Consider the following 57,671-nt stretch of genomic DNA (forward strand, 5'->3'; position numbering starts at 1 on the left):
AGCACCGGATGGTATCACCGGACCGTTTGGAAAATACGGCCAGGCTGGTCGCGTCTTCTCTTCGCCGCTGGCGCGGCGTCTCGCCAAGGAGGCTGGTATCGATGTCGGCAACGTCACCGGCACCGGCCCGCACGGCCGCGTGGTCGCGCGCGACGTCGAGCAGGCCAAATCCGGCAAGGGTCTCAAGGCGCCTGCGGCAGCACCGTCGGGTGGCGCATCCTCGATCGCGCCGACCATGTCGGACAAGCAGATCCTGTCGCTGTTCGAGCCCGGCTCCTACGACATCGTCCCGCATGACGGCATGCGCCGCACCATCGCGCAGCGCCTGACCGCGTCGATCCAGAATGTCCCGCACTTCTACCTGACCATCGACTGCGACATCGGCAAGCTGCTCACCGCGCGCGAGGAGATCAACGCCGCCGCGCCGAAGGACAAGGAGAAGAAGCCGCTCTACAAGATTTCGGTCAACGACTTCGTCATCAAGGCGATGGCCGTCGCGCTGCAGAAGATTCCGAACTGCAATGTGAGCTGGACCGAAAGCGGCATGGTCAAGCACCACCATTCCGACGTCGGCGTCGCCGTCGCGATGCCCGGCGGCCTGATCACGCCGATTATCCGCAAGGCCGAAACCAAGACGCTCTCGACCATCTCCAACGAGATGAAGGATTTCGCCGCGCGCGCCCGCTCGCGCAAGCTGAAGCCCGAGGAATACCAGGGCGGCACCACCGCCGTCTCCAACCTCGGCATGTACGGCATCAGCCACTTCACCGCCGTGATCAATCCGCCGCACGCGACGATCCTGGCGGTCGGCACCAGCGAGGAACGTCCGGTCGTGCGCGGCGGCAAGATCGAGATCGCGCACATGATGAGCGTGACCTTGTCCTGCGATCACCGCGCCATCGACGGCGCGCTCGGCGCGGAGCTGATTGGTGCGTTCAAGCAGCTGATCGAAAATCCCGTCATGATGATGGTGTGACGAGGAGAGAATTCGCGTCGTCATTGCGAGCGAAGCGAGGCGATCCAGGACGTGACCGGCAGACTGGATTGCTTCGTCGCAAGAGCTCCTCGCAATGACGGTCTCGAACGTTGAGGCCGGTTGGAACGAGAACGAGCGTACAGCATGGCCGACACATCCTTCGACGTCATCATCATCGGCTCCGGTCCCGGCGGCTATGTCACCGCGATCCGGGCCGCGCAGCTCGGCTTCAAGACCGCGATCGTCGAGAAGTCCTATCTCGGCGGCATCTGCCTGAACTGGGGCTGCATCCCGACCAAGGCGCTGCTCCGCTCGGCCGAGATCTATCACTACATGCAGCACGCCAAGGATTATGGCTTGTCGGCCGACAACGTCTCCTTCGATCCTAAGGCGGTGGTGCAGCGCTCGCGCGGCGTCTCGAAGCGGCTGAACGACGGCGTCGGCTTCCTGATGAAGAAGAACAAGGTGAGCGTGATCTGGGGCGCCGCCTCGATCGACGCGCCCGGCAAGGTCACCGTCAAGAAGTCCGACGTCGAGGGCCCGAAGGGGGCGCTGGGCGAGGGAGCTTACCAGGCAAAGCACATCATCGTCGCGACCGGCGCGCGGCCGCGCGTGTTGCCGGGGCTCGAGCCCGACAAGAAGCTGATCTGGACCTATTTTGAAGCGATGGTGCCGGAGAAGATGCCGAAGTCGCTGCTGGTGGTCGGCTCAGGCGCGATCGGCATCGAGTTCGCCTCGTTCTTCCACACCATGGGCTCCGACGTCACCGTGGTCGAGGTGCTGCCGCAGATCCTCCCGGTCGAGGACGCCGAGATCGCCGGCCTTGCCCGCAAGCGCCTGGAGAAGCAGGGCATCAAGATCATGTCGTCGACCAAGGTCACGAAGCTGGAGAAGAAGGCCGACAGCGTCGTGGCCACCATCGACGACGGCAAGGGCAAGCCCGTCACCACCGAATTCGAACGCGTGATCTCGGCGGTCGGCGTCGTCGGCAACATCGAGAATCTCGGCCTCGAGAAGCTCGGCGTGAAGACCGACCGCGGCTGCATCGTGATCGACGGGTACGGCAAGACCAACATTCCCGGCATCTATGCCATCGGCGACGTTGCTGGTCCGCCGATGCTCGCCCACAAGGCCGAGCATGAGGGCGTGATCTGCGTCGAGGCGATCAAGGGCCTGCATCCGCACCCCATGGACAAGCTGATGATCCCGGGCTGCACCTATTGCAATCCGCAAGTCGCATCCGTCGGCCTGACCGAAGCGAAGGCCAAGGAGAGCGGTCGCGAGATCCGCGTCGGCCGCTTCCCCTTCGTCGGCAACGGCAAGGCGATCGCGCTCGGCGAGGACCAGGGCCTCGTCAAGGTCATCTTCGACAAGAAGACCGGCCAGCTCCTCGGCGCCCACATGGTCGGCGCGGAGGTCACCGAGCTGATCCAGGGTTATGTCGTCGCCATGAACCTGGAGACGACCGAAGAAGAGCTCATGCACACGGTGTTCCCGCATCCGACGCTGTCGGAGATGATGAAGGAAGCCGTGCTGGATGCGTATGGGCGGGTGCTGAATATCTGACCGCCGCTGCCGTCGTCGCGAGCCCGAGCAATCCGGAACGCATTGCGGGAGTGGTCCGGATTGCTTCGCGACGCTCGCAATGACGAGAGGAAACAGCAATTTTCAATAAGCAAGAAGAAAGAAGCCAGACATGCACGACAACGACAACCTCACCATCGAACGGCCGACCTTCGTCACCCATCTCGAATGCGCGATGGAGGGCGACCATTACGCGGCGGATCAGATCCACAATCTCTCGAAAGCCGGCAAGCCGCTGCTGGTGCGCTACGACCTCGCGGGGGTGAAGAAGGCGCTGACCAAGGACGCGCTGGCGCAGCGGCCGGCCGACATGTGGCGCTACCGCGAACTGCTGCCGGTGCGCAAATGCAAGGACATCGTTTCGCTCGGCGAAGTGACGACGCCGCTGATCCGGCTGCCGAAGCTCGGCAAGAAGCTCGGCGGCGGCGAGATCATCGTGAAGGACGAGGGGCGGCTGCCGACCGGCTCCTTCAAGGCCCGCGGCCTCGTGATGGCGGTCTCGATGGGCAAGGCGCTCGGCATCAAGCACATGGCGATGCCGACCAACGGCAATGCCGGCGCGGCGCTCGCGGCCTACGCGACATCCTGCGGCATAAAGACCACGATCTTCTGCCCGGCCGATACGCCGGAGGTGAATGTCAGCGAGATCGAGCTGCAGGGCGCGACCGTCTACCGCGTCAACGGCTACATCGACGATTGCGGCAAGATCGTCGGCGAGGGCAAGGCCAAGGTCGGCTGGTTCGACACCTCGACGCTGAAGGAGCCGTACCGCATCGAAGGCAAGAAGACGATGGGCCTCGAACTTGCCGAGCAGCTCGGCTGGGACGTGCCGGACGTGATCTTCTATCCGACCGGCGGCGGCACCGGGCTGATCGGCATGTGGAAGGCCTTCGACGAGCTCGAGAAGATCGGTTTCATCGGTTCGAAGCGTCCGCGCATGGTCGCGGTGCAGGCCTCCGGCTGCGCGCCGATGGTGCGCGCCTATGACGCCGGCACCGAACACGCGACACGCTGGGAGGATGCGCACACCATCGCGTCCGGCATCCGCGTGCCGCAGGCGATCGGGGACTTCCTGATCCTGCGCGCGGTGCGCGAAAGCAAGGGGTTTGCCATCGCGGTCGACGACGACAAGATCTCCGCCGCGCTCAACGAGGTCGCGCGCGAGGAGGGGTTGTTGCTTTGCCCCGAGGGCGCTGCCACCTATGCCGCCTACAAGGACAGCCTCGCCGACGGCCGCGTCAGCAAGACCGACCGTGTCATGCTGTTCAACTGCGCGACCGGCCTGAAATATCCTTTGCCGCCGGTGACGCGTACGCTCGATCGCCACAAGCCGATCGATTACTCGCAGTTCTAAGCGCGACCAGCCGGCCGGAGCGCGGTGACCGCGCCCGGGCGCGGCAATGGGTCACGAGCGATCCCTCCTCCCGTACGCGGGTGGAGGGCAAAAAAAGTGACAATGACATTGCTGGGGAGACGACAATGAAAAGAGCCATCTGGGCTGGGCTGATCGCGATTCTCGCTGCTGCAGGCGCCGCGCGCGCCGACGACTATCCTTCGCATCCCATCACCATCATCGTGCCGTTCGCGGCCGGCGGTCCGTCCGACGCGATGGCGCGCGTGCTGGCCGAGCGCATGCGGATATCGCTCGGTCAGCCCCTGGTGATCGAGAACGTCACCGGCGCCGGCGGCTCGATCGGCGTCGGCCGGGCCGTGCAATCGGCGTCGGACGGCTACACCATCTCGTTCGGCCATCTAGGCACCCACGTCGCCAATGGCGCCGTCTACAAGCTCAAATACGACCTCGTCGCGGACCTCGAGCCCGTGGTGCTGTTGCCGAGCAACCCGATGATCGTCGTCAGCAAGAATGCCGTTCCGGCGACGTCGCTGAAGGAATTGATCGAATGGCTGAAGTCGCGGCCGTCGCCGCCGACCGCGGGCACGGCGGGCGCCGGCTCCGGCAGTCACATCGCGGGCGTCTATTTCGAAAGCGTCAGCGGCATCAAGCTGCAATATGTGCCGTATCGCGGCACGGCTCCCGCGCTCAACGATCTCATCGCGGGCCAGATCGACGTCATCATCGACCAGACCTCCAACTCCATCAATCAAGTCCGTGCCGGCACCATCCGTGCCTATGCCATCACCGACGACAAGCGTCTGTCCTCGGCGCCGGAGATTCCGACCGCGGAGGAGGCGGGGCTCAAGGGCTTCAACATGACGCTGTGGTCGGGCCTGTGGGTCCCCAAGGGCACGCCGAAGGAGATCGTGACCAAGCTCAACGCCGCGGCGGTGGAAGCGCTGAATGATCCTGCCGTGAAGAAGCAGCTGGAAAGCCAGGGGCTGGAGATGACGCCGAAGGATCAGCTCACGCCGGAAGCGCTCGGGGCGCGGCAGAAGGCCGAGATCGCGAAGTGGTGGCCGATGATCAAGGCCGCCAATATCAAGGTGGATTGAGGCCAGGTGCCCCCGGGGCACGCTCGCCGCCCGGCTTCATCCTCAGGCGGCAACGCGGCCGCCTCGAAGGATGGCCACAAGAGAGAGCGGTGCCTTCATGTTTCAAGACGCCTGCTGCGCTGGCTCCTCAGGATGAGGGGGATGGGGCAGCCGGTTGATCGAAACTACTCCGGCCCCATGAATTCAACTGGCGTTGCCGCGGCATTCGCATCCTTGCTCATGACGCGCTGGTCGCTTTTCCCGGCCACGGCACCGCTTCCCTCGAAGCGCGCGCGGTAGACCAGAACGTTCTCCATCACGCGCTGGACATAGTTGCGCGTCTCCGACAGCGGGATACGCTCGACCCAGTCGACGGGATCGACCTTGGGGTCGCGGGGATCGCCGTGCGCCTGCACCCACTCCCGTACCCGGCCACGGCCGGCGTTGTAGCCGGCGAAGGTCATGATCTGGCTGCCGCGATATTCCGACAGAAGTGCGCTCAGTTCGGCCGCGCCCATCTGGGTGTTGTAGACGGGATCCGAGACCATCCTGTCCCAGTCGTAGGTCAGGCCGAAGCGCTTGGCGGTGTCGCGGCCTGCTTCAGGCGTCACCTGCATCAGCCCGACCGCATTGGCGGCGGACTTGTCGCGCTGGTCGAAGGCGCTTTCGGTGCGCGCCACGGAATAGATCACGCTGGTTTCGATGGCGGGTGCGACCTGCTTGTGCTCGGGAATGCCGATGGTCGGGAAAGCATAATGGTCGAGCGCCAGGCCACGCGCCAATGCGGACTTGCCGATCTCAAGCATCGCCCGCGCATCGTTGCGCCGGCCTGCGAGTTCGCCGAGCGCTTCGAGCGCGGCGATGTCGGTGCTCTGCTCGGCGAAATCATCGACGAAGTAGAGCGCGACGTCCCGCTCGCCGATCCCGTAGAGCATGTCGGCGGCGCGCACGCGCTCGTCCGCGGGCGGCGTGTCGGCCGCAGCCAGCACGGGCGAGGGCGGGCGCAGTTCGATCCGGTCGAGGCCGAGCCTCGCCCGGGCAAGCTGCCCGTAATAGGCGGTCGGGTAGCGCGCTGCCGCCTGATAGCTCAGGCGAGCGTCCGCTGTCGCGCCCATCGCTTCGGCCGCGCGGCCGCGCCAATAATGCGCACGGGACAGCGCGATCGGATTGGCCGAGCCTTCGTCGATCGCCGCGAAATGCGTCAGGGCAGCCTGGGGATCATCGAGATAGCGCAGCGCGATCCAGCCGCACATGAAGTGATAGTCGACGCGATAGACCTCCATGGCCGGCACCGCGGCGGCCCTCACGACCTCGTAGGCCGTCTTGAACTTGCCCTGGTCGAGCAGCTTGCGCGCCAGAAGGCGGCGCTCGCGCCACCACGCATCCGTATCCTGCGCAGCCATCATGTCCGGCGCGGCAGCCAGGATCACCTCGGCCGCGTCGTCGATCCGGTCCTTCTGGAGGTGCCACTGCGCGCGACACAGGACATAGCCCAGGTCACGACGCGCATCGGCCGGCACATCCTCGAGATAGTCCTTGGCCTTGTCCGCCTTGCCGTTGACGGCGGCGCAGGCCTTGACGATCGCGAGCGCATCCTCGCCGAGCCGCTTGGCGGCACGCCGCGCGCCCGCATAGTCCTTGGCGCCCAGGCGCTTGTCCATGCGCGCGCGATGGTCGTCGGCGCTCAGGAGATCGCGAAACGCATCGTAGGAATCCTCCTCGCTGCGCTCCGACAATTCATCGGTGCGCCAGGCCTCGCGGACGAGGCGGATGGCGCCGTCGCGATCGCCTTCCGCGAGCAGCGCGCGGGCCAGCGCGAACCTGCCCTTCGCGGTGGTCGGCCGGTCCATCGTGAATGCGTGCACCGTGGGCGCATCGCTCTTCTCCTGCCACAGCCGCGCCTCGGCGCGCCGGCGCAGCATCGCGCCGCTCGGCCACTCCGGATTGGCGGCGAGGAAGGCGGCGTAGCGCTTGAAATCCGCCGTGCTCTCGGAGTGGCGCAGCATGAACCATTCGGCGAGCTTCCGGCCGGCGGGATCGGCGATGCGGTCGCGCGCGGCGGCCGCGTCGTCGTTCTTGCCCTTGCGTGCGAGATCGATCGCGTCCTTCAGGGCGGCGAGGTCGCCGGTCAGGGCGGGAGGCGCCGGTTTGTCCGAGGGCTCGTCGTCCGGTTTCTTCGACTTGCGCCGCGCGTCGGCCCGTTTGCCGTGGCGCGACTTCGCGGCGACGTGGCGATGCTTGCCGGCCTTCGCCTCATGCGTCTTCTTGGCAGCGGATGATCGGTGACTGTTCTTCGCCGCCACGCCGGTGGGAAGAAAGATGATCGCGGCCATGGCAACGACACACGCGAGCGAGCGTAGGCACTGGTTCATTCCATGGTCCCCCTGCGAAACCACTACAAACCAAAGTCCGCGACGACATGCGGCTTGCGAATCAGAAACGACGCCAGATCATGATGCCACGGCCTCGTTTCGCTTTGCGTCACGCTCCCGCAACAATGCGGCGAAATACCGATTGGCAGGGGAACTCGCCATGCGCGAGGATGATCCGGGGTGTTAACCTTCGTTAACGGCGGGGCTCGCGTGACGGTTGTAGACGGTCCGGGACGTCGTCCCCGGTCAAATTACGCGTGTTCCCGTGACCAAACCCGTGTATTGGGTTCCCATAACGTCCATTCAGCTTTTGCCCCGCGCTATGCCGATTTTCAATCAGTCGATCCGGCGCAAGATCGTCGGCATCGCCCTCGGGTTGATCGTCCTGATGCTGGTCACCTCGATCCTGTCGATGGTGATGTCGAGCCAGGTCGGCGTCCTGCTTGACGAACTGACCGACCGCTACATCCCGGCCTATGGGCATCTGGCCCGTGCCAACATCCGCTCGCTCGAGCGTTCGGTGGCGCTGCGGCGGATGATCATGATGAAGATGCAGGCGTCCTCGGACGAGCAGGCCTATGCGGCCCGTCTTCAGGAGTTCGAACAGGCCGATCGCAAGATCGACGAGGAGGCCGAGGGCGCGCGCAAGCTCATCAACGCGATCATCGACGACACCCGTACACCTTCGGACAACGCCGCGCTGGCGCGGATCGAAACCCGTATCGAAACCGCGCTCACCGAGCTGCGGCACGACATGAACGAGGACCACGCCAAGCTCCTCGAGCAGGTCGATGCCAAGCAGATGGCCGAGGCGCGGGGTACGCTGGAACATATCGACGCCGTACGCGACCTGTTCAACCAGAAGATCGACGCGATCCGCGCCGACATGCTGAAGCAGGTCTTCGCCAGCACATCGCTGGTGATCGGCCGGCAGCATCAGGCGATCATCATCTCGGCGATCGTGACCGTGCTGGCGGCGATCGTCGGATTCGCTTTCGCGCTGCTGGTTTCGAGCGGCATCACGCGCCCGGTCCGGCTGCTGCTGGCCGGCACCCGGGAGGTCGAGGCGGGCCGCTTCGACAAGACCATCGCCGTGTCGACCCAGGACGAGATCGGCGAGCTCGCCGCCGCCTTCAACCGCATGACCGAGCAGCTCCGCCAGAACGAGCGCGTCCGGGAGACCTTCGGCCGTTACGTCGATCCCAAGGTGGTGCAGGGTTTGATCGATCGGCCGGAGGTCGCGATCGATGGCCAGCGCCGGGTGATGACCATCATGTTCTGCGACATGAGCGGCTTCACCTCGATGAGCGAGGGCATGACCCCGCGCGGCCTCGTCAAGGTGATGAACCACTACTTCACGGTGATGTCCGGCCCGATCCGCAACAATCGCGGCGTCATCGACAAATATATCGGCGACGCCATCATGGCCTATTGGGGACCGCCCTTTATCGAGGAGGACGAACCGGCGCTGTTTGCCTGCTTCGCCGCCATCGACATGATCGACCAGGTGCCCGCGCTGCAGAAGCAGTTGCCTGACCTGCTCGGCATTCGTGCCATGCCGGTGCCTTGCGACTTGCGGATCGGCATCGCGACCGGCGAAGTCCTGACCGGCAGCATCGGCTCCGAGCTGATGATGAGCTTCACCGTGATGGGCGACGCCGTGAACCTCGCCTCGCGGCTCGAGCCCGTCAACAAGGTCTACGGAACCCGCATCCTGATCTCGCAGGCGACCGCGGACGCTGTCGGCGCGACCTGCGAGCTGCGCGAAATCGACCGCCTGACGGTCGCGGGCCAGAGCGTGCCGCAGGCGATCTTCGAGGTGATGAGCAAGGCGCACGGGCTCAGTGTCCCGCAGGAGAGCCTGCGCTCACACTACGCAGAGGGGCTCGCAGCCTATCGAGCCCAGCGGTTCGCGGACGCCCGCGCCGCGTTCAGCGCGGCGCTGGAAGCCGTCCCGGGCGATGGTCCCTCGCGCGTGCTGCTGGGGCGGATCGCGCAGTTCGAGGCCAACCCGCCGCCGGCCGGCTGGGACGGCGCCTGGCACCTGGATCAGAAATAGGTCGCCTCGCGCGTCACCATTTGAACGACGCGGCGACCTCATAGCTGCGCGGCGCACCGAGGATCACCTGGTCGGTGTAACCGGGATCGCCCCAGGCAGCATAGAGCTTGTTCGTCAGGTTCCTGACGCGGAAGCTGATCCGGGTCTGATCCACGCCCGAGAAGTAGGTCTTGGGAATATCGACGAACGCGAACGCATCGAAGGTCGTGTAGGCGTTCATGATCACCATGTTGTCCTGGTAGTTGAAGCGGTCGCCGACATGGCGCATCGAGGCGCCGATCTCGACCGGTAATGCCGTCTCGAACCGGTAGGAAGCCCCGGCATTGGCGATGAAGTTCGGCACGTTGGGCGGCGTCTTGCCCGAGTAGGACTGGAACACGCCGTCGCCGTCGACATAGTTGAAGTCGATGAAGCGCGACTGGACGAAGGCGACGTTGCCCCACAGCTTGAGGCCGTTGACCGGGTTGATGGCGCCGGCGATCTCGATGCCCTTCGACTCCATCTTGCCGGCGACGTTGAACACGATGCCGCTCTCGGGCACGTAGACGTTCTTGCGCTCGATGTCGAAGGCGGAGAACGTGAATTCTGCGCGCTTGTCGGCCGACTGCACCTTGACGCCGGTCTCGTAGGTCCGCGACGTCGTCAACAGCAGCGGTACGGACGGCGCCAGGATGAAGATGTTGGCAACCGTCGGATCCGCCGCCGTCGCGTACTGACTGTAGAGCATCACGCCGGGGGCGATGTCCCAGGTGTAGCCGATGCGACCGGTGATCGGGTTGAACGTCTTCGAGAAGGGATAGCCCTTCGCCGATTCCAGGGTGCCGTCCGGGTTGAAGCGGGTCCGTGACAGGTCGATGTTCTCGAACCGGATGCCTCCGATCAGGGCGAAGGTCGAGGTCAGCTTGAGCCGGTCCTCGAACGAGAGTGCGACGGTGTCGAGATGCGTATAGATCTTCTCGTCGCTGCGCGGGCCGTAGAACCCGCGGTCGGGGTTGAGCAGGTCGACGTAGTCGTTGAAGAACAGCGTGTCCTGCGAGACGTTGAACTGGTTGCTGCTCGCTGCCACGGTCGCGACGAAGCGATTGTCCATGCCGCCGACGTTGGAGTTGACCGTCAGGTCGGTGATGTTGCCGTAGAGCCGCTGCGCGTGATCCAGTGCCAGGCGCTCGCGATAGATGCTCTGCGCACCGGCAAAATTGCCGACTGTCTGGTCGAACGACGAAATCTCGTTGTTGAACCAGTGCCGGTGGGCGTCATAGCCGTAGACCTGGCTCTTCAGCGAGATGTTGTTGGTGATGTCCCATTGAAAGCCGCTGCGCAGCCAGAGCTCGTTGGCGCCGCTGTGATTGTCGAGCACGTTGTAGTTCGTGGTCAGCGTGCGCGCATCGATGGTGACGGGAACAGGCGTGCCGCCGCCGAGGTAATAGTTGCTCCAGGTCCCCGAGACGATGCCGGTGGTCGGCACGATGCCGGGCGCGTTCGCCGGCACCAGCGGCGTTCCCCAGTAGAACCGATCCTTGTCCTGCTTGTACTCGGCCGCGCCCCAGATCTTCAGGCTGTCGTTGACGCGATAGTTCAGCTGGCCGGAGACGTTGCTGAGCTTCGAATAGGAATCGTCGATGAAGCTCTTGTCGTTGAAATGGCTGATGTCGAAGCGGTAGTCGAGGCCGTCGATCAGCGTGCTGCCGCCCGATCCGTAGCCGGCGCGATAGCCGTTGAAGGAATCGTAGGAGGTGAAGGCCTCGTTGACGATGGGGCCGGTGTGAGGCGCCTTGGTGACGTAATTGACGGCGCCGCCGGTCGCGCCGAGGCCCGCCACCAGCGAGTCCGGTCCCTTGATGATCTCGACCTGCTGCAGGCCCGCCACGTCCATCGGGCGGCCAGTCATGGTCGACGGGCCGATCGGGATGCCGTTGTAGAGGGTGGTGAGCTGATCGCCGCTGAACCCGCGCATCGAGAAGATCGCCGGCGCGCCGGGGGCATCGCCGCCGGTCACGCCGACCGCGGCCTTGGCGACATCGGTCGTGGTCCTGATGCCTTGCTCCTGCATCTTCTGCTGGTCGATCACCTCGACGGTCGCGGGCGTCTCCCGCGCCGTGATCCCGAGACGGGAGCCGACGTCGGTGACCGCGGCGGTGTTCAGGGGCGTCTGCACCGTGCCGCTCAGGGGGGCAGGGGCGGGCGTTGCGACCGGCGGGGGCTTCCGCGCCGCGGACCGGCGTGCGGTGCGGGATCGCTGATTGTCGGGACTGACGGCAGGCGCCGGCTTTGGCGTGGCCGGGGAGACGACGACCGGGCCGACCTCCCGGGAGGAGTTCGCGGGGGCTGCGCTCTGGGCGAGCGCGAGGGAGGACAGGGACGCCGACGAGAGCAGGGCGATCAGGAAGGGAGCCACCGATCGCGCAGCATGGGATCGGGACCGGCCAACCCAAGATACGTCGATATGACCACGCGAATGCTCCGGAGTGACCCCGGCACGGAAAAGATTTTGCACGGCAATGCTCTGCGGCGACGCAACAGACTGTCACCGCGGTTGCCTTAGTCACCTGCCTTCGCCCCAGACGGCAGGTACACCGGCTCCTCTTCCGACATCGGGGCACCCCGCCCGACGCGTTCGCGCGTGACCATGGCTGGCAGCAGGTTTCCTGGCTCGCGGGTCGTCGCCTTCGACCACCTTCCCAGAGACCCCGACAGGGGCTCCAGTGGTTTTCCTGGTCGTTGGCTATCCGCCTACAGTTGCGGGGGCAGCCGCGGAATTGTCCGCCGAGACGGACGCACCGCATTCCCTTGAAGAATCCTTACGGATACTACCGATCACGAAACTGGCACCTGCCACCAACTACGTCAATATGTGTCTGACCGCCTGTGAAGTGTGCAGGGCGATCAGCCGGCGGGTGATCCCCCAAAAAAAATTCTAGTCCATAACGATGTTGGCCGTGACCTATTTCCTGGGCTTAGGTTGATCGTCCTTGAGGCGTTGTGTTGATGGGGTGCGCCGATGACGGAACTTCAGGACAGGCTGGAGCGGTTCGAGACACTCACCGCTGAATGCGAGCTGATCGCCAAGCTTGCTACCGACAGCAGAAAGCGGGAATTCTACCTGAGGCTCGGTGAGCAGTACCGCCAGTTGGCTGTCGACATGCGGCAGCTGATCGCGAGCAGGGCCGCCGCCTGACGCTGGCTCGAGAGGCCGGTGCGACGATGCCGGGCACTTCCGTGTCTTTGCGGGATCGCGCGCGACTGCAAGCCGTTCTTAACATTTGCCACGCATCCTCTGACAGATGAGGAATCGCGCCGTGATTCCTCGCAGTGGGAATGCCGGGGCGCGCTGCGGTGCAACGATCCCCATGGACGTTGCTTGTCAGTGGTTCAGAGAGCGGTCCCATGCGTCTCCTGTCGGTCGTCTTGTTTGCCCTCACTTTGGCAGCCTGCAATCAGGAGCAGGACATCACGGGCTCGACCGCGACCTGCCCGATGCGGACCTACAGCACTTTCAATGCGCGGGACATGAATCAGTGCGTCAGCGCCTGCAAGGCCTGTGACCACGGCAATACGGTGACCTGCACCACGTCCTGCACGCTCAAAGGCGCGCACTGAGCGGCGCACTGCAAGGATCGCAACCGCGCCATCTCCTGCCGCCATCGTCCCGGCCGGACCAAGCTGCTAGGCTGGTTCCAGCGTCAGGGGATACTGAATGACATTCGCAAGCTTTGAGACCGACGATCGCGCGTCAGGGGACGCCGTGCCGGGGCATCGTCGCCCCGGCCGAAGATCGACGATGGCTGCCGGCGCGTTTGCGGCGGCCCATGGAAATGCCGACGAAGCCTGATGCCTGTGGACGTGACGACGAGCTATGCGCCGCTGTTGCGGCGGATCCACTGGGCGACGGCGGTGCTGTTCATCGCGGCCATGCTGATCGGCCTTTACTGCGGTCTTCAGCCGCCAGGCACCTCACCGCGCCGCGAATTGCTGGAGGTGCACAAATCCCTCGGCATGACGGTGTTCTTCCTGTCGATCCTGCGGCTGATGGTACGTGTCTCCACGCGTGTGCCGCCCGAGCCGTCCTCGTTCGCTTGGCTGGTGCGGGCGGCGGCGCGGCTCAATCATGTCGCGCTCTACCTCATCCTGTTCGCCATGCCGTTGACCGGCTACGCGTTCTCCTCGGCCGGAGGCTATTCGCTGAGATATTTCTGGACCTTCAGTTGGCCGCGGGTGGTTGCGGATAATCCGGCCGTCGCACATGCCGGCGAGGTGACGCATGACGCGCTTGCCTGGTTCGTCTACGCGGTGGTCGCGCTGCATATCGCTGCAACAATCTGGCACGCCGTGGTGATGCGCGATGGCGTGCTGGCGCGGATGTGGCCCCGATCAGAGAGTGGCGAGCGCTGAGATGGGCGCCCCGCGGGACTGTCACGCCCCGGCAGATGGCGTAGAATGCGAGGCGAGGGAGACGTCATGGCTTTCGACGAGGTCCACTGGCGTGCCGATATCGCGTCCGTGGTCTTTCCGGTCCGCGGACACGGCGCGATCTGCGCCGTACATCGAGGAGCGTTCCGGACGCTGCTCGGCGCGGAGCCATCGCCGGACGACTGCCTTGGCCATTTCCGGCGCCACGAGGATGTTTTTCGGGCGGCGGCTGATGCCAAGATCGCGCGCAAAGGCATCGCTGCGGGCACGAGCCTTCATCTTACCAGTCGCGATATCTCCCGGAAGCTGCTAGAAGGCGACCAAATTGCACGTGGAGAACGACCATGAGCCAGTCCCAGCTCACCAATGCCCAGGCTACGCACTTTCCGGTCGCCGCCGGGCAGGTGGGACGGCTTTCGCAGGCCCTGATGGCCATGGTGCTCGGCGTCTTCATCGTGGGTTTCGTCGGCTTCTCCCACATCGACGTCGTTCACAATGCGGCGCACGACGTGCGCCACTCGAACGCCTTCCCGTGCCACTGACCGGGGCGGCATGAGCACGTTTCGCTCGATCGTCTTCTCGTCCGTCATCGCCGGTTTCATCGTCGGTCTCATCGTCACCGCCGCCCAGCAGTTCGGTACCGTTCCCCTGATCCTGAAGGCGGAGGTCTTCGAGAAGGCTGCGGAGGGCCATCAGCATGAGGCCGCCGTGGCGCCGCAGGCGGCCGCCGCCGGGAACGAGCACGCGGGTCATGATCATGCCGGCCACGACCATGGCGACGAGGCCTGGGAGCCGCGGGACGGGCTCGAGCGCAACGTCTACACGGCTGCCGCGAATGTGCTGACCGCGATCGGCTTCGCGCTCCTTCTCGCCGGTTTCTTCGCTGTCCGCAGCGGTGCGACCGGTGCAAGCGTTTCCTGGCACGAAGGCCTGATATGGGGATTGGCGGGCTTTGCCGTGTTCACCGTTGCGCCCGGCCTTGGCTTGCCGCCGGAGCTGCCGGGCGTACCGGCTGCGCCGCTGCTGTCGCGGCAGATCTGGTGGCTGGCCGCGGTGCTCGCGACGGCCGCAGGTCTTGCCCTGATCGTCTTCCGGCGTTCGGTACCGGCTGCCGTCGCGGGGGTCGTCCTCCTGATCCTGCCGCACCTGATCGGTGCTCCGGAGCTGGAGCATGTCGAGACCAGCGTGCCGTCCTCGCTCTCGCACCAGTTCGTCGCCGCCGTCACCATGACGAGCCTGGTTTTCTGGAGCCTGCTCGGCACCGTGACAAGCGCGCTGTTCACGCGTCTCGATCACGGCGCGGATCTGCGGGCCTAGGTTCGGGCCGGCGTTGCGCCGGCCCATCGCCGCAGCGCCACGGCGGTCCAGACCGTCTCGACCAGCCCGAACGGCCAAGCCCCCTGGAGAAAACCATAGAGGGCGCTGAACGCGCAGGCCGCCGCGAAAGCCAGCACATAATGCGGGCCGCGCAGCTCCAGCGTGTAGAACAGGAGCATGGCGCTGACCGAGATCAGCCCATAGGCGGTCAGGGCATCCATCATTCCGCCGATGGCTTGTGCGATTTCTTGACGATCCCCAGCGCATGGAAAACGGCCGGTTCGAGCACAGGCCAAAGGGCCGCGGTCGTCGTCAGCACGCTTGCCGCGCACATCGCGACCAGCACCGACCGTCGCATCCGCAGGCCCGTTTTCCGCGACTGGTGAACGATCCAGGCCCAAGCGCAGATGACGACGGCGATCGAGATCTTCGTGATCAGGCCGTGCGCGTGGTCCAGCGTGGCGATCAGGCTTCCGGCCGTGGCGAGAACGACGGCCGGCAAGGTGAAGGGCAGCACGCAGCAAGCCGTGCAGGCCGCAGCCGCCACGGCGGTTGCCACCGCAGTTCCTGCGGCCTTGCCGCCGGGCGCTGCGGACTTCGACGCGCGGCCGCAGCCTGGCGAGGTCTCGGACGGAAGGTGGCAGGACGGTCCAATAACGCTCATGTGATTCTCCTCTTGCTTGTGCGTCATGGACCGGATCGGTACGCCCTCAAGCCACTTGAGGTTCAAGCGAAAAAGCGAGCTGCGATGAGAATCGGCACCCTTGCCAGAGAGGCCGGAGTTTCGGTCCCCACGATCCGCTATTACGAGAGCATCGGACTGCTGACATCGCCGCCGCGGCAGGGTGGTCAGCGGATCTACGGCGGCGAGGATCTCAGGGCGCTCGCCCTCGTCAGGCATTGCCGCGAGCTCGACTTCTCGATCGACGAGACACGCGAGATCGTCGGGTCGGTTCAGCGCCGCGCGCCCTGCAGCCAGACGAAGATTTTCGCCGAGAAGCATCTCGCGTCGATCCGAAAGAAGATCGACGAGCTGCGGTCTCTGGAGGCGACGGTGGCCTCGCTCGTCAGCGATTGCGGAACGATTTGCAGCGACAGCGCGGCGCCCGACTGCGTCATCCTGCAGCCCGGCTGTCGATCTGCGTAAGGCGCGCTTTCAGGCGGCGCGCTCAGGGGCCTGGATGGCGGCCTGCGGCGCCGTCTCGCATCGCGATGCCCTTTCTCGCCAGCAATGATCGGAGCTCGTGGATGGCCGGAAACACTTCCTGATTCCAGTCGCCGCCCTGCGCATCGTAGGCGGCCTGCTCCATCTCCACGATTTCGCGGTCCTCGGCGAACACACGGTCGGTGAATTTCGACAGGAACGGCCAGACGATTTCCAGGGCGCCGGGTATCCTCGGTCGCCGCACGGAGAGGACGATGAACGTCCGGTTCTTGCGCTGCTCGGCGTCGACCGGCGTATAGCCCAGCCACACATGCAGGACCGGCAACTCGCTCGACGTCCAGAGCCGCAATGTCTGGTGAGGATAATCCGTTCGGATCGTCATGAGGTCGCGCGGGGCGGAGGACGCAGAACGAAATCGTCCGACGATCATCGTCTCGCCGAACGGCGCCTTTTCCTCGGGCCGCCGGAAGCTGTAATCCAGCTCCATCCAGCCGTCGCCCGCACGCTTGCCGAGATAACGGGGACCCACCTTTCCGGTGGTCCGCCGGTGCAGGAACTGATGGTTCATGTCCATCAGGTTTTCATGCATGAACGTGTAGTGGCAGTTGACGGTCTGGCCGAAATGGCGGGTCTTGTAGCGAGGATCGGCTGCCGCACCCAACGACGCCGGCGGCGGCGGCGCAGGCGATTGTCCCGGCCACACCAGGACGACACCGTCGCGCTCGCAGCATGGATAGGATCGGACGCCATTCGGCAGCTTCTCCTTGCCGAGATAGGGGACGTCGACGCAGCGCCCCGACGCGTCATAGCTCCAGCCGTGGTAGCAGCAGTGCAGGCGGCAATCCCTGACGACGCCCTTGGAGAGCGGGACCTGTCGATGTGCGCAGCGGTCTTCCAGCGCGAACAGGTCGCCGGTCTGCGGACGGACGACGACGATGGGCTCGCCCGCGAAGGAGGACGCAAATGCTTTTCCCCGCCTGACCTCGCGCGACCACGCCACGGGGTACCAATGATCCGGGTGCGCGCCGATCTTCCTCAGATCAGCCGGCACCTGACTTGTGTCGGTGCCGGCGGCATTTCCGATCGGACTCACGGATGGGACATCCCCGACGTGCCGAGATGAACGGCGAGGATCTCCTCGGGAGTTTCCCGAACCTCGATCGTCTGAGCCCCGCTGCCGACGAACTCCAGGATCGTCTTCTCGCCGTCACGCCACATCCCGCCGACCAGCGAGAAGTTCACGTGGTAGGGACTACCACCGTGGAAGCGAGTGCATTTGATCCAGAAGCGCATCGGCAATCTCCTTGAGAGAACGAGCCTTCGACAATCGAGATCACACCATGATCAGGACGCCTTGCGCAATTCGCGCGCGGCCGCGACCATGTTGACGAGCGCCGGGCGGACTTCCTCCCATTTGCGCGTCTTCAGGCCGCAATCCGGATTGATCCAGAGCTGCGAGTCCGACAGCCGCTTCCGGGCCAGCGCGATGAGATCCCTCATTTCGCTGGTTTCCGGAACGCGCGGCGAGTGGATGTCGTAGACGCCGGGGCCGATGTCGTTGGGGTATTTGAAGCCCGTGAACGCATCGAGCAGCTCCATCTTCGAGCGGGACGTCTCGATCGAGATGACGTCGGCGTCCATCGCGGCGATCGCATCGATGATCGCATTGAACTCCGAATAGCACATGTGGGTGTGGATCTGCGTGGCGTCGGCAACGCCGGTCGAGCAGATGCGGAAGCTTTCCACGGCCCAGTCGAGATAGGTCTTCCACTCGGAATGACGCAGCGGCAGACCCTCGCGGAGCGCCGCCTCGTCGATCTGGATCATGGTCGCACCGGCCTTTTCGAGGTCGGCCACCTCGTCGCGGATCGCGAGCGCGATCTGCCGGCAGGCTTCGCTGCGCGGCAGGTCGTCGCGCACGAACGACCAGTTCAGGATCGTCACCGGACCGGTGAGCATCGCCTTCATCGGCTTCTTGGTCAGCGATTGCGAGTAGCGCCACCATTCGACCGTCATCGGCTTCGGCCGCGAGACGTCGCCGAACAGGATCGGCGGACGGACGTAGCGGGAGCCGTACGACTGCACCCAGCCGTATTGGGTGAACACGAAGCCGGAGAGCTGCTCACCGAAATACTGCACCATGTCGTTGCGCTCGAACTCGCCGTGGACGAGCACGTCGAGGCCGATCTCCTCCTGCCAGCGCACGGTGCGGGCGGTTTCCTCCTTGAGGAACTGCTCGTACTGGGCATCCGTCAGCTTGCCCTTGGCATGGGCGGCGCGGGCGTTGCGGACGTCGGCGGTCTGCGGGAACGAGCCGATCGTCGTCGTCGGGAAGGCCGGCAGGTCGAAACGCTTGCGCTGGACCTCGGCGCGGCTCGCGAACACGCTGGTACGGCGGCGCATGGCATCGTCGATCGCCGCCATCCGCTTGGCGACGGTCGCATCGTGGATTTTCGGGGACGTCTGCCGGGCCTTCGCCGCCTTGTCCGAGGCCGCGAGGGCGCCCGCCACGCTGGTGTCGCCGGCAAGCGCCTTCGCCAGCGTGGAAAGCTCGGCGACCTTCTGCACGGAGAAGGCAAGCCAGCTCTTCACATCCGGATCGAGACCGGTCTCGAGTTCCAGGTCGATCGGCGTATGCAGCAGCGAGCAGGACGGTGCGATCTGCACGCGGTTGTTGCCGAGCTTGGCGATGATCGGCTTGAGCCGTTCGACCAGGGCCGACAGGTTGGAGCGCCAGACGTTGCGGCCGTCGATCACGCCGAGCGAGATCACGAGGTCCGCGCGGGCGCCGGCTTCGATCTGGCTCAGCTGTTGCGGCGCGCGCACGAGATCGACGTGCAGTCCGGCGACGGGCAATGCCAGGGCGGTTGCCAGGTTGTCGCCGATCGCGCCGAAATAGGTCGCGAGCATGATCTTGACGCCGGGCACGTCCTTGGCGAACCGCGCATAGGCGCGCTGAAGCGCGTTGCGCTCGGTCTCGTTGAGGTCGAGTACCAGCGCCGGTTCGTCGATCTGGACCCATTCGGCGCCACGCTTGGCCAGTTCCTGGAGAACCTCGACATAGACGGGCAGGAGCCCATCGATCAGCGAGATCGGATCAAAGGCCGCATCTGCGCTCTTGCCGAGCTTGAGGAACGTGACCGGCCCCACCAGGACCGGACGGGTCTGATAGCCGAGCGCCTTTGCCTCGTCATACTCCTCGATCGGCTTGCCCGCGGACAGCTTGAAGGTCTGGCCCTTGTGGAATTCCGGCACCATGTAGTGGTAGTTCGTGTCGAACCACTTGGTCATCTCCTGCGCAGCCGCGCCGTGACCATGGTGGGCGTGACCGCAACTCGCGTCATGCTCCTCGCCCTGCGAGCCGCGGGCCATCGCGAAATACGTATTGAGCGAGACGGGGCCACCCTTCCAGCCATAGGCATCGGGAATTGCGCCGACCATCACACTGGTGTCGAGCACCTGGTCATAGAGCGAAAAGTCGTTGGACGGGATGATGGTCGCGCCAAGCGACTTCTGGCGTGCCCAGTTGGCGGCCCGCAATCCGGCCGCGGTTTCGAGAAGTTGTTGCTCGCTGATCTTGCCGGCCCAATAGCCCTCGAGCGCGAGCTTCAGCTCGCGGCGCGGACCGATACGCGGTGTGCCGAGTGTTGCGACAGGAAATGAGAGAGAAGACATAGCTTTAACCCCAGTGTTGGGGGCAAAAGGCCATGGCGGACGCAGGCAGGCCTGCCGCGCGTGCGGCAGCTGCTTGGCGTACCACCGGGACACCCCGCCCGTGGACGATTATGTTGTCGGGGCAGGTCTCCTGGCTCGCGGGTCATCGCCTGCATCCGGCCTTCCCGAAGCAAGAGCTTCAGTGACACGATTGGATGCGGGCTCACCGCTTACAGTTGCGGGGGCAGCGCCGGCATTGCGTCGATCCGAAAGGATCAAGGCGCACCGGCTTCCCTCTTAGCTCCGGGTCAAGCGGGACCCGGAGAACCTCGACGGCCCGGAATATCTGCAACAATGGGGCGGCGTCAACCTCCCGGTGTCAGCTCCGCTGCGGCATGCCCGCGGGAATGATGGTCTGCACGATGGACGAATCCAGTGCTTCATAGTCGTGCAGGCCGATCGTCGCGTAGAGTTCCGCACGCGTCTGCATCCGCTCGACGACCTTGTGTGTGCCGCCATCACGCGAAATTGCAGCATAAAGTTCTGCCTGCGCCTTGTTGGCCATTCGCAACGCGGAGACCGGCCAGATCACCATCGCGTATCCCATCGCCTCGAATTCGGCGGCCGTGAAGAACGGGGTCTTTCCGAATTCCGTCATGTTGGCGAGCAGGGGGACGCCGGGCATGCGCTGCGCAAAGGCGCGGAACATCTCCGCGGTGTTGAGCGCTTCGGGGAAGATCGCGTCGGCACCGGCCTCCATGTAGAGCTTCGCGCGGGCCACAGCGCCATCGAGGCCTTCGCTCGCGGCCGCGTCGGTCCGGGCAATGATGACGAGATTGCGACGAGCTTTTGACGCGGCCGCGACCTTGGCCGCCATGTCGTGCGCATCGGCCAGCCTCTTGTCGTTCAGATGACCGCACTTCTTCGGCAGGATCTGGTCTTCGAGGTGCAGTGCCGCCGCGCCCGCGTCCTCGAAGACGCGCGTCGCGTGCATCACATTCAGCGCTTCGCCATAGCCGGTGTCGGCATCGACGAGGAGCGGCAATCCGGACGCGCGGGCGATCTGGCGGATGAAGAAGGAAACCTCATCGACCGTGATGATGCCGAGATCTGGCAGACCCATCGATGCCGTCATGGCGGCGCCGGAGAGATACAGCGCCTCGAAGCCGGCGGCCTTGGCCTGGAGCGCCGCCATTCCGTTGTGTGCGCCCGGAAGCTTCAGGATGCCCGGACGCTTCAGGAGTTCACGGAAACGGAGACCGGCAGGTTCCTGGGGCAGGTCGGCGGCAACGAGATAGGGCATTCGTCATTCCTCAGGCGGCGCGGACCGACGCGCGCGATCCGCTGCGTTGCGCGAGCGGCACGAAGGTCAGGTTCTCCGGGCCGACATAGTTCGCCGACGGCCGGATGATCTTGTTGTCGATGCGCTGCTCGATGATGTGGGCAGCCCATCCCGATGTGCGTGAGATCACGAACAGCGGCGTGAACATCGCGGTCGGCACGCCCATCATATGATAGGAGACGGCGCTGAACCAATCGAGATTGGCGAACATCTTCTTGGTTTCGGCCATCACGGCCTCGATCCTGTCGGCGATCTCGAACATCTTCATCGACGCGGCCTCGCGTGAGAGACGGCGGGCGACTTCCTTGATCACCTTGTTGCGGGGATCAGCGATCGTATAGACGGGGTGCCCGAAGCCGATCACGACCTCCTTGGCCGCGACCCGGCGGCGGATGTCCGCATCGGCCTCGTCGACGTCGCCGTAGCGCTTCTGCACCTCGAAGGCGACCTCGTTGGCGCCACCGTGCTTCGGGCCGCGCAGCGCGCCGATCGCACCGGTGATGGCCGAATACATGTCCGCTCCCGTGCCGGCGATCGAGCGGGCGGTGAAGGTCGAGGCGTTGAATTCGTGCTCGGCATAGAGGTTGAGCGAGGTGTGCATGGCGCGGACATGGGAGTCCGAAGGCCTGCGGCCGTGCAGGATGTGCAGGAAGTGTCCGCCGATCGTGTCGTCGTCGGTCTCGACGTCGACGCGGCGGCCGTTCTGGGCGAAATGATGCCAGTAGAGCAGCATGGAGCCGAGCGAGGCCATCAGGCGATCGGCGATGTCGCGTGCGCCCGGGTGATTGTGATCGGAGGCTTCCGGCAGCACGCAGCCGAGCGTCGAGACGCCGCTGCGCATGACGTCCATCGGATGCGCGGCGGCGGGGAGGGCTTCGAGGGCCGTGCGGACCGCGTTGGGCAGGCCGCGAAGGCCCTTCAGCTTGGTCTTGTAGGCGGCGAGTTCGGCGGGTGTCGGCAGACTGCCGTGCACGAGGAGGTGAGCGATCTCCTCGAACTCGCAGGTTTCAGCGACATCGAGGATGTCATAGCCGCGATAGTGCAGATCATTGCCGGTGCGGCCGACGGTGCAGAGCGCGGTATTGCCCGCGACGATGCCGGACAAGGCGACCGACTTCTTGGGCGCCGGCTTCGAGGGAACGTCGTTCGTCATGATGCCTATCCCTTAATTCCTGAGTGTCGCGTTGCCGGCCTTATCTGGCCGACCAATCGAAGATGCCGGTCGATCCCTTCGCGCCGAGTTGCGACGGATCGACAGTGAAGGTGAGCCCGATGAGATCGCTGGCCTTCAGTTCCGGCAGGCGCTCGACCAGGCCGAGGAAACGGTCCTGCTCGGCCGGCGCGATGACACCGTCGGAGAGGCTCCGGAACTTGGCGACATATTGCGGGCGAGCGAACGGGCGCGCGCCGAGCGGATGGGCATCGGCCAGCGCGAGTTCGTCGCTGATGGTCGAGCCGCCCTTGAGCGTGACCACGACGCGGCCGCCGAACGCCTTCTGCTTGGGATCGTGGCTGTGATAGCGCTGCGTCCAGGCGGGATCTTCGACCGTGGAGATCTTGTGCCACAGCGCGACCGTCTCCGGCCGAGCCGCACGCTCGGGCGCGTAGGACTTCTGATGGTGCCAGCCGCCGTCTTCCAGCGCGACGGCGAAGATGTACATGATCGAGTGGTCGAGCGTCTCGCGGCTTGCCTTCGGGTCCATCTTCTGCGGGTCGTTGGCGCCGGTGCCGATCACGTAGTGGGTGTGATGGCTGGTGTGGATCACGATGCTCTCGACCTTGGAGAGATCGCCGATCTTCGGTCCCATGCGCCGCGCCAGGTCGATCAGGGCCTGGCTCTGGTATTCGGCGGAATGCTCCTTGGTGTACGTGTCCAAGATGGCTCGCTTCGGCTCGCCCTTCTCGGGCAGCGGCACGACGTACTGCGCTTTCGGGCCTGACAAGAGCCACGCGATAAAGCCGTCTTCGCCTTCCCACGCGGGCGAGGGAGCACCTTCGCCGCGCATGACGCGGTCGACCGCCTCGATCGCCATCTTGCCGGCGAAGGCGGGCGCATAGGCCTTCCAGCTCGAGATTTCGCCCTTGCGCGACTGGCGCGTCGTGGTGGTCACGTGCAGCGCCTGCTGCACCGCCTGATAGGTCGTCTCCGCCGGCAGGCCCAACGCAGTGCCGATGCCGGCTGCCGCGGAAGGTCCGAGATGGGCGATATGGTCGATCTTGTGCTCGTGCAGGCAGATGCCCTTCACCAGATTGACCTGGATCTCGTAGCCGGTCGCAAGGCCGCGGATCAGGGCCGCGCCGTCGAGACCGCAGTGCTGGGCCACCGCCAGGATCGGCGGAATGTTGTCGCCGGGATGTGAATAATCAGCGGCCAGGAAGGTGTCGTGGAAGTCGAGCTCGCGCACCGCAACGCCATTGGCCCAGGCGGCCCATTCCGGCGAAATGCGCTGCGATTGCGGCAGCCCGAACACTGTCGCACCTGGCTTGAAGGGATGCGCGCTCGCCTGCGCGCGCGCGCTCGCCACGGGCCGGCGCGCAACCGATGCCGCCGCAACGGCGGCATTGTCGATGATCCGGTTTCCGATCATCTCGATGACAGCCGGCTCGACGGCCACCGGATCGGAGGCGACCTCGGCGATCTTCCAGGCAAGCTGGTCGGCCCGCGCCAGATGCTCGGAGGATTTGTAGGTGCGGAGGTTGTGCGATTTCACGGCTGAATATCCCTTAGGCGTGGTTTGAAGAAGTCGGATTGACGGGCGTCGGCCTGCCGGCGGCGTCGACGGCGACCATCTCGAAGGAGCCTTGCATGGCGATCCGTCGAAAACCTGTGGCAAGCGTCTCGGCGACCACCTCGACGACGACCGTCATGGATGAGCGGCCGACCCGTTCGACGCGCGCGGTCAGTTCGACGAGTTCGCCGACGCGGACGGGCTCGTGGAATTGCACCTTGTCGGACGTGGCCATCACGACCGCGCAGCGGGCATGGCGTGTCGCGGCGACGAAGGCGGCCTTGCCCATCAGGCTCAAGGCATTGCCGCCGAAGAGCGTGCCATAGTGATGGGCCTGTTCAGGGAAAACAATCTCGACGAAACGCGTCGGTTCGTTTGGCCTGGCGGCTGTTTCGAGGGCGGCCTGCATGGCGCGATATCCGATGACCCTTGCAACTTGGTCTTGCTGTTCGCAATATCTGCAAGGCGAACAATCGCGTATAGTGCTGAAAAGGTGAAGCTTTGCGAAGCAAGGCCGGTGAATCTGCAAAGTTTGCAAAGTCTGAGTGGAGCGCTCGATGAAGAAGGCATTCATGGGTGTTCGCCTGAAGCGTCTGCGCGAGGAGCGCAGGCTGACGCAGCAGTCGCTCGCCTCGGCCATCGGAATCTCGCTGAGCTATCTCAACCAGCTCGAGAACAACCAGCGGCCGCTCACCATCGCCGTGCTGCTCAAGCTCAACGCCGCATTCGGCGTCGACGTCCAGCTGTTCTCGGAGGATGACGAGGCCCGGCTCGTCGCCGATCTGCGCGAGGCCCTCTCCGATCCGGAAGTCGGCGAGACCATTTCCGCCGCCGAACTCCGCGAACTCGCGATCAACATGCCCGGGCTGGGGAGGGCGCTGGTCAGCATCAATCGCCGTTACAGGCGAGCAATCGAGCAAAGCGCCGTGCTCGCGGCGCGCCTCGGGGAGGATCGGCAGGCGGAAACCGCGATCCTGCCGTCGACGGCCTACGAGGAGGTGCGCGATTTCTTCTATGCGCGCCATAACTACATCGCCGAACTCGATGAGGCCGCCGAGCGCCTTGCGGAGGAACTGGCGCCGTCGGCGGTGGTCACGCCGGCCGTTCTCGCGGAGTATCTCAGGGCCAGGTTCGGCGTCACGGTCGTGATTGGCGACGGCGCCGACGACGTTCATCGCCGCTACGACCTGCAGAACAGGACGCTGCATCTTTCGCGCAGGCTGGAACCCGGTCAGCGTGCCTTCCAGCTGGCGACGCAGATTGCGATGCTCGCTCTCGACCGGGAACTGGGTGCGCTCGTCGACGGTGCGGGATTTGCCAACCAGGAAACGCGCGGGCTCGCCCGCATCGGGCTCGCCAATTATTTCGCCGGCGCGCTGGTGATGCCCTATGGGAGGTTCCTCGCCGAAGCCAAGAAGCAGCGCTACGACATCGACATACTCGGCGAGGCGTTCGGCGTCGGTTTCGAAACGATCTGCCATCGCCTGAGCACGCTGCAGCGGCCATCCGCGCGCGGGGTGCCGTTCTTCTTCATCCGCGTCGATCGCGCCGGAAACATCTCGAAGCGGCAGTCGGCGACGGATTTTCATTTCTCCCGGATCGGCGGCACCTGTCCGCTGTGGAATGTCTACGAGGCGTTCGCTTCGCCAGGCCGGATCGTGACCCAGTTCGCGCGGATGCCCGATGATCGCGCCTATCTTTGGATCGCGCGGACGGTGTCCCACCGAAGCGGCGGATATGAATCGCTGAGCAAGACCTTTGCGGTCGCGCTGGGCTGCGACATCAGGCACGCTGGCGAACTGGTCTATTCGCGCGGCCTCGACATTCACGACCCGGCCTCGGCGGTTCCGATCGGCATGGGGTGCAAGGTCTGCGAACGCGCGGACTGTCCGCAGCGCGCTTTCCCTCCGGTCGGGCGTCCTCTGATGGTCGACGAGCGGCAGTCGCTTTTCGCGCCTTATGCGGCGTCGGTGCGCTGAGATCGTCAGGCGCGCCCCCGCGTCGCGTCGACGGGACCGCGACTGCGATGTCGCTCCGGCGGCTTAACCTGCTCGATCCTGCAATGGGCGCGAGAGCGTCGTGTCTTTGATTCGCGCGGGAAGTCCGTCGGCATCGACGGCGACGACCATGAAGCGGCCGGAGATGTAGGCGGCCTGTTCGTTCTCGCCGGCGCCGTCGGGTGCGAGCTCGACGATCACGGTCATCGACGACAATCCCTGAAACACGATCTGCGCGCGGACGTCCATGGTGCAACCGGCGGGGATCGTGCGGACGAATTCGATGGAATCGGCCTTCGCCATCGTGACTTCGCAACCTGAATGCCGGGCCGCGCAGGCGAGTGCCGCCTTGGCCATGGTGCGAAGCGCGGCAGCACCGTCGAGAATGCCGCGGTGATTGCCATGTTCCGCCGATGCGACCTCGCGGAAGCGCGTCTGGCCGTCTCCGGATGTGATCGTCGCCGTCATCTGCCCAGACCCCGATGATGTCAGGCCGGCGACACTACGCGCCTAAAAGCGAGGCAGTGAACCACTGAAGATGCGAAGTTTTTCGAAAGAAGTCTGCAAGGGCTGTAAAGTTTGCAAAGGTCTGCCGCAACAATAACTGCAGGAACTGTTCGAGCGGATTCATTATTGCCAAGATTGACGTGCAGATTGCAGATCGTGCAGTTCGCCATTCGCAAGCGATGGTCTCAGGAGGCAACATGGCAAGGCAATTCGGCCTGAAGAGCGTATCGTCCTCAACGGGAGCGTCGGAGGCGACCGCGACCAATAGACCGTCCGCTGCGGCTCAATGCCCGATGAAGGACGACGTGTCGCCGCATGCGCGGCATGCGTCGCAACCCAAGCCGCTCTACGCACCCGCGAGCTGGCGTGGGAACGTCGACCGGCGATCGATCTCGCTGAGCTGACTGTCGAAGGTCGGGACGACCTGATGCCGCACCCGTTCTTCGCGGCATCGGAGCGTTCCTGAGATTTCAATCGGCACCAGCGTCGGCGGAGTTCGTGTCGCTCCACGCGGGCTCACGCCCCGGAGCGGCGCTCGCATTGGCAATTGAAGCCGGATGTGCAAACGTGAGTCGTTCGCGCCGGCCATTTTTCGGCCGGTCCTTCCTGAACGGTTCAACCGCAGCGAGTTTTCTCGCGCCATGTGCGGCACACAAGTCTCGATCATATGAGCAAGGATCGGATTCGGTTTCTTCATCTGGAGACGGCCGGCGTCGCGGCACGCCTCGTCGGTTTCGCCCCATCGGATCATCTCACGGCGGGCAGCAGCCGGAAGGCAAGTCAGGCCATTCGGTTGGTCAAGTCGACCTTTCGCGATGAACTCAAATGCATCGTGAAGCAGGAAAGGTCGGGCATCGTGATCGAATGCCCGGAGGCCAGCGAATGCGCCATACTGGATCTGTGCATCGTCGTGGAGCGCAAGCTGGAGCGTTTGAAGAGCGAGCCGCTCACCGCCAGGATGGTCGAGGAAATCCTTGCAGTCTCCGGCGCCGAGCTTCGGCGCTGGTCGAAAGACGGTCGCATACCGACGAGCGGTCGAGCCTATTTCAGCCAGGGCAGGAAGCAGGTCGGGTTGTTTCTCTATTCACCCGACGTCATTCGCGGATTGTCGTCGCACGCCGATCAGATTGCCCGATGGCGAAGTCAGGATCGGCAGCCCGCGCATTGAAACCTGGACGACGCCGTGATGTCGCGATGAAGAGAGGGGCAGGGAGTGATGCGTTTCAATCACACTGCGCAATGAACCACCCGACGTCTTCACGAACTCGTTTGACGGGAGCGAACGCCAGCTCCTAAGGTTGTCGCGACGGTTCCCTTCGGGGACTAACAGGGAATGCGGTGCGGGAAACATCCTCACGCCGCAGCTGCCCCCGCAACTGTAAGCGGTGAATCTCGCGTCATATGCCACTGGTAACTCGGACCGGGAAGGCGATGCGGGGCGTAGATCCGCGAGCCAGGAGACCTGCCGTCAGCCGTGGTCACACGCGAAAGTGTCGGTCGGGGAGTACAGACATTGCTTCATCGGGGTCCTCCGGGGCGCCGCATGAGATCTCGTTCGCTGTGACGTGCCACTGACGTCATACCGAGGCCTTTCGCATGTCTCCCGTTTCTGCCGCTGTCCGGCGCCGCCGCGCGGTTCTGCTTGCGTCAACGTTCATCATTCCGGCGGCCTTTCTCGTCTCGAAGGCCGCTCGTGCCCAGCAAGCCGCACCCGCGCAGTTGCCGCCGATCGAGGTGACGGAACCGGACGACCAGAACCGCACGCGCGCGAAGGCGACCGGCGACAGCGATACGACGCGGCGGCGCGCGGCGCCGAACGTCGCGCCGAGCAACGCGCCGGGAGGGACCGGGCCTGGTTCGTCGGCCACGGGCAACGAAACCGTCGCGAGCAGCGGTGGCATTGTGGGGGCGGCTACGACCGTCATCACGGCTGCCGACATTGCGCATTCACCCCTGCAATCGCTCGCCGAGATCATCGCGGCGCAGACGCCGGGGGCGCAGATCACGACGCTCTATGGCGGGCCGGTCGCTGCCAAGACCACGGTCGACCTGCGTGGCTTCGGCGCTTTCGCCAGCGCCAACACCCTGGTGCTGATCAACGGCCGCCGGTTGAACGACATCGACATGGCACAGGTGGACCTCTCCACCATCCCGCTCAATTCGATCGAGCGCATCGAGATCACGCGCGGCAATTCCGGCGCCGTGCTCTACGGCGACAATGCGGTCGGCGGCGTGATCAACATCGTCACGAAGAACGGTGTGGGAGGGCCGCCGGTCACGGCGCGTGTCGAGGCCGGCTTCGGCTCGTTCAACACCAGGCTCGGCAATGTCTCGACCTCGATGAGCTCCGGCCCATGGTCGACCTCGTTCTATGGCAACGCCATCAAGACCGACGGCTATCGCGACAACAATCGCTACTTTCAGGAGAACGCCGTCGGCAATCTGAACTATTCGACGCCCGGCCTGTCCGCCTTCCTGACCGTGACTGGCGACAATCAGGAATTGAGGCTGCCGGGAGGCCGGACCGTCGATCCCTCCCTCGGCCTCAATGAGCTCTCCACTGATCGAAGCGGGACCAGCACTCCGTTCAACTACGCCAATCAGCAGGGCTACAGCGCGACGGCGGGCTTCACCAAGACACTCGTCAACGGCGTCGATCTCATCGTCGATGGCGGCGTTCGCAACAAGAAGCAGCAGAGTGCGTTCTTCTCGAGCCCGACGCCGGTCCCGGGTCTCTACTCGTCCACTTACGTCGACGCCGATCTGACGACGTGGTCGATCACGCCGCGGCTCAGCGTGAAGAGCCTCATGTTCGGACTACCGTCGCAATTGCTGACCGGCATCGACTATTACGACGCGGGCTATCAGCAGAATCGCGGCGCGGGGCAGGGGCTTGCTCCCTGGCACAATTACGACCTCAGGCAGCAAACGGTCGCCGGTTATTTCCAGCACACCCTGGGCGTGGCGCCCGCGACCGACGTCTCCTACGGCGCGCGGGTGCAGAACGTCAGCCTGTCCGCGCGAGACAATTTCGATCCCACGGCGCCCTTCAATACTGACATCGGCGCACTGCCGCTCAACAGCAACGAGACGCAGTATGCGCTCCATCTCGGTCTCGAGCATCGCCTCAACGATGTCTTCACGTTGTTCGGCCGCGGTGCGCGAGCGTTCCGGACGCCCGATGTCGACGAACGTGTGTCCTCGGGGCCGTCATTCGACGCCGACTTCAATCCGGTCCCGCAGACGTTCCAGCTCAAGACCCAGACGTCGCAGGACGTCGAGGGCGGCCTGCGCATCAAGGCGGGTGGCTTGCAGATGCAGAGCAGTCTCTACCTGATGGACCTCACCAACGAGATCCATTTCAGTCCCGTGCTGTTCTACAACGTCAACCTGGATCCGACGCGTCGCTACGGCTCCGAGACCAGCCTGTCCTATCGCGTCAACGACTCCCTGCTGCTGCGCTCCGGCATGGCGGTCACGCGGGCCATCTTCCGCGAGGGCATCTGGGCCGGCAACGACGTGCCGCTGGTGTCGCGCTACATGGCGAATGTGGGCCTGACCTGGAACATCTGGCAGAACTACGTCGTGCTCGACGCCACTGCCCGCTTCTGGAGCGAGCGGCGGATGGACAACGACCAGGCCGGCACGCAGAAGCCGATCCCGGCCAACGGCACCATCGACCTCCAGCTCAGCGGCCAGTACGAGCGTTACTTCTGGTCGCTCAGCGTCAACAACGTGCTGAACGCGCTTTATTACGACTATGCGGTCGCCAGCACCTTCACGGACGGTCGCTTCGCCGCCTATCCGCTGCCCGGCCGCACTTATCTCCTCAAGGCGGGTGCCACGTTCTAGGATGGCCGGCAGTCGATGAGGTGAGGGATCCCGAATGACGGCAGGCGATGATGTCATGGACTTCCTCGCCGGCCAGCTCGCCGACACCGGGACCGGCTGGAGCGTCGGCACGTTCGGTGCGATCGCGGAGTTCACGCGCGATGCCGGCGAAGACGCCGACCGGGCGACGGAAGGCCATGGGATCAGCGTGGTCACGAGCAGGGGCGGGATACGCATCACGCCCCACCCGCAGCTTCGTCCGATCGCCTCGGAATCGCCGACCACCGGGAGCTGGAACCATCGTGTCGCGCTCTGCCTGCCGCAAGATTCCTGCGCGATGAGCCGACGCACGGTGTTGGCGGAAGTCGGGCCGGATCGCGCCGCGTTACGCGATCGGGATCGTGACGGCATTCTGTTCGATCTCGGCCTCGGCACGCTTCAGATCGATGTCTGCATCCGGATTGCTGACGCGGATGCCGTGGCCGACCTCAGACGCTGCACCGGCAAGTCGGTGTTCGCGGCCGGCAGCGATGCCATGGCGATCATCCTCGCGGCCAATCCGCCGCGCGTCTTCTTGAGCCGGGTCGGCCGTGCCGAGGTGTTCCAGCCCATCCCGCCACCGGGCGGTCGAAGCCCGGACGGGCCGCACACCCATCTCCTGCCGAAGCTGCTTGGTCACGGTCGCACCCATGCGGCGACCGAGCCGCTGCCGGAAGGATGGATTCCCTGCGCGCATCTTTATCCAGCCCATCCGCTGCGCGACCAGCTCGCTCGCAAGCACGCATTCCGGCCGGAGCTTCACGCTGCCTTCCAGGCTTTGCTCGAACGCTACGGCCAGCCTGAGCAGGTGGCGCTCAAGCGCGGCATCGTCGAGGCTGTCACGACGGGGCGAGGCCCGAGCGCGGTTCCGCTTCCGCAGGACCGTGTCGCCCGGGCCACCGTCCGCGTCGCCCTGCGGCAGCTGGTCGCCGCGGACCGGACGTCCGCCGCGCTCGGAGAATGGCTGGTGGCGTACGATCGGCGCGATCCGGCTGATTCCGAAGACCCGATGGATGCCCTGCACTGATCCGGCCGAGCTGGTTCGCCCGTGCAGATGTGCTAGAATTCCGGCAAGGAGATCAAAATGGCTCTCAATATCCTGCCGTCCCATGCCGACGGTTTCCGCCTTCATCCGGTCGAGCCGCGCCACGCCGCCATGTTCGGCTTCGCGCTGCTGACCGTGTCCTGTGCGCTCGCCAGCTTCGCGCTGGCCTGTGCCACGCCGTTTGCGGCATTCGCCGTCGTCTCGGCCGCGATGCTGCCGCAGCGTCCGGCGCTGCTGGTGGTGACGGGGGCCTGGCTCGTCAACCAGACCATCGGATTCGGCGCGCTGCATTATCCGATTGATGCCAACACCATCGCCTGGGGATTCGCGATCGGCGCTGCGGCGCTCGCTGCGACCGCGGTATCGGGCGCCGTTCTCCGCGCATTGCCGGCCGGTCGTACGCCGATCGTCCTCGCCTTGGCCCTGATGTGCGGTTACGCGGCCTATGAGCTCGTGCTCTTTGCCGTGACACCGTTCCTGGGGGGAGCAGGGGCTTTCACCATGGCGATCATTGCCCGGATCGGGGGCCTTAACGTCGTCTGGCTCGCCGGTCTCGTCGCCGCCTGCGAGATCGTCCGCCTGCTCAATCCGTTTGGTCGCGGACGCACGATCTCGACCTGAACCAAAAATACCGTGGACGGCGCAATGTCGCCTCAGTGGCCCCGTGGACGGAGCCGCTGAGCGCGGCTCTGCGTGGGGCACGAGGCGAATCCCGGGCTCCGCGGGCGCAGTCTGGCGTCTCCACATGATTCGATCACGTCCGGGACGATCCCCGTAACGGAACCGATTGCGCGTCTCTCCCGAATCGCGAGATGTCGGTGGATGGGCCTGTGATATTCCCGCATTCCACAAAGAAAAACCTTCCGCTGCGGTAATCGATCATTGACACTTTGCCCCGAATATCACCACATATGGGTGTCACGGTTCCATTGAATCGCAAGATTTAGTGGCTAAGAGGGAAGCCGGTGAACCGCGCCGTTTGGCGTGGAATTCCGGCGCTGCCCCCGCAACTGTCAGCAGCGAGCTGCTTCCGTATAGCCGTCACTGGTGCCTTCAGCGCCGGGAAGACGGGAAGCGAGCGACGACCTGCGAGCCAGGAGACCTGCCGTGACGACCTGAACGTCCACGGGCGGGGTGTCCCGGCGGTCGCTTGCATGGTCCGACCCGGCATTTTCATGCCGGCGGTCTGCGGCGTCCTCCCTCAAGCTCCCGCTCAAACACAACGCGCGCATCTTGGGGCCATTGATGTCACTGAACCTGCACGACGCGGAGGCTGCCTCCGCTCCCATTATCCAGTTGCGTCCACATTCACTCGCACCCGCTTCCAGCGAGCTCGCCATGCAGATCATCCGCCGTAACGGAAAAGTTTCGCCGTTCGATTCGGCCAAGATCGCGGTGGCCATGACGAAGGCGTTCCTCGCGGTCGAAGGGACGAGCGCAGTCGCCTCGCGCCGGGTGCATGAGAGCGTCGAGCAACTGACGGCCGAAGTCGTGACGGCGCTGATGCGGCGCGCGGGCGAGGGGCGTACCTTCCATATCGAGGACGTGCAGGACCAGGTCGAACTGGCCCTGATGCGGAGCGAGCATCACAAGGTCGCGCGCGCCTATGTGCTGTATCGCGAGGAGCGGTCGCGTCAGCGGGCGGAAGAGGCGGCGGCCGAAGCCGCGCCCGCGGCCACGCCGGCGCTTCACGTCACGCTGGCCGATGGCTCGCGCGTCGGTCTCGACGTCAAGCGGCTCGAGCTGATCATCGCCGAAGCCTGTGCCGGCCTCGACGGCGCCTCATCCGCCCCCGTGCTCGCCGAGACCACCCGCAATCTCTATGACGGCATCAGCCAGGACGAACTCGCGCTGGCCTCGATCATGGCCGCCCGCACGCTGGTCGAGCAGGAGCCGAACTACGCCTATGTCAGCGCGCGTCTGCTGCTGGACAAGCTGCGCGGCGAGGTGCTCTCGCACGTGCATGGCGTGGCGACGTCCGCCTCGCAGGCCGACATGTCGACCCGCTACGGCGAATATTTCCCGGCCTACGTCAAGGTCGGCATCGCCGCCGAATTGCTCGATCCCGAGCTGGCGCGCTTCGACCTCGTCCGGATCGCCGCGGCGCTGAAGCCGGAGCGCGATCTGAACTTCCAGTTCCTCGGTCTCCAGACGCTCTACGACCGCTATTTCCTGCACGAGCACGGCAAGCGCATCGAGCTGCCGCAGGCGTTCTTCATGCGCGTCGCGATGGGGCTTGCGCTGCGCGAGATCGATCGCGAAGCCAAGGCGATCGAGTTCTACGATCTCTTGTCCTCGTTCGACTTCATGGCCTCGACCCCGACGCTGTTCAATTCGGGCACCCTGCGTCCGCAATTGTCGTCGTGCTTCCTCACGACGGTCTCGGACGACCTCGACGGCATCTTCAAGTCGATCAAGGACAACGCGCTGCTCGCCAAATACTCCGGCGGCCTCGGCAACGACTGGACGCCGGTGCGTGGTCTCGGCGCGCACATCAAGGGGACCAATGGCGAAAGCCAGGGCATCATCCCGTTCCTGAAAGTGGCCAACGACACCGCGATCGCCGTCAACCAGGGCGGCAAGCGCAAGGGCGCGGTCTGCGCCTATCTCGAGACCTGGCACGTCGACATGGAGGAGTTCCTCGACCTCCGCAAGAACACCGGCGACGACCGCCGCCGCACCCACGACATGAACACCGCGAACTGGGTGCCGGACCTGTTCATGCAGCGCGTCGACACCGACAGCGAGTGGACACTGTTCTCGCCGGACGAGACGCCCGACCTGCACGACCTCTACGGGCCGGCGTTCAAGGCGGCGTATGAAGCCTATGAGGCCAAGGCCAAGGCCGGCGGCATGCGCGTGTTCAAGACCGTGCGCGCGACCGACCTCTGGCGCCGCATGCTGACCATGCTGTTCGAGACCGGCCATCCCTGGATCACCTTCAAGGACCCCTGCAACCTGCGCTCGCCGCAGCGCCACATGGGCGTGATCCATTCGTCGAACCTCTGCACCGAGATCACGCTGAACACCTCGACCGACGAGGTCGCGGTCTGCAATCTGGGTTCGGTGAACATGCTGAGCCATGTCGGGCCGGGCGGCATCGACCAGGCCAAGCTGAAGCGGACCGTGACGACCGCGGTACGGATGCTCGACAACGTCATCGACATCAACTTCTACACCATCCCGGAAGCACGCCGCTCCAACATGCGGCACCGTCCCGTCGGCCTCGGCCTGATGGGATTCCAGGAGGCGCTTCAGGTCCAGCGCATCCCGATCGCGTCCGAGGCGGCGGTGGCGTTCGCCGACATCAGCATGGAAGCGATCTCCTACCATGCCATCGAAGCGTCGTCCGATCTTGCCGCCGAGCGCGGCCGCTATCCGAGCTTCGAGGGCTCGCTCTGGTCGAAGGGCATCCTGCCGCTCGACTCGATCCAGCTCCTCGCCGACTCGCGCGGCGGGCTCGACGCCGACCGCTCGTCCACCCAGGATTGGGATCGCCTGCGCAAGAAGGTCGTATCCTCGGGAATGCGCAACTCGAACGTGATGGCGATCGCGCCGACCGCGACGATCTCCAACATCTGCGGCGTCTCGCAGTCGATCGAGCCGAACTACCAGAACCTGTTCGTCAAATCGAACATGTCCGGCGACTTCACCGTCGTGAACGAGTTCCTCGTGCGCGATCTGAAGGCGAGAGGGCTCTGGGACGAAGTGATGGTCTCCGACCTCAAATATTTCGACGGCAGCGTCGGCCAGATCGACCGCGTGCCTGACGATCTGAAGGCGCTCTACGCAACCGCCTTCGAGATCGACAGCGCCTGGCTGATCGAGGCTGCCGCACGCCGGCAGAAGTGGATCGACCAGTCGCAGTCGCTCAACCTCTACATCGCCAATCCCTCCGGCAAGAAGCTCGATACGCTCTATCGGCTCGCCTGGCGGCGCGGATTGAAGACCACCTACTACCTGCGTTCGCGCAGCGCCACGCATGTCGAGAAGTCGACGCTGAAGGGCACCGACGGCAAGCTCAACGCGGTCTCGGCGTCGGTCGCGGCATCGCATGCCCCGATCTTGATCCCGACCGCCGCGGCGCCGGATCTCGACGGGATCAAGGCCTGCCGGATCGACGATCCCGAATGCGAAGCGTGCCAGTGAGGAAATGACGATGCTTGATTGGTCCGACACTGAAACGACGACAGCGGCCGCTCCGGCCGCGTCGACCCTCGCCACGGCGCTGCGTCCGCAGACCCAGCTGAAGCTCGAACCTGTCGACCCGACCGGCCTCGGCACGATCGATCGTGCCGGCGGCCGCGTCTCGGTCGACGAGAAGCGGATGATCAACTGCCGCGCCGACGTCAACCAGCTGCTGCCGCTGAAGTACAAATGGGCCTGGGAGAAATATCTCTCCGGCTGCAACAATCACTGGATGCCGACCGAAGTCTCGATGCAGGCCGACATCGCCCTGTGGAAGTCGCGCGACGGTCTGACGGACGACGAGCGCCGCGCGATCAAGCGGAATCTCGGCTTCTTCGCAGCGTCGGAGTCGCTCGTCGCCAACAACATCGTGCTGGCGATCTATCGGCACCTGACCAATCCGGAATGCCGGCAATATCTGCTGCGGCAGGCGTTCGAGGAGGCGGTGCACACCCATACCTTCCAGTACATCGTGGAAAGCCTCGGCCTCGACGAGGGCGAGCTGTTCAACATGTACCGCGAGGTGCCGTCGATCACCGACAAGGCGGCGTGGGCTCTCAAGCACACCCAGCACCTCGATGACCCGTCGTTCCAGACGGGCACGCCCGACAGCGACCGCGCTTTCCTGCGGGATCTCGTGGCCTTCTACGTCGTGTTCGAGGGCATGTGGTTCTACACCGGCTTTGCGCAGATCCTCTCGCTCGGCCGGCGCAACAAGATGGTCGGCATCGCCGAGCAGTATCAGTACATCCTGCGCGACGAGAGCATCCACCTGAACTTCGGTATCGACGTGATCAACCAGATCAAGATCGAGAATCCGCATCTGTGGACGGCCGAGTTTCAGGACGAGATTCGCGGCATGATCCGTGACGCGGCCGAGCTCGAAGCGGCCTACGGACGGGACACGATGCCGCGAGGCTTCCTCGGCCTCAACGCGGCGCTGTGCGAGCAGTACATGCACTTCATCGCAAACCGGCGCTGCGCGCAGATCGGCCTCGCGCCCGTCTTCGCCGACGTCGAGAACCCGTTCCCGTGGATGTCGGAGGCGATGGATCTGAAGAAGGAGAAGAACTTCTTCGAGACTCGCGTCATCGAATACCAGAACGGCGGTGCGCTCAGCTGGGACTGATCGCGCGGCGAACGAAATCGTTGAATTGGAATGCACGGCGATGGCCATCGCCGTGCATTTCTCTTTTTTGCGGCAGCGTGACCGATTTGCACGCGTTCGAGCGAGGGCTGCTTTTCCGCCGCCGTGTCGCGTTCGGCTGCACACGGGGATTGCGCTGACGGGAACACGCAGCGTCAGGTCGCAGTGCGATCATGGCGCGGCGGTCAGCAACGCACCGCACAATATTGACAGTGCTTTCCTGATAAACTTATGGTGACTGCGACGGTTCTCCTTCGGGAGATCAATAGGGAATGCGGTGCGGAGCTCTGCTCTCAAGCCGCGGCTGCCCCCGCAACTGTAAGCGGCGAGCCTGCTGTTCACTGGCCACTGGGTCTTGCGATCTGGGAAGGCGATCAGAAGGCGACGACCCGCGAGCCAGGAGACCTGCCGTCAGTCGTGGTCACGAGCGAGACGCATCGGTCGGGGTGAACCGAAGCGAAATCGTTGAGCTGTTCCGCATTCGCGGCACGGCTCGGCGGTTTGTCGCGGTGACGTGTCACGTTGCCGTGGGGGCTCGTACGGTTTTGCCACTCAGGAAGGTGCCGTAGGTCGTTGCAGGTGTCGTGCGCGGTGATGCACGGCTCGCGCCTTCGCGCGGGTCGCGTTTCGCCGATCCATTCGCGCGCCAGGGGGTGTTGTGTTCAAAGTTCAGTCAGGTGTTGCCGGCCGTCGAGGCCGTCGAGGAATTCAAGCGGGCATTGCGGCGGTGGGGGCCGTCGCTGTCATCGCGGCCGGTCTGCCGGCAGAGGCGCAGCAGGCGCCACGTGATCCCGGACTGCCTCCGGTCGTCGTTCAGCCGGCCCAGCGCACGGCGCAGCCTCCGGCAGCGCAGAGCACGCGGACCAGTACCACGCCGCGCCGGACCGCGCGGCGGTCGCGGCCGACGACGAGTTCGGCACCGGCAAAGCCGGCGGTGGACAGTGGAAACGTCAGCCAGACCAGGGATGGCGTCGACGGCTACGTCGCCCGCACCACTTCGGCGGGTGCCAAGGTCGCGACGCCGCTCCTGCAACTGCCGCGATCGGTCTCGACCGTGACGCGCGACGAGATGGCGGACCGCGACGTGCAGAGCGTGCGCGAAGCCCTGCAATACACGGCCGGTGTCGGCACCTATTTCCGCGAGGGGCAGTTCAATCGCGACTACGGCTACGTTCGCGGCTTTCAGGCGCTCCAGTTCGTCGATGGGCTGCGGCTCAACGTCAACAATTACGGCCTGGAGCCGTACGGCTTCGAGCGCATCGACGTTCTGAAGGGACCTGCTGCCACGCTGTACGGGCAGGGGAGCCCCGGTGGCCTGTGGGACCTCACCAGCAAGCGCCCGACCGACCAGGCTTTCGGCGAAGCGCTCGTGCGCTTCGGCGTGCGCAATACGGTTGAAGGTGCGTTCGACGTCGGTGGTCCCGTGAACGACGACCGCTCGCTGCTCTACCGCGTCGTCGGCCTCGGCAAGCTCGGGGACGGCCAGGTCGATTTCACGAGCGACCAGCGCGCCTTCATTGCGCCATCGTTTACCTGGCGCATCGACGAGGACACCAGCCTCACTATCCTGGCGGCATATCAGTACGATCCGAAGCTGACGGTGCTGCAACCGCTGCCGTATGCCGGCACGATCGTGCCCGGCCCGACCGGCCAGTTCATCTCCCGCAATCTGTTCCTGGGCGAGCCCAGCTACCACGACACTTCGGTCAAGCAGGCCCGGATCGGATACGAGTTCAAGCACCGCTTGAACGACGTGTTCTCGTTCCAGCAGAACTTCTACTACCAGAACATCGACATCGATCTGAACGAGGTCATGAGCAGCGCGTCGCCGAACACGACGACGACGAACCGCACCTCCAATCATCAGACCTTCAAGATCGACATGTACCAGATGGACAATCGGCTGAAGGCCGATTTCGCCATGGGGCCGCTGTGGCATCATGTCGTGTTCGGGGCGGATTACTCGGCCGTCACGGCCGAACAGGGGCTGGGGGCGGGGACTGCGACCGCGCTCAACCTGTATGCGCCGGTGTATGGGCAGCCGTTCACGAGCTCGCCCACCATCACGAGCCTGCGCTATCAGGATCAGCGGCAGGCGGGAGCCTATGTCCAGGACCGGGTCGAGTTCGGGCGCCTGAACGTGCTGCTCGGTGCGCGTTACGACCAGCTCGAGCAGGATCAGAAGACCCGGGCCCTCAATGTGTCGACGGGCGTGTTCTCCAATCCGGCCTGGACGATGCAGCCGGATCACGCGCTGACCTATAATGGCGGCCTGATCTACAATTTCGAGAACGGTGTGGCGCCCTACGCCAGCTATTCCCAGACCTTCACGCCGACATTCGGAACGGACTATTTCGGCCGAGGATATGTCCCCGTGACGGGAGACCAGAAAGAGGTCGGCATCAAGTACATGCCGCCCGGCTACGATATCATGATGACGGCAGCGGTGTTCGACATCACGCAGTACAACGTGCAGACCCGCGACCTCCTGCATCCGGGCTTCGCGGTCCAGACCAGCTCGGTCGAAAGCCAGGGCGGCGAGTTCGAGCTCAAGACCACCCATCTCTACGGCTTCAACGTCAGCGCCGCCTACACCTATCTCGATGCCAAGGTGATCGCGACCAACACGCCGGGTGGTCTCGGCAAGCGTCCGGTCGGTATTCCCATGAACGAGGCCTCGTTGTGGACGACGTATCGCTTCGCCGGCGGCGGCTGGTTTTCCGGCCTGACGCTCGGCGGCGGCGTGCGGTGGGTGGGTGATCAGGCGGTCGATGCGCTGAATACGCTGGCCGTGCCGTCATTCACGCTCTACGACCTCACGGCCCGCTACGATCTGGGCGAGCGTTTCCCGACGCTGAAGAAGTGGGATGTCGCCCTGAACGTGAAGAACCTTCTCGACACGCGCTATGTCGGTTCGTGCGACGACGCGCTGAACTGCTACTATGGTCCGGGTCGCAACTTCACGGGGACGCTGCGTGCACGCTGGTAGTCTTCATCGGGCTCACATCCCGTGACGCCCGACGAACTCTGCGAGGCCATCGATCGACTGGCCGTCGGCGACTATGCGTCGTTCGGCGGCCGCCTCGTAGGGCCGGAAGACGCGCGGCCGGGACTGCCGGCGGATCGGCTGCTGGACACGCCCATGCGCGAAGCGATCGAGCATCGCTTCGCACTACGCTTTGAGACGGATTTCGACGTGCGGGCCGTGCAGTCGATCTGGATGAAATGGTATTTGAATGCGTTCATCCCGCCGGTGCTGATGGCCGATGTCCTGTTGGAGCAATCCGTCTCGGTTGCTTTGCCCAGACTGCAATTCATCATGGCGGATGACGGGCGTGTCGCGGCGGTCCGGATCAACGCCACGCGCGACAGCCATGGCGAAGATCCGTTTCTGCGGCTCCGGCCGCTGCTGTTCGAGCACTTTGCGCCGCTGATCGCGATGTGGTGTGATCGGACCGAGGTCACGGCGCGCGTGTTCTGGAGCAACGTCGGAAACACGGTCGAGGCGATGTTGCGCAGGATCGAGGCCGTGTCTGGTCCATCCGCGCGTCTGTCGGATGTGCAGCGGCTGCTGTCCGAGCCGATCACCTCGGCCGGCGAGCCGAATCCGCTGTTCGACGCGGTGCACTATGTGATCGAGGAGGGCGCTCCCTCGCGGCGCCGTCGCGTCTGCTGCCTGCAATATCTCTTGCCCGATCGGCGCTTCTGCAAAGCCTGTCCGATCGAGGAAGCGCGGACCGCGCACCGCCAGGAAGGAATACGCCCTTGAGCCGCATCGCCGACCTGAGGCCGTCCTTGCGGGACGTCATCCGCATCGCGACGCCGTATTTCCGTTCGGACGAGCGCTGGGCCGCGATCGGGCTGTCCGTCTGCATCGTGGCCGCCCAGCTTGCCCTGGTCGGTGCGGCGGTGGCCGAGAATTACTGGCGCAACGCGTTCTTCCAGACCCTGCAGGACAAGGACTGGAACGGCTTCCTCACCCAGTTCGGCGTCTTCAGTGTCATCGGGATCGTGTTCGTTCTCGCGACCGTCTATCAGCGCTACCTGATCCAGTGGCTGACGATCCGCTGGCGTCGCTGGCTGACCACGCGATATGTCGGCGAATGGCTGGACGGGCCGGTCCACTACCGCGCGGCGCTCGCCGGCGGCCCTGTCGACAATCCCGACCAGCGCATTGCCGATGACATCAGGCAGTTCATCGACGGCGTGATCGCGCTCACGGTCGGTCTGATCGGCGCCGTCGCCCGCGTCTTCTCCTTCGTCGCGGTGCTCTGGACGCTCTCGAACCTCGTTCCGCTACGCATCTTCGGCGGGTCCTACGTCATCCCCGGTTATCTGGTCTGGGCAGCGCTGATCTATGCGGGCCTCGGGACGATCGTGACCCATCTGATCGGCCGTCACCTCATCGCGATCGATTTCGAGCGGGAACGGCGCGAGGCTGATTTCCGCTTCGCGCTCGTACGTGTCCGCGAGAACAGCGAGGCCGTTGCGATGATGCGCGGCGAAGCCTCCGAGCGAGGCGATCTGCTCGGCCGCTTTTCCGACATCGCGCGGAACTGGTATCGGCTGATGCGGTGGGAGCAGTTCGTGTCGCTGTTCGCCGAGAGCTACAAATATTATTCGCGCTATTTTCCTTATTTCGCGCTCTCGCCGCTGTTCTTCGGCGGCCCGATGCAACTCGGCGCCTTCATGCAGGCGGGGTCCGCGTTCAATTCGGTGCACCAGGCGTTCTCTTACTTCATCGGCTCCTACGTCCGGATCGCGGAACTTGCGGCGACCGTGCAGCGGTTGTCGCAGTTCGAGCGCGCGATGGCCGCAGCGGCGTCGAAGGGGGATGCCGCGTCTGCGTCCATCGACAAGGCCCTCGAGGTCGACGACATCGAGGTGCGCGATCCGAGCGGCCGAAAGATCGTCTCGCTGGCGCATCTCGGGCTCGCGTCCGGCGAATCCGCTTTGCTGATCGGACGATCCGGCATCGGCAAGACCAGCCTGCTGCGAGCCATGGGGGGGATATGGCCGTACGTGACGGGCAAGGTGGCCCGGCCGGCCGAACGGATCATGGCGCTGCCGCAACGTCCCTACGTTCCGCTCGGCTCGCTCCGCCGCGCGGTGAGCTATCCCGCACCGATCGGCGCGTTCGACGATGAGCGGCTTCGTGAGGCGCTGGGGGCCGTTGGCCTCGGATATCTCGCGGCTTGCCTCGACGATGTCGAAGCCTGGGATCGACGATTGTCCGAGGGCGAGAAGCAGCGCCTGTCGATGGCACGCGTGCTGCTGGCCCGGCCCGACCTGATCTTGCTGGACGAAGCGACGTCCGGATTGGAGCAGGCCGCCGAGCGCGATCTGCACCGCGAACTCCGCAACAGGCTGCCGCATGCGGCGATCCTGGCGGCAAGCCATGACGATCGCTTGCGGGATGTCTACGATCGCGGCGTCGTCATCGACGAGACACTGCAGCAGAGGGAGGCGTCCGGCGCAACACGCTAGCCACCGCGAGAGTCCTGGCGAGGCACCGCGTCCGGCCGGAGATCACTCTCCGCGCTAGGTCTCGCGCGCAAACCGGCTTGGTGAGAGTCCCTTCGCGCGCGAGAAGACGCGGCTGAAGTGACTGAGACTTTCGAAGCCCACGGCGAGGGCGGTTTCGGTCACGGTGTGGCCGCCTTTCAGCAGCGAGGCAGCGGCATCCATGCGCACCTCCAGCAGATAGGCATGGATGGTGTTGCCGACCAGCGACCGGAAGCCGTGCTTGAGCTTGCGTTCGTTCAGGCCGACCTCGCGCGCAAGACGCGTGATGGTCCAGTCCTGGTCGAACTTCGTCTCGAGCAGATGACGTGCCTCGAGGATGCGGCGGAGCTCGTCGGGACGCGGAGCGGGACCGGCGAGTTGGGGAAGCTGCTGCAGCGAGGTCACGGCGATGCTGAGGCTTTCGATCGCCTTGCTGTAGAGGAAGAGTTGCCGGGCGACGCCGGGATCCAGCGAGCACGTGGCCAGATTGCGTGCGGCGCTCAGCATGGATGTGGGAGCCGGAAAGCCGACGAGGCAGACGCCTTCGGTCGGCAGGCTGTGCTGGGTGAGAAGATCGCCGCCGAGATGGGCGAGCGTCGGGCCTCCGGCTTCGAGCAGCAGCGGCCGTTCGAAGCGCAGATCGACCGTGGTGAGACGCTGGCCGCCCGGCAGGAAGTTTTCTCCCTTGCAATAGCCCTTGCTGCTGAACACCACCGCCATGCCGGGGCTGATCTCGAGCGGCTCGGCGCCTGTCACCGACAGCGTGCCGCGGCCATCGAGGAAGATGCTGAGCGAGAACGTCTCCGGCCCCTCCGGATAGAACGTCGTATCTTGGTCGATCAACGCGTCGAGGATGCAGACCGTGATGCCGGCGTGCGGCTGCTCGACGCGGATGTTGCTCTGCCATCCGAGAGTCTGGACCTCGTGATCGACGGCGTCGCGCCACGTCGAGTGCTTGCCGCTCGGGTGTGGCTCGATGGGCACATTGCTGGTCAATTTGCTGAGCTCTCGCATTTCGTCCCGAATGAGCAAATCCGGGTCCCGCTATCGTTAGACAATAGAGCTCACGCCCGCGATCACAAACCAACAAAGGCGATTCAGGCGTGGAGCTAAGTTAGAAATGTTCTTAAACAGTTGGCGAGCATCTGCTGCGACCGTCGTGTTGATTGCATCGATGTCGGGCGAGTTGGCTTGGGCACAAAGCGCACCGTCCACGCTTGGTCCTGTCACCATCGCACCGGAGCAGCCGGTGGCGAAGCCGAAGCGACAGAAGGATCGCGCCGCGGCCGCTCGCCGCACCGCCCGGCGCGCACCTGCCGCCGCAGTCGCAGCCCCCGTTGTGGCCGAACCCGGCCGATCCGCGTTGAGCAGCAATCCCAATCTCACTCTTGCGAAGGTTGACGCCGGCGTATCGGTGGTGACCGCCGAGCAGTTGCGGCAGAACGACGTCCGTTCGGTCGACGATCTGCAGAAGGTCTTCCCGGGTCTCGTGATCGAGAACCGCGGCAATCGCGCCTATGCCAATTTCACGGTCCGCGGTGTGTCGTCTCCGGATTTCTACAATCCGGCCGTTCAGGTCTACATCGATGGTGTGCCGCAGGCGTCGGCGGCGATGGTGCAGGATCTGGAGAACGTCGATCACGTCGAGTTCCTGCGCGGGCCGCAGGGCACGCTGTTCGGCCGGACCGGCTACGCCGGTGTGTTGAACATCGTCACCCGCCAGCCGCGCGAGAATGCGGCGACGGTGTTCGGGACGGTCGGTGACCGTCGCAAGGACGCGGGCTTCGCGGCGACGGGCGCGCTGGTGCCGGACACGCTGTTTCTCGATCTCTCGCTGAAGGCCGTCGACCAGATCGGCCAGATCAAGGACAGCAACGGCACCAACGATGCGATCGACGGTTCGAGATCCATCAACGGCCGGGTCGGGCTTCGCTACGCGCCGAAGGGAGGGCCGTTCGACTTCAACGTCTGGGCATCGCACGAAAACCTCACGTCGAACGAGGAAACGGCGATCCTGGATTCCGACGTGCCGAGCCGCATCTATCGCAGCTCGGTCATCGCGTTCCCCTACAACCGGATCGACCGCGACATCACCACGACGGGCCTGAACTGGAACTACCGCTTCGGCGAGTTCACGCTGTCGAGCACCACGTCCTACCAGAACGTCGAGTTGAAGCGGCAGTTGTTCGGCTTCCAGTTTCCTGAGACGACCGGTGTCTTCAATCAGGAGGTCAAGGTCGCCTACAACGCCGGCGGACCGTTCAAAGCCGTCGCCGGCGTCTCCTATTACAACGAGACGTTCGAACGGAACTCGTATGTCGGCCTTGCCATGCAGAGCCTCAACAAGGTCGGAAGCCAGGGCGTCGCGGTGTTCGGTGAGGGGACCTATGCCATCACGAACCGGCTCGACCTGACCGTCGGGGCGCGCGGGAGTATCGACTGGTCTTCGATCAACTACACGGGCCTGGACCTGTCGACCTTCGCGCCGCTGGCCTTCACCAACAAGGCGGAGTTTCAGGGAGCGCAGCCGAAGGTCTCGCTCGGTTATCAGGTGACCGACGAGGTCCGTCTCTACGGCCTGGTTTCGGAAGGCTACAAGGCGGGCGGCTTCAACCACGCGGTCTCGTTCGCGGCCGATGCCTCGCCCTACAAGCCCGAAACCGCCTGGAACTACGAGATCGGCACGCGCACGAACCTCTGGAACGGCCGGTTCGTCTTCACCTCGGCGCTCTATTACATCGCCTCGCAGGACAAGCAGATCTATGTCGGGCCGGTCGGTCTCCAGGTCATTCGCAACGCCGGTGAAGCCGTCAGCAAGGGCATCGAGTTCGAAGCCACGCTTAAGCCGACGGATCGTCTCACGTTCACGGCCAACGCCAATTTCGGCCGCTCCGAGTTCACCAACTTCGTCGATCCCCTGAGCGGCGTGAACTACAACGGCAAGCAGGTGCCGTACGCGCCCGACGTGACGGCCAACCTGTTCGGACGCTATGTGTTCGACCAGCATGTCGTGCCCTTCGACATCGCGTTGACCGGCGCGGCGCACTATTTCAGCCAGGTCTATTTCAATGAGAGCAACACGCTCGGGCAGGGGGCCTACACGACCTATGACGTCGGGCTCGAATTCCTGATCCCGCGCGGACCGACCTTCAAGATCTACGCGCAGAACCTCACCGACGTCGTTTATCGAACCAACAGCTTCGCCTTCTCCGGCACCGTGCTCAGCACGATCGGCCAGGGCCGGCTGGTCGGCGTTTCCGGCAGGTGGCAGTTCTGATGGCGGTGTCGGACAGGCCCGCTCCGGTCGGGGCGCTCTCCTTCGGCAACGTGATGATCGCCATCGGCGGCATCTACGTGACGCAGACGCTGGTGAGCGCGCTGACGTTCCAGGCCCTGCCGGCGGTGCTTCGATCCAGCGGCGTCGGGCTGGACTCGATCGCGCTGCTGTCGGCGGCGATGTTGCCGTGGGCGCTTAAGTTCATCTGGGCTCCCGCGGTCGAGCGCTATCGATTGCCGGCGGGGGCCGCCCGGCGGTCGCGACAGATCATCGTCGCGGGACAGTTGGGCATCGGCGTCGTGTTCGCGGCGATGTCCTTGGCCGATCCCGCCAACGTTCCGGTCATCCTGCTGATGCTCGGGCTGTCGGCGACGATATCGGCCACGGTCGATATCGCCTGCGACGGTTTCGCCATCGAGCAATTGCGTGCGCACGAGCGCGGCTGGGGCAATGTCGCGCAAGTCGGCGGCAGCTATCTGGGCGCGCTGTTCGGCGGTGGCCTGTTTCTCGTCCTCGTCGCCCGGATGGGCTGGAGCGCGGCGGCGGCCGGCATGGCAGGCTTCATCGTGCTGATGACGCTGCCGTTCGCATTGACCCGCGAACCGCGGCGGAGCGTCTCGGCGGACTTCGTTCATCGGCCGAGCCTTGCCTACGCACTCGCACGGCCGGAGATCAGGCTCGGATTGGTGTTGACGGTGATGTTCGACGCCGGCGCCCGGCTCGCATTCTCCGTCGTGAGCCCGTTCATGGTCGATGCGGGCGTCGATCTCGCAACGCTCGGCTGGGCCTTCGGGGTCGGCGGAGCCATCGCCGGCATGCTCGGAACGCTGGCGGGCGGCGTCGGCGTTCGCATGGCCGGCACGCGGGTCGCCGTGATCGCGACGATCGGTCTCCAGATCAGTTCGCTGCTTGTGCTGGTCGCTTTCGCATCGGCCGGATCGCGCCAGCACGAATGGCTGATCGCAGCGCTGCTCTGGCACTCCGCCGTGATGGCGATCGGCTATGTCTCGCTCTATTCGCACCTGATGGGATTGGCCTCGCTGCGGCAGGCCGGCGTGGATTTCACCCTGTTCCAGTGCGCCAATGCGGCAGCCTCGATGGTCGTCGGCTTTCTCGGGACCATCGTCGCTCAACGCCTCGGCTATGCCGGCAGCTTTGCGCTGGCCCTCGCGATGGCGATTGCGACGATGTTCATCATGCCCATCATCCTGCGGCGGCTTCCGTCCGCAGCCAACGAAGCGGTGACGACATGAGCCGTCCTCTTGCAGTCATCATCGGCGCAGGCGTCGCCGGAATGTCCGCCGCGTGGTGGCTCGGGCGATCCGGCTGGCGCAGCATCGTCGTCGAACGCGCAGAGGATCTGCGCGACGGTGGCTACATGATGGGAATCTCCGGCCCGGGCTACGAGACCGCGGGCCGCATGGGCCTCATTCCGCCGCTCGAGAAGGTCTCCTACGCCATCAACGAAAACGTGTATCGCGATCGCCGTGGCCGTGAGCTGCTGCGGCTGCGTTACCGCGATTTCCTGAAGGATCTGCCGTATCTGGCTCTTCGCCGCAACGACCTGATCCGGGTGTTGCGCGATGCGCTCGACGAGAACACCGAACTCAAATTCGGCTGTACGGTCGAGACGATCCGCACGGAAGGCGATCGGGCCGTTGTCGGACTTAGCGATCGGTCGACGATCGATTGCGATCTCGTGATTGGAGCCGACGGCTTCCGGTCCGCATCGCGGCGTCTCGTGTTCGGCGAGGACGAGAACGTCCTGGAGCATCTGGGCTATCGTTTCGCGGTCTTCGATGTCGACGACAACATCAAGCTCGAAGCGGACTTCCTGTCCTTCGCGGAGCCTGGTCATCTGGCCGAATATTACGCGTTGAATGGCGGGCGTCTCGCCGCCATGCATGTCTGGCGCGACCGCGAGGCGACCGCGCCGCCGCGCGTCGAGGACCGCTGGTCGATGCTGGAACGCGTATCGGCCACCAGCCATCCGATGGTCCGCCAGTTCCTCAAGGACGGCGCGGCCGGAGATCCGCCGACGATCGACAGCCTCACGATGGTCAATCTTCCGACCTGGCACAAAGGCCGTTTCGTGCTGCTCGGCGATGCCGCGCACTGCCTGACGCTGGTGTCCGGGCAGGGGGCCGGGATGGCGATGGCTTCCAGCGAGGTGCTGGCCCAGGAATTGGCGGCGGCGCAGACTGTCCCGGAGGCGCTGGCCGCGCATGATCGCCGGTTGCGTCCGGCGATCACGCGTCTGCAGCAGCGAAGTCGCCGGATGGCGGCGATCTTCATTCCGGAGAGCAGCTTCGCCTTCCATGCAAGGAATTTCACGCTGAGGCACATGCCGCGTGCCTGGCTCGGCAAATATTTCGCCAATTCCATTCGATCCGAGATCGATCTGGTCTCGACTTGATATGCGGGTGGTCTCTGTTGAATTCGGAAAAGGCGTAAATTTCACTTGCGCCGTCGGGCAAAACACCTTTACGACCTCTCCCCATCCCGGCTCACCGAGAGGGGCGATCGTACGTCGTCACGATATGCGAGCCGGGTCGCGATGGACGCAGCAGCGTCGGTACGAGAAGGTGCGGGCAGGGCGGGATGTCCCCGTGAGTCCGCGGCCGCGTGCGGATGAGCGACGCTGAAAGTTCGTCTTGCCAACATTCTTGCGGCGCGTGTGCACACTGCCGGAAGACCCTGTGGCGACAGATGAACGTGCGTACGGCAAAACCGTGTGGTCCTGGCCGTCGTTGCTACGGTCAAGCTGTTGCGGAGGCGTAAGCCGGCCCGACCGGGTGGGCTGCGCCATTCAATCCGCGAGGCGAGGGAGGCCAGAAGGAACTCGGCTCCCGGGAGAGCACGGCATAAGCCGTCAAACCATCGCGCAGGGAAGGCCGTGTGTTGGGCTCACCTGTATGCTGCTGTGCGGTTTTCTCTGCGTGTGCTGTTCGCGCAGTGGACCGTGGGTGCCAGCCGGCACCCGGCCTTCCCTGCGCCCTTTTGGATAAGAGCGCGGAGATGAAGCAAAGCTCGGGCGCCTCGCGCCGCGAGGGCGTGACGGCGTGTCTGCAGGTTACGTTCGTCGGGGGCTGATCACGACGCGCCTTGCTCCGTCATTGCGGCGACTGCGCCACGCGGCCCACCGGCTCGCAATGACGATGTGCAGGCCACGCAAGGCTCCGAGGGTGCGCTCAGGGTCGAACGCGAGCGCGCGCTATCGCCGGCGAGAAGACGGGCGCCGACTCACCTCGGCCGCATCCGATGACCGGGCTTCGGTGAGGTGCTTTTTGGCCATGGATCGGGCGCCGACATTGTGGATCGGCTGTCCCGCGAGGGTATCAAAGTAGGCATTTCCGTGTCTTCCGAGCCACGATTGTGCCGTCCAGGCAACACTCGCGGTGGATTTAACCTTGATCGCAGTCCGTTCGCACCGACGCCGCTTTTTAGCCACACCCGAACATGAATAAAATCGCTCTAAAGTTTGAGAGGCATGCGGCGGCCTCAAAGGCGACCGGAAATCCCAAGGTCGATTCAAATCTTGGGTCTGATTTTTCGGGTCTGAAAGGGTTCGCCGGGGAAACTGGTTTTGCGATGAACGCCAAGGCCAACATCAAGCAGAGGCTGCCCAGCCGTCACGTGACGGAAGGCCCCGCACGCGCGCCTCATCGTTCGTATTTCTATGCCATGGGTCTGACCACCGAGCAGATCCACCAGCCCTTCGTCGGCGTCGCCTCCTGCTGGAACGAGGCCGCTCCCTGCAACATCGCCCTGATGCGCCAGGCCCAGGCGGTGAAGAAGGGTGTGGCTTCCGCCGGCGGCACGCCGCGCGAATTCTGCACCATCACCGTCACCGACGGCATCGCGATGGGCCATGACGGCATGCGCTCCTCGCTGCCGTCGCGCGAATGCATCGCCGATTCCGTCGAATTGACCGTTCGCGGCCACGCCTATGACGCGCTCGTGGGCCTCGCCGGCTGCGACAAGTCGCTGCCGGGCATGATGATGGCGATGGTCCGGCTCAACGTGCCCTCGATCTTCATCTATGGCGGCTCGATCCTGCCCGGCAATTTCCGCGGGCAGCAGGTCACCGTGCAGGACATGTTCGAGGCCGTCGGCAAGCATTCGGTCGGCGCCATGTCGGACGAGGATCTCGACGAAATCGAGCGCGTGGCGTGCCCGTCGGCCGGCGCCTGCGGTGCTCAGTTCACCGCCAACACCATGGCGACCGTCTCCGAGGCCATCGGCCTCGCGCTGCCGTACTCGGCCGGCGCCCCGGCGCCCTATGAAATCCGCGACGCCTTCTGCATGACCGCGGGCGAGAAGGTGATGGACCTGATCGCATCCAATATCCGGCCCCGCGACATCGTGACCCGCAAGGCGCTGGAGAACGCCGCCGCCGTGGTCGCCGCGTCCGGCGGCTCGACCAATGCTGCGCTGCACCTACCGGCGATCGCGCACGAGGCCGGCATCAAGTTCGACCTGTTCGATGTCGCCGAAATCTTCAAAAAGACACCTTATGTCGCGGATTTGAAGCCGGGTGGCCGTTATGTCGCCAAAGACATGTTCGAAGTAGGTGGCATCCCGCTTCTGATGAAGACGCTGCTCGACAACGGATTTCTCCACGGTGACTGCATTACGGTTACCGGTCGAACGATCGCCGAAAACCTCAAGAGCGTGAAATGGAATCCGCACCAGGACGTGGTGCACCCGGCTGACAAGCCGATCACCGTCACGGGCGGTGTGGTTGGTCTGAAGGGCAATTTGGCGCCAGAAGGTGCGATCGTGAAAGTCGCGGGAATGTCCAACCTCAGGTTTACCGGTCCGGCCAGGTGCTTCGACCGCGAGGAGGATGCGTTCGAGGCGGTCCAGCACCGCACCTACCGCGAAGGCGAAGTCATCGTGATCCGCTACGAGGGGCCCAAGGGCGGTCCCGGCATGCGGGAAATGCTCCAAACCACCGCGGCGCTGACCGGCCAGGGCATGGGCGGCAAGATCGCCCTCATTACCGACGGTCGCTTCTCCGGCGCCACCCGCGGCTTCTGCATCGGCCATGTCGGACCGGAAGCCGCCATCGGTGGCCCGATCGGCCTGCTCGAGGACGGCGACATCATCGAGATCGACGCCGTGGCCGGTACCCTTAACGTAAAATTGAGCGACGCCGAACTCGCGCAGCGCAAGACCAAGTGGAGCGCTCGCGCGACTAACCACACGTCGGGTGCGCTCTGGAAATATGCTCAGCAGGTTGGACCAGCGGTCGGTGGGGCAGTGACCCATCCGGGCGGTGCGCACGAGAAGCAGTGCTATGCGGACATCTAGGCGTGCCATAGTTGCGTTTGTGTTGGGGGCCTCCGCGCTGGCCGCGCCGGCGCTTGCCTTCGACGGCGCTCCGGTCAACCAGAAGGATGCGACCATCCCCGTGGTCACGGCCCTGCCGGGCGCCGCGGGTGCGTTGCGCAAGGCCGTGCCGCAAACCGCGGTCAATCCCGAGGCCTCGTTTACCGCTCTGCAATATGCGGCCGAAGGCGGCCATCCCATCGCCCAGTGGAAGCTCGGGCGGATGTACGCCAGCGGTGAGGGCGTCGCCCAGGACGATCTGCGGGCGTTCGACTATTTCAACCGGCTCGTGAACGCGCATGCGACGGACAGCCCGTCGGCGCCGCAGGCTCAGGTCGTGGCCAACGCCTTCGTCGCGCTCGGCCGTTACTACCTCAACGGAATCCCGAACTCGAAGGTCAAGCCGGATCCGGAGCGGGCGCGGGACATGTTCGCCTACGCGGCGTCCTATTTCGGCAACGCCGACGCCCAGTACGACCTCGCCCGGCTGTATCTGAATACGCCGGATGCGTCGCGCGAAGTGTTCACCCAGGGCGCGCGCTGGCTCGGCCTTGCCGCGCAGAAGGGGCAGCACGAGGCGCAGGCTCTGCTCGGCCAGATGCTGTTCAACGGCGATCGCCTGCCGCGTCAGGCCGCGCGTGGCCTGATGTGGCTCACGCTGGCGCGCGACAGCGCCGGCAGCGACGAGACCTGGATCAAGGAAGGCTACAACCGCGCCTTCGCCAAGGCCTCCGACGACGACCGCGCCATGTGCCTGCAGATGCTGGAGCAGTGGGTGCAGGGCCGGCGGGAGTGACCCCGCCGGGGCGGCGTCAGGCCGCCTCGAGATCCAGATCCGCCCAGACCGGCACGTGGTCCGACGGCTTCTCCCAGCCGCGCACATAGCTGTCGATGCCGACATTGGCGAGCCGGTCGCTGGCCTGCGGTGACATGAGCAGGTGGTCGATGCGCAGGCCCTGGTTCTTCTGCCAGGCGCCGGCCTGGTAGTCCCAGAAGGTGTAGAGCCCGGGTTCGTCGGTCACGGCGCGCAGCGCGTCGGTGAGGCCGAGGCCGAGCAGGGCCTGAAAACTCTCGCGCGTCTCCGCCTTGAACAGCGCGTCCTCGGTCCAGGCCGCCGGATTATGAACGTCGCGCGCGGCCGGGATGACGTTGAAGTCGCCTGCGAGGATCAGCGGCTCCTCGGTCTTAAGTCGCTCCCTCGAATACTCAAGAAGCCGCGACATCCATTTGAGCTTGTAGGGATATTTTTCGGTGCCGACCGGGTTGCCGTTCGGCAGGTAAAGGCAGGCGATGCGGAGCACGCCTTGCTTGAGCGTCACCACGCCCTCGAGGAAGCGCGCATGCGCATCCTCGTCGTCGCCGGCGAGGCCCGATTTCGTCTCGTCGAAACGGAGCTTCGACAGCAGCGCGACGCCGTTGAACGTCTTCTGCCCATGCGTGACCACGTTGTAGCCCAGCGCCTCGATCTCCAGCCGCGGGAAGGCCTCGTCGACGCACTTGATCTCCTGCAGGCAGACGATGTCCGGCTGGCACTCCCTGAGCCAGGTCAGCAGAAGGTCGATGCGTTGCCGGACCGAGTTCACGTTCCAGGTGGCAATTCTGATGGGCATGTCGGGCGGCTCCAGGCGAGGTGACCGTTAGAACAAACTGCAAACGCGCCCGTCAAGGACGCCGCAAAATCTCCCACAAAATTAACCGGGCTTAAGCCTGCCGCGGGCCATTGATGGACAAAAGGTTTTTCGGATGGGATGGCCTCACACCTCTATCGAGCGACCAGAGCCGCGCGGCGGGCTCATCGGTGCATTCCTGTATTGGCTCGGCGGCTTCGAAATCGAGGACGGCCTGACCGCCGATCTCAGCGAGCGCGAGATGCGCCGCATCCGGGCCAAGCAGATCGACGCGGTCACGCGGCTGATCCCGGTCGCGATGGCCGTGAACATGCTCAACGTCGCCATCGTGCTGATCCTGCTCTGGGGAAGGGGCTGGAACGACTTCCTCGCGATCTGGGGCCTGACGCTCGCCGCCGCAGCTTCGCTCGCGGTACGTTCGTGGCGGCGCTCCCACCATAGCCCGCCGCAGGAAGCTTCGGCGCGCATGACGCGGCAGATGACACGCCAGGCGCTGCTCCTCGCCGCGATCTGGGGCACGCTGCCGCTGGCATTGTTCTGCCGCATCGAGCCGACGAGCCAGCTCATCCTAGCCTGCCTGATGGTCGGCATGATGTCGGGCGGAGCCTTCACGCTCTCGACCTTCCCGCGCGCCGGTCTCGTCTACCTCGCGACGATGACGGTCGCCTGCGCCGGCGCTCTGCTGTTGTGCGGCAGCGGGCCGTATCTCGTGACGTCGGTGTTCCTGCTGCTGTTCGCGTTCTTCATGGCGCGCAACATCGTGTTCCAGGGCAACTTGTTCCTCGGCAATCTCAAGGCGCAGCTCGAACTCGAACGCCAGACCGAGATCATCTCGCTGCTGCTGAAGCAGTTTCAGGACAATGCCAGCGACTGGTTATGGCAGACCGATGCGGAGGGCCATCTGGTCGACGTGCCCGAGCGCTTCGCGGCGGTCGCGCAACTGCCTTTGCCGCTGCTCAAGGGTTCGCATTTCGCCGACGTGCTCGACATGCTCTGCCCCGAGGACAAGACCGAGGCCTACAACATCGTCGGCCTGATGGAGCAGGGCGAGTCGCTGCACGAGATGAGCCTGAAGGTCGTCGCCGGCGGCGAGGCGCGGCTGTGGTCGCTGACGGCGAAGCCGGCCCACGATCGCGATGGCCAGTTTCTCGGCTATCGCGGCTTCGGCCGCGATGTGACCGAACGCTGGCGCGCCGAAAAGGCCGAGGCCGAGAGCCGCGCCAAGTCCGACTTCCTGGCGGTGATGAGCCACGAGATCCGCACGCCCATGAACGGTGTGCTCGGGCTTGCCGGCATGCTGCTCGAAACCCGGCTCGATCCGGAGCAGCGCGAGGCCGTCACCACGATCCGCGAGTCCGGCGATAATCTCCAGCGCATCCTCAACGACATCCTTGATCTCTCCAAGCTCGAGGCCGGACGCTTCGAATTCGAGGCGATCGATTTCGCGCCGCAGACGCTGGTCGAGACGGTCGCGAACGTCGCGCGCGCAAGCGCCAAGGCCAAGGGGCTCACGGTCAAGCTCGAGCTCGACCCGGCCCTGCCGCCGACGCTGCGCGGCGACGTCGCGCGCATTCGCCAGGTGTTGCTCAACCTGGCATCCAACGCCGTGAAATTCACCGATGCCGGCGAGGTGACGATATCCGCGACCTGCCGGGCCCGGCGCGACCTGCTGGCGACGGTCGAATGGACGGTGAGCGACAGCGGGATCGGTATCGCCGCTGAAAAGGTCGGCCAACTCTTCAGCGACTACGCCCAGGCCGACGCCTCCATCAGCCGCCGCTTCGGCGGCACCGGGCTCGGGCTCGCGATCTCCCGGCGCATCATCGAGCAGATGGGCGGCACGATCGGCGTCGTCTCGACGCCGGGCGAGGGCTCGACCTTCCGCTTCACGCTGGTGCTGCCATGGAGCGAGGCGCCTGCGACCGACCAGGCGACCAGCCGCGACGAGGCTGACACGCTGAAGGAGCGTATCGCAGATCTGGATCGGCCGCTGAAGGTGCTGGTCGCGGAAGACGATGCCGTGAACCGCATGGTCGTCAGCAAGATGCTCGGCGCCTTCGACGTCGAGTTGCGCGTCGTCACGGACGGCATCGAGGCCGTCGCGGCGGTGTCCGAGGGCGACTACGATGTCGTGCTGATGGATGTGCGGATGCCCGACATGGACGGCCTTGCCGCGACCCGCGCGATCCGTGGGAAAGGCGGACGCTACGCGGCCTTGCCGATCGTCGCGCTCACCGCGAATGCGTTCCCCGAGGACGTCAAGATCTGCCGCGATGCCGGCATGTCGGATTTTCTCGCAAAACCGCTCCGCAAGCCCGCGCTGGTCGCCGCACTGATGCGGGCCCTCGGCGAAGAGGTGGCTTCGGACGAGGTGCCTCTTCAGCCGGTGTTGCTACCGGCCGAGGTGGACTGGACCGACGAGGAAAGGCAGATCGCCGGCGCCTAGGCCGGTCAGATCGAGAAGCTGGTCCCGCAGCCGCAGGACGCTGTCGCGTTGGGATTGTTGACCCGGAACGAGGCGCCGATCAGGTCGTCGACGAAATCGACCTGGGATCCCGCCAGGAACGGCTGGGAGGCGGAATCGACCAGCACCACCGCATTGTCGTGCTCGATCACGAGATCGTCGTCGGTGCGGGCGCGGTCGATGTCGAACTTGTACTGGAAGCCGGAGCAGCCGCCGCCTTCGACGGAGATGCGCAGCATCGCGCCTGACCCTTCACCCTTGAGGATCTCGCCAATGCGGCGTGCGGCCCGGTCGCTGATGGTTACGTCAGTCGTCATCGCTGGTCTCCGATAGTCCCGCGGTCATACCAAGTTCATTTGTCCAATTCATTTGGTATCCCGCGTCCGGCATAGTTAAGTGCAAGGGTCCACAGAATCAAATGGATAGGGACTAAATTCGTCGTGTCCGTCGGAATGGCTGCCCCCCGCGCACCCTATGCCTGCGACCCCGATCGCAGCCGCGGCCGGCTGGTCGCCGAGCCGCCGAGCCGGACCCGGAGCCCGTTCCGGCGGGATTGCGACCGCGTGATCCATTCCACCGCCTTCCGCCGCCTGAAGTACAAGACCCAGGTGTTCGTGTTCCACGAAGGCGACCATTACCGGACCCGGCTGACCCATTCGCTGGAGGTGGCGCAGATCGCCCGCGCGCTGGCCCGCCAGCTGGGGCTCGACGAGGATCTCACCGAGACGCTCGCGCTCGCCCACGATCTCGGCCATCCGCCGTTCGGGCATGCCGGCGAGCGGGCGCTCGATGCCTGCCTGAAGGATTTCGGCGGCTTCGATCACAATGCCCAGACCCTCCGCGTGGTCGCCTCGCTCGAGCACCGCTATCCCGAATTCGACGGGCTGAACCTGACCTGGGAGTCGCTCGAGGGCATCGTCAAGCACAACGGCCCGCTGACCGATCGCAGCGGCGCGCCGGTCGGGCGCTATCGCGAGCACGGCATTCCCGTCGGTATCGCCGACTACACGGCGATCTACGACCTCGAGCTCTGGAGCTTCGCATCGCTGGAGGCGCAGGTCGCGGCGATCGCCGACGATATCGCCTACGATGCCCACGACATCGACGACGGCCTGCGCGCCGGGCTGTTCCATCTCGACGATCTCAAGGTGATGCCGCTGACGGCCGAGATCATCGCCGAGACATCGGCACATTACCCCGATCTCGAAGACGTCAGGCGCGGCGCCGAACTGGTGCGCGAACTCATCTCGCATCTGATCGGGGCGGTGTTTGCTGAGGCGCAGAAGAACATTGCCGCGGTCCGGCCGCAATCGGCCCCGGACGTGCGCCAGCAGAGCCGGGCGTTGATCGCGTTTCCGGCGGCCGTTGCCGAGGAGGAGGCCGCCATCAAGCGCTTCCTCTACCAGCACATGTATCGCCACAAGCGGGTGATGCGGGTAATGGGAGAGGCGGAACAGATCCTGTTCGACCTGTTCGCAAAATACCTCAAATCGCCGGGTGAGCTTCCGCCGGAATGGCTGGTGGGGGCGAAGCAGGACGACGAGGGGGACCGGGCTCGCCGGATCGGCAATTTCATTGCCGGAATGACCGACCGCTTCGCCCTGACCGAACACCAGCGGCTCTTTGACTCGACCCCGGATTTGCGTTAGGCGGCGCCCATGCCCGACACATCCTCATCGCTGCATCTGTTCGCCGACGTGCTTGCGCGCGTGCATGCCGCCTGCCGTGGCCTCGCCGTGGAAGCCAACTGGCCCGAGGGCATCGATTTCTCGCGCGTGGTGGTCGAGCCGCCGCGCGATCCCTCGCATGGCGACATGGCCACCAACGCCGCGATGGTGCTTGCGAAAGAGGCAAAGGCGAAACCCCGCGACCTCGCCGAGCAGATCGCCGAGCGGCTTCGCGCCGACGCGCTGATCGCCAAGGTGGATGTCGCCGGTCCCGGCTTCATCAACCTGACGCTGAAGCCCGCCGCCTGGGCGGAGGCGCTGCGGACGGTTCTGCGCGACGGCGCCGATTACGGTCGCGTCCGCGGCGGCTCCAAGGTCAACGTCGAATACGTCTCGGCCAATCCGACCGGACCGATGCATGTCGGCCATTGCCGCGGCGCCGTGTTCGGCGATGCGCTGGCGAGCCTGCTGCAGTTCGGCGGCCACGACGTCACGCGCGAATATTACATCAACGACGCCGGCGCCCAGGTCGACGTGCTCGCACGCTCGGCGTTTCTCAGATACCGTGAGGCGTTGGGTGAGGACATCGGCGCCATTCCCGATGGACTTTACCCCGGCGACTATCTGAAGCCGGTCGGTGCGGCGCTCGCGAAGGAATACGGCGACAAGCTTCTCGCGAAGAGCGAGGCCGATTGGCTTCCGGCCGTTCGTGCCAAGTCGATCGCGATGATGATGGATGAGATCAAGGGCGATCTCGCCGCGCTGAACATCCGCCACGACGTGTTCTTCTCGGAGCGTTCGCTGATCGAGAGCGGCAACAACAGGGTTGCCGAGACCATCGACTTCCTGCGCGCCAAGGGCGACGTCTACGAAGGCCGCCTGCCGCCGCCGAAGGGCGCGCCGGTCGAGGATTGGGAAGACCGCGAGCAGCTGCTGTTCAGGGCGACCGCCTATGGCGACGATGTCGATCGTCCACTGATCAAGTCGGACAATTCCTACACCTACTT

46 protein-coding genes and 5 riboswitches (1 of these 51 running past the window's edge) are annotated in these 57,671 nt (G+C 64.9%); of the genes, 31 read left to right on the plus strand and 15 right to left on the minus strand.

The window, feature by feature from the left end; genetic code table 11:
- The 4 genes from QM712_RS23880 to QM712_RS23895 form a co-directional block, all read left to right on the plus strand.
- Positions 1 to 976, plus strand: a 976-nt coding sequence (locus QM712_RS23880; protein ID WP_415025601.1) for a 2-oxo acid dehydrogenase subunit E2, incomplete at its 5' end; no start/stop codon positions are given.
- A gap of 144 nt (positions 977 to 1,120) precedes the next feature.
- On the plus strand, positions 1,121 to 2,542 hold the full coding sequence (lpdA, locus tag QM712_RS23885; RefSeq protein WP_415025602.1) for a dihydrolipoyl dehydrogenase: 1,422 nt from the start codon (positions 1,121 to 1,123) through the stop codon (positions 2,540 to 2,542).
- Between the two features lie 130 nt (positions 2,543 to 2,672).
- Positions 2,673 to 3,914, plus strand: a complete 1,242-nt coding sequence (locus QM712_RS23890) for a threonine synthase (protein WP_415025603.1) — start codon at positions 2,673 to 2,675, stop codon at positions 3,912 to 3,914.
- 125 nt (positions 3,915 to 4,039) lie between these two features.
- Entirely contained in the window at positions 4,040 to 5,011 is a 972-nt protein-coding gene (locus QM712_RS23895) for a tripartite tricarboxylate transporter substrate binding protein BugD (RefSeq protein ID WP_415025604.1), read from the plus strand.
- A 164-nt stretch (positions 5,012 to 5,175) separates the two neighbouring features.
- Here QM712_RS23895 and QM712_RS23900 read toward each other — a convergent pair whose 3' ends face one another.
- Positions 5,176 to 7,362, minus strand: a complete 2,187-nt coding sequence (locus tag QM712_RS23900) for a transglycosylase SLT domain-containing protein (protein WP_415025605.1) — start codon at positions 7,360 to 7,362, stop codon at positions 5,176 to 5,178.
- A gap of 322 nt (positions 7,363 to 7,684) precedes the next feature.
- Here QM712_RS23900 and QM712_RS23905 point away from each other — a divergent pair, with 322 nt between their 5' ends.
- Positions 7,685 to 9,421 (plus strand): adenylate/guanylate cyclase domain-containing protein, encoded by a 1,737-nt coding sequence (locus tag QM712_RS23905; RefSeq protein WP_415025606.1) that lies wholly within the window; start codon positions 7,685 to 7,687, stop codon positions 9,419 to 9,421.
- Positions 9,422 to 9,434: 13 nt separating this feature from the next.
- On the opposite strand, the gene QM712_RS23910 is transcribed toward QM712_RS23905, so the two are convergent.
- Positions 9,435 to 11,816: a TonB-dependent receptor gene (locus tag QM712_RS23910; RefSeq protein ID WP_415025607.1), complete on the minus strand. Its 2,382-nt coding sequence runs from the start codon at positions 11,814 to 11,816 to the stop codon at positions 9,435 to 9,437.
- A 222-nt stretch (positions 11,817 to 12,038) separates the two neighbouring features.
- Positions 12,039 to 12,248, minus strand: a riboswitch (cobalamin riboswitch).
- Positions 12,249 to 12,419: 171 nt separating this feature from the next.
- Here QM712_RS23910 and QM712_RS23915 point away from each other — a divergent pair.
- The 6 genes from QM712_RS23915 to QM712_RS23940 all read left to right on the plus strand — a co-directional run bounded on the left by QM712_RS23915 (position 12,420) and on the right by QM712_RS23940 (position 15,145).
- Complete coding sequence (locus tag QM712_RS23915; protein ID WP_415025608.1) at positions 12,420 to 12,596, plus strand: hypothetical protein; 177 nt, start codon at positions 12,420 to 12,422, stop codon at positions 12,594 to 12,596.
- Positions 12,597 to 12,805: 209 nt separating this feature from the next.
- A complete protein-coding gene (locus QM712_RS23920; RefSeq protein WP_415025609.1) occupies positions 12,806 to 13,018 on the plus strand; it encodes a hypothetical protein in 213 nt (70 codons plus the stop codon).
- Positions 13,019 to 13,249: 231 nt separating this feature from the next.
- Entirely contained in the window at positions 13,250 to 13,810 is a 561-nt protein-coding gene (locus QM712_RS23925) for a cytochrome b (RefSeq protein ID WP_415025610.1), read from the plus strand.
- Between the two features lie 66 nt (positions 13,811 to 13,876).
- Entirely contained in the window at positions 13,877 to 14,176 is a 300-nt protein-coding gene (locus QM712_RS23930; protein ID WP_415025611.1) for a DUF1488 family protein, read from the plus strand.
- Positions 14,173 to 14,370: a CbtB domain-containing protein gene (locus QM712_RS23935; RefSeq protein WP_415025612.1), complete on the plus strand. Its 198-nt coding sequence runs from the start codon at positions 14,173 to 14,175 to the stop codon at positions 14,368 to 14,370. The genes QM712_RS23930 and QM712_RS23935 overlap by 4 nt, the downstream gene beginning before the upstream one ends.
- Positions 14,371 to 14,380: 10 nt before the next feature.
- The gene (locus QM712_RS23940; RefSeq protein ID WP_415025613.1) at positions 14,381 to 15,145 is read left to right on the plus strand and encodes a CbtA family protein; all 765 of its coding nucleotides are present in this window, start codon (positions 14,381 to 14,383) and stop codon (positions 15,143 to 15,145) included.
- Here QM712_RS23940 and QM712_RS23945 read toward each other — a convergent pair.
- Both QM712_RS23945 and QM712_RS23950 read right to left on the minus strand, forming a co-directional pair.
- Positions 15,142 to 15,366 carry a hypothetical protein gene (locus QM712_RS23945; RefSeq protein WP_415025614.1) on the minus strand — a complete coding sequence of 75 codons (225 nt, stop codon included), beginning with the start codon at positions 15,364 to 15,366 and terminating at the stop codon, positions 15,142 to 15,144. The genes QM712_RS23940 and QM712_RS23945 overlap by 4 nt on opposite strands.
- Positions 15,366 to 15,809, minus strand: coding sequence for a hypothetical protein (locus QM712_RS23950; protein ID WP_415025615.1), 444 nt, complete (start codon positions 15,807 to 15,809; stop codon positions 15,366 to 15,368). Before QM712_RS23950 ends, QM712_RS23945 begins: the two co-directional genes overlap by 1 nt.
- Before the next feature lie 84 nt (positions 15,810 to 15,893).
- Here QM712_RS23950 and QM712_RS23955 point away from each other — a divergent pair, with 84 nt between their 5' ends.
- The gene (locus QM712_RS23955) at positions 15,894 to 16,292 is read left to right on the plus strand and encodes a MerR family transcriptional regulator (RefSeq protein WP_415025616.1); all 399 of its coding nucleotides are present in this window, start codon (positions 15,894 to 15,896) and stop codon (positions 16,290 to 16,292) included.
- Positions 16,293 to 16,314: 22 nt separating this feature from the next.
- On the opposite strand, the gene QM712_RS23960 is transcribed toward QM712_RS23955, so the two are convergent.
- The 7 genes from QM712_RS23960 to QM712_RS23990 all read right to left on the minus strand — a co-directional run bounded on the left by QM712_RS23960 (position 16,315) and on the right by QM712_RS23990 (position 24,444).
- Positions 16,315 to 17,403 carry a Rieske 2Fe-2S domain-containing protein gene (locus tag QM712_RS23960; RefSeq protein ID WP_415025617.1) on the minus strand — a complete coding sequence of 363 codons (1,089 nt, stop codon included), beginning with the start codon at positions 17,401 to 17,403 and terminating at the stop codon, positions 16,315 to 16,317.
- Positions 17,400 to 17,603: a hypothetical protein gene (locus QM712_RS23965; protein WP_415025618.1), complete on the minus strand. Its 204-nt coding sequence runs from the start codon at positions 17,601 to 17,603 to the stop codon at positions 17,400 to 17,402. The genes QM712_RS23960 and QM712_RS23965 overlap by 4 nt, the downstream gene beginning before the upstream one ends.
- Before the next feature lie 51 nt (positions 17,604 to 17,654).
- Positions 17,655 to 19,985 carry a 5-methyltetrahydropteroyltriglutamate--homocysteine S-methyltransferase gene (metE, locus tag QM712_RS23970; protein ID WP_415025619.1) on the minus strand — a complete coding sequence of 777 codons (2,331 nt, stop codon included), beginning with the start codon at positions 19,983 to 19,985 and terminating at the stop codon, positions 17,655 to 17,657.
- Positions 19,986 to 20,087: 102 nt separating this feature from the next.
- A riboswitch (cobalamin riboswitch) is annotated at positions 20,088 to 20,311 on the minus strand.
- 32 nt (positions 20,312 to 20,343) lie between these two features.
- Entirely contained in the window at positions 20,344 to 21,267 is a 924-nt protein-coding gene (gene prpB / locus QM712_RS23975) for a methylisocitrate lyase (protein WP_415025620.1), read from the minus strand.
- Positions 21,268 to 21,277: 10 nt separating this feature from the next.
- Positions 21,278 to 22,459: a 2-methylcitrate synthase gene (prpC, locus tag QM712_RS23980; RefSeq protein ID WP_415025621.1), complete on the minus strand. Its 1,182-nt coding sequence runs from the start codon at positions 22,457 to 22,459 to the stop codon at positions 21,278 to 21,280.
- A gap of 40 nt (positions 22,460 to 22,499) precedes the next feature.
- A complete protein-coding gene (locus tag QM712_RS23985) occupies positions 22,500 to 24,017 on the minus strand; it encodes an MmgE/PrpD family protein (RefSeq protein ID WP_415025622.1) in 1,518 nt (505 codons plus the stop codon).
- Positions 24,018 to 24,030: 13 nt separating this feature from the next.
- The gene (locus QM712_RS23990) at positions 24,031 to 24,444 is read right to left on the minus strand and encodes an acyl-CoA thioesterase (protein ID WP_415025623.1); all 414 of its coding nucleotides are present in this window, start codon (positions 24,442 to 24,444) and stop codon (positions 24,031 to 24,033) included.
- A gap of 148 nt (positions 24,445 to 24,592) precedes the next feature.
- On the opposite strand from QM712_RS23990, the gene QM712_RS23995 reads away from it, so the two are divergent.
- Positions 24,593 to 26,014 carry a short-chain fatty acyl-CoA regulator family protein gene (locus QM712_RS23995; RefSeq protein ID WP_415025624.1) on the plus strand — a complete coding sequence of 474 codons (1,422 nt, stop codon included), beginning with the start codon at positions 24,593 to 24,595 and terminating at the stop codon, positions 26,012 to 26,014.
- Positions 26,015 to 26,077: 63 nt separating this feature from the next.
- On the opposite strand, the gene QM712_RS24000 is transcribed toward QM712_RS23995, so the two are convergent.
- Entirely contained in the window at positions 26,078 to 26,500 is a 423-nt protein-coding gene (locus QM712_RS24000) for a hotdog domain-containing protein (protein ID WP_415025625.1), read from the minus strand.
- Between the two features lie 236 nt (positions 26,501 to 26,736).
- Between QM712_RS24000 and QM712_RS24005 the strand changes: the two genes are divergently transcribed.
- The 10 genes from QM712_RS24005 (at position 26,737) to QM712_RS24050 (ending at position 42,276) form a co-directional block, all read left to right on the plus strand.
- Entirely contained in the window at positions 26,737 to 26,943 is a 207-nt protein-coding gene (locus tag QM712_RS24005) for a hypothetical protein (RefSeq protein ID WP_415025626.1), read from the plus strand.
- Between the two features lie 263 nt (positions 26,944 to 27,206).
- On the plus strand, positions 27,207 to 27,707 hold the full coding sequence (locus QM712_RS24010; RefSeq protein ID WP_415025627.1) for a hypothetical protein: 501 nt from the start codon (positions 27,207 to 27,209) through the stop codon (positions 27,705 to 27,707).
- Between the two features lie 122 nt (positions 27,708 to 27,829).
- A riboswitch (cobalamin riboswitch) is annotated at positions 27,830 to 28,024 on the plus strand.
- Positions 28,025 to 28,135: 111 nt separating this feature from the next.
- The gene (locus QM712_RS24015; protein WP_415025628.1) at positions 28,136 to 30,391 is read left to right on the plus strand and encodes a TonB-dependent receptor; all 2,256 of its coding nucleotides are present in this window, start codon (positions 28,136 to 28,138) and stop codon (positions 30,389 to 30,391) included.
- A 34-nt stretch (positions 30,392 to 30,425) separates the two neighbouring features.
- On the plus strand, positions 30,426 to 31,436 hold the full coding sequence (locus QM712_RS24020; protein WP_415025629.1) for a DUF6925 family protein: 1,011 nt from the start codon (positions 30,426 to 30,428) through the stop codon (positions 31,434 to 31,436).
- A 57-nt stretch (positions 31,437 to 31,493) separates the two neighbouring features.
- Positions 31,494 to 32,075, plus strand: a complete 582-nt coding sequence (locus tag QM712_RS24025) for a hypothetical protein (protein ID WP_415025630.1) — start codon at positions 31,494 to 31,496, stop codon at positions 32,073 to 32,075.
- A gap of 283 nt (positions 32,076 to 32,358) precedes the next feature.
- A riboswitch (cobalamin riboswitch) is annotated at positions 32,359 to 32,579 on the plus strand.
- 120 nt (positions 32,580 to 32,699) lie between these two features.
- Positions 32,700 to 35,603, plus strand: coding sequence for a ribonucleoside-diphosphate reductase subunit alpha (locus QM712_RS24030; protein ID WP_415025631.1), 2,904 nt, complete (start codon positions 32,700 to 32,702; stop codon positions 35,601 to 35,603).
- A gap of 10 nt (positions 35,604 to 35,613) precedes the next feature.
- Positions 35,614 to 36,771: a ribonucleotide-diphosphate reductase subunit beta gene (locus tag QM712_RS24035; RefSeq protein WP_415025632.1), complete on the plus strand. Its 1,158-nt coding sequence runs from the start codon at positions 35,614 to 35,616 to the stop codon at positions 36,769 to 36,771.
- 245 nt (positions 36,772 to 37,016) lie between these two features.
- A riboswitch (cobalamin riboswitch) is annotated at positions 37,017 to 37,217 on the plus strand.
- A gap of 299 nt (positions 37,218 to 37,516) precedes the next feature.
- A complete protein-coding gene (locus tag QM712_RS24040) occupies positions 37,517 to 39,778 on the plus strand; it encodes a TonB-dependent siderophore receptor (protein ID WP_415025633.1) in 2,262 nt (753 codons plus the stop codon).
- Positions 39,779 to 39,799: 21 nt separating this feature from the next.
- Complete coding sequence (gene fhuF / locus QM712_RS24045) at positions 39,800 to 40,558, plus strand: siderophore-iron reductase FhuF (protein ID WP_415025634.1); 759 nt, start codon at positions 39,800 to 39,802, stop codon at positions 40,556 to 40,558.
- On the plus strand, positions 40,555 to 42,276 hold the full coding sequence (locus QM712_RS24050) for an ABC transporter ATP-binding protein/permease (RefSeq protein WP_415025635.1): 1,722 nt from the start codon (positions 40,555 to 40,557) through the stop codon (positions 42,274 to 42,276). The genes fhuF and QM712_RS24050 overlap by 4 nt, the downstream gene beginning before the upstream one ends.
- Positions 42,277 to 42,330: 54 nt before the next feature.
- On the opposite strand, the gene QM712_RS24055 is transcribed toward QM712_RS24050, so the two are convergent.
- On the minus strand, positions 42,331 to 43,290 hold the full coding sequence (locus QM712_RS24055; protein WP_415025636.1) for a helix-turn-helix transcriptional regulator: 960 nt from the start codon (positions 43,288 to 43,290) through the stop codon (positions 42,331 to 42,333).
- A 253-nt stretch (positions 43,291 to 43,543) separates the two neighbouring features.
- Here QM712_RS24055 and QM712_RS24060 point away from each other — a divergent pair, with 253 nt between their 5' ends.
- The 5 genes from QM712_RS24060 to QM712_RS24080 all read left to right on the plus strand — a co-directional run bounded on the left by QM712_RS24060 (position 43,544) and on the right by QM712_RS24080 (position 51,701).
- Positions 43,544 to 45,571: a TonB-dependent receptor gene (locus QM712_RS24060; RefSeq protein WP_415025637.1), complete on the plus strand. Its 2,028-nt coding sequence runs from the start codon at positions 43,544 to 43,546 to the stop codon at positions 45,569 to 45,571.
- Positions 45,571 to 46,824, plus strand: coding sequence for an MFS transporter (locus QM712_RS24065; protein WP_415025638.1), 1,254 nt, complete (start codon positions 45,571 to 45,573; stop codon positions 46,822 to 46,824). Before QM712_RS24060 ends, QM712_RS24065 begins: the two co-directional genes overlap by 1 nt.
- Positions 46,821 to 47,987 (plus strand): FAD-dependent monooxygenase, encoded by a 1,167-nt coding sequence (locus tag QM712_RS24070; protein ID WP_415025639.1) that lies wholly within the window; start codon positions 46,821 to 46,823, stop codon positions 47,985 to 47,987. The genes QM712_RS24065 and QM712_RS24070 overlap by 4 nt, the downstream gene beginning before the upstream one ends.
- 1,175 nt (positions 47,988 to 49,162) lie before the next feature.
- The gene (gene ilvD / locus QM712_RS24075) at positions 49,163 to 50,887 is read left to right on the plus strand and encodes a dihydroxy-acid dehydratase (RefSeq protein WP_415025640.1); all 1,725 of its coding nucleotides are present in this window, start codon (positions 49,163 to 49,165) and stop codon (positions 50,885 to 50,887) included.
- The gene (locus tag QM712_RS24080; protein ID WP_415025641.1) at positions 50,874 to 51,701 is read left to right on the plus strand and encodes a tetratricopeptide repeat protein; all 828 of its coding nucleotides are present in this window, start codon (positions 50,874 to 50,876) and stop codon (positions 51,699 to 51,701) included. The genes ilvD and QM712_RS24080 overlap by 14 nt, the downstream gene beginning before the upstream one ends.
- A 16-nt stretch (positions 51,702 to 51,717) precedes the next feature.
- On the opposite strand, the gene xth is transcribed toward QM712_RS24080, so the two are convergent.
- Positions 51,718 to 52,515, minus strand: a complete 798-nt coding sequence (gene xth / locus QM712_RS24085) for an exodeoxyribonuclease III (protein WP_415025642.1) — start codon at positions 52,513 to 52,515, stop codon at positions 51,718 to 51,720.
- 133 nt (positions 52,516 to 52,648) lie between these two features.
- Between xth and QM712_RS24090 the strand changes: the two genes are divergently transcribed.
- Positions 52,649 to 54,979 carry an ATP-binding protein gene (locus QM712_RS24090; protein ID WP_415025643.1) on the plus strand — a complete coding sequence of 777 codons (2,331 nt, stop codon included), beginning with the start codon at positions 52,649 to 52,651 and terminating at the stop codon, positions 54,977 to 54,979.
- Between the two features lie 5 nt (positions 54,980 to 54,984).
- Here the strand turns inward: QM712_RS24090 and erpA are convergent, their stop codons facing one another.
- Positions 54,985 to 55,314 (minus strand): iron-sulfur cluster insertion protein ErpA, encoded by a 330-nt coding sequence (gene erpA / locus QM712_RS24095; protein WP_415025644.1) that lies wholly within the window; start codon positions 55,312 to 55,314, stop codon positions 54,985 to 54,987.
- Positions 55,315 to 55,437: 123 nt separating this feature from the next.
- Here erpA and QM712_RS24100 point away from each other — a divergent pair, with 123 nt between their 5' ends.
- Complete coding sequence (locus QM712_RS24100) at positions 55,438 to 56,646, plus strand: deoxyguanosinetriphosphate triphosphohydrolase (RefSeq protein WP_415025645.1); 1,209 nt, start codon at positions 55,438 to 55,440, stop codon at positions 56,644 to 56,646.
- 9 nt (positions 56,647 to 56,655) lie between these two features.
- A protein-coding gene (gene argS / locus QM712_RS24105) for an arginine--tRNA ligase (protein ID WP_415025646.1) crosses the window boundary here: on the plus strand, positions 56,656 to 57,671 show its 5' portion. 775 nt of this gene lie beyond the right edge of the window; 1,016 of the gene's 1,791 nt are visible here — the first part of the coding sequence; its start codon is at positions 56,656 to 56,658; its stop codon lies off the right edge, out of view.

It is taken from the genome of Bradyrhizobium sp. (assembly GCF_047605465.1).
Classification (GTDB): domain Bacteria; phylum Pseudomonadota; class Alphaproteobacteria; order Rhizobiales; family Xanthobacteraceae; genus Bradyrhizobium.

Excerpts from the sequence above, each read along its gene's own strand:
- lpdA (WP_415025602.1), top strand. The coding sequence starts at position 1,121 with ATGGCCGACACATCCTTCGACGTCATCATCATCGGCTCCGGTCCCGGC.
- QM712_RS23890 (WP_415025603.1), top strand. The coding sequence starts at position 2,673 with ATGCACGACAACGACAACCTCACCATCGAACGGCCGACCTTCGTCACC.
- QM712_RS23895 (WP_415025604.1), top strand. The coding sequence starts at position 4,040 with ATGAAAAGAGCCATCTGGGCTGGGCTGATCGCGATTCTCGCTGCTGCA.
- QM712_RS23900 (WP_415025605.1), bottom strand. The coding sequence starts at position 7,362 with ATGAACCAGTGCCTACGCTCGCTCGCGTGTGTCGTTGCCATGGCCGCG.
- QM712_RS23905 (WP_415025606.1), top strand. The coding sequence starts at position 7,685 with ATGCCGATTTTCAATCAGTCGATCCGGCGCAAGATCGTCGGCATCGCC.
- QM712_RS23915 (WP_415025608.1), top strand. The coding sequence starts at position 12,420 with ATGACGGAACTTCAGGACAGGCTGGAGCGGTTCGAGACACTCACCGCT.
- QM712_RS23920 (WP_415025609.1), top strand. The coding sequence starts at position 12,806 with ATGCGTCTCCTGTCGGTCGTCTTGTTTGCCCTCACTTTGGCAGCCTGC.
- QM712_RS23925 (WP_415025610.1), top strand. The coding sequence starts at position 13,250 with ATGCCTGTGGACGTGACGACGAGCTATGCGCCGCTGTTGCGGCGGATC.
- QM712_RS23930 (WP_415025611.1), top strand. The coding sequence starts at position 13,877 with ATGGCTTTCGACGAGGTCCACTGGCGTGCCGATATCGCGTCCGTGGTC.
- QM712_RS23935 (WP_415025612.1), top strand. The coding sequence starts at position 14,173 with ATGAGCCAGTCCCAGCTCACCAATGCCCAGGCTACGCACTTTCCGGTC.
- QM712_RS23940 (WP_415025613.1), top strand. The coding sequence starts at position 14,381 with ATGAGCACGTTTCGCTCGATCGTCTTCTCGTCCGTCATCGCCGGTTTC.
- QM712_RS23945 (WP_415025614.1), bottom strand. The coding sequence starts at position 15,366 with ATGGATGCCCTGACCGCCTATGGGCTGATCTCGGTCAGCGCCATGCTC.
- QM712_RS23950 (WP_415025615.1), bottom strand. The coding sequence starts at position 15,809 with ATGAGCGTTATTGGACCGTCCTGCCACCTTCCGTCCGAGACCTCGCCA.
- QM712_RS23955 (WP_415025616.1), top strand. The coding sequence starts at position 15,894 with ATGAGAATCGGCACCCTTGCCAGAGAGGCCGGAGTTTCGGTCCCCACG.
- QM712_RS23965 (WP_415025618.1), bottom strand. The coding sequence starts at position 17,603 with ATGCGCTTCTGGATCAAATGCACTCGCTTCCACGGTGGTAGTCCCTAC.
- metE (WP_415025619.1), bottom strand. The coding sequence starts at position 19,985 with ATGTCTTCTCTCTCATTTCCTGTCGCAACACTCGGCACACCGCGTATC.
- prpB (WP_415025620.1), bottom strand. The coding sequence starts at position 21,267 with ATGCCCTATCTCGTTGCCGCCGACCTGCCCCAGGAACCTGCCGGTCTC.
- prpC (WP_415025621.1), bottom strand. The coding sequence starts at position 22,459 with ATGACGAACGACGTTCCCTCGAAGCCGGCGCCCAAGAAGTCGGTCGCC.
- QM712_RS23990 (WP_415025623.1), bottom strand. The coding sequence starts at position 24,444 with ATGCAGGCCGCCCTCGAAACAGCCGCCAGGCCAAACGAACCGACGCGT.
- QM712_RS23995 (WP_415025624.1), top strand. The coding sequence starts at position 24,593 with ATGAAGAAGGCATTCATGGGTGTTCGCCTGAAGCGTCTGCGCGAGGAG.
- QM712_RS24000 (WP_415025625.1), bottom strand. The coding sequence starts at position 26,500 with ATGACGGCGACGATCACATCCGGAGACGGCCAGACGCGCTTCCGCGAG.
- QM712_RS24005 (WP_415025626.1), top strand. The coding sequence starts at position 26,737 with ATGGCAAGGCAATTCGGCCTGAAGAGCGTATCGTCCTCAACGGGAGCG.
- QM712_RS24010 (WP_415025627.1), top strand. The coding sequence starts at position 27,207 with ATGAGCAAGGATCGGATTCGGTTTCTTCATCTGGAGACGGCCGGCGTC.
- QM712_RS24015 (WP_415025628.1), top strand. The coding sequence starts at position 28,136 with ATGTCTCCCGTTTCTGCCGCTGTCCGGCGCCGCCGCGCGGTTCTGCTT.
- QM712_RS24020 (WP_415025629.1), top strand. The coding sequence starts at position 30,426 with ATGACGGCAGGCGATGATGTCATGGACTTCCTCGCCGGCCAGCTCGCC.
- QM712_RS24025 (WP_415025630.1), top strand. The coding sequence starts at position 31,494 with ATGGCTCTCAATATCCTGCCGTCCCATGCCGACGGTTTCCGCCTTCAT.
- QM712_RS24030 (WP_415025631.1), top strand. The coding sequence starts at position 32,700 with ATGTCACTGAACCTGCACGACGCGGAGGCTGCCTCCGCTCCCATTATC.
- QM712_RS24035 (WP_415025632.1), top strand. The coding sequence starts at position 35,614 with ATGCTTGATTGGTCCGACACTGAAACGACGACAGCGGCCGCTCCGGCC.
- QM712_RS24065 (WP_415025638.1), top strand. The coding sequence starts at position 45,571 with ATGGCGGTGTCGGACAGGCCCGCTCCGGTCGGGGCGCTCTCCTTCGGC.
- QM712_RS24070 (WP_415025639.1), top strand. The coding sequence starts at position 46,821 with ATGAGCCGTCCTCTTGCAGTCATCATCGGCGCAGGCGTCGCCGGAATG.
- ilvD (WP_415025640.1), top strand. The coding sequence starts at position 49,163 with ATGAACGCCAAGGCCAACATCAAGCAGAGGCTGCCCAGCCGTCACGTG.
- QM712_RS24080 (WP_415025641.1), top strand. The coding sequence starts at position 50,874 with ATGCGGACATCTAGGCGTGCCATAGTTGCGTTTGTGTTGGGGGCCTCC.
- xth (WP_415025642.1), bottom strand. The coding sequence starts at position 52,515 with ATGCCCATCAGAATTGCCACCTGGAACGTGAACTCGGTCCGGCAACGC.
- QM712_RS24090 (WP_415025643.1), top strand. The coding sequence starts at position 52,649 with ATGGGATGGCCTCACACCTCTATCGAGCGACCAGAGCCGCGCGGCGGG.
- erpA (WP_415025644.1), bottom strand. The coding sequence starts at position 55,314 with ATGACGACTGACGTAACCATCAGCGACCGGGCCGCACGCCGCATTGGC.